This window comes from uncultured Aquimonas sp. (assembly GCF_937888285.1).
In the GTDB taxonomy this organism is placed as follows: domain Bacteria; phylum Pseudomonadota; class Gammaproteobacteria; order Xanthomonadales; family Xanthomonadaceae; genus Aquimonas.
In genome coordinates, this window is sequence record NZ_CALART010000021.1 from 1 (window position 1) to 52,595 (window position 52,595).

The following is a 52,595-nucleotide window of genomic DNA, read 5'->3' on the forward strand; positions in this document are numbered from 1 at the left end:
ACCGCCTCCCGCCGCTCCCCAGGGGCCCCGTGGAAGAGCGCGGGCTCCTGCCCGCAAGAGCGCAGAGCTGAAGCGGAAAGCCGGAGCCTGAGCGCTCATAGGGTGGGCCCTGGCCCACCATGAGCTCGACTCTCCCCCGGTCTCCATCGAAACCTGAAAGTCAGCGGCAAGGACAGCAGCATCGCCTCTGCCGAAGAAAAGATCCGCCCCGGGCGTCCCTGCCCGGGTGCGGGGTGCTGCGCGAGTCGCCCGTCCGCGGCGGCTCGTTCCGGTGCATTGCTTTCAAAGCAATCGACGTCCGCTGTCGCGCCGCAGTTCCGGCGGCGGCCCTTCCGTGGACGGCGAGGTGCCGAACCTCGCCGCGGGTCGCATCCTGCGACCGCTGTGGAAACGGGGTTCGATGCAGGCGCCACTGGGCCTGCGTCGAAGCGAGGTGTCAGGCGTGACCGTCGAAGGCGACCCGCTGCAGCTGTGCGCCGCGCAGGCCGCAGGTGCTTTCGGCGTAGCGCGGGCGCGCGTCGAGCAGCAGGGCGCCGTGCTGCGCCGCAGGCTCGGGCGGGGTGTGCGCAGGCTCGTTCGCCGGCAGGCCGCCGCTCAGCAGGGTCAGGACCAGGCCCAGCGCATTGAGGGCCAACTGGTGCAGGACTTGGATCAGGGATTCGAACATGGCGGTGCTCCGCACTCGGGTGTCGAGCTCAGCACAGCAGCAACCGTGCCAACCTCGGCATCCCAGCTAAATCAATTGCTTGCGCCGCTGTTCGGCTGTCCGTCCGCGTTCGCCTGTCCGCATCTGCGGACACCGCGCTGCGGTGGGCGTCCGGATCCGGGCAAGCGCCCTGCACGCGGCAGGCGGGTGCCGTCGCGCGCCGCACCACTTGCAGTCCGCTCCGTACAGGCGCGAACAGGCTGGATCATGGGGGGATGCACCGACACAATACGGGTCCGTTTGAAGAGCCGAAGGAGTGTCCATGGCCACCGTTGAAGCGCGCGTTCCCGATATCGGCAGCCACACCGATGTGCCCGTGATCGAGCTGCTGGTCGCGGTGGGGGATCGCGTCAGCAAGGACCAGGGCCTGGTCACGCTGGAATCGGACAAGGCGACCATGGAAGTACCGTCCTCGGTGGCGGGCGTGGTCAAGGAGCTCAAGGTCAAGCTGGGCGACACCCTGTCGGAAGGTTCGGTTGTGGCACTGATCGAAGCTGATGAGGCCGGCGCCGCGCCCACCAAGGCCGCAGCACCAGCGCCCGCCAAGGCCGAGGCGCCCAAGGTCGAAGCGCCGAAGCCCGAGCCGGCCAAGCCCGAAGCGAGCAAGCCCGAAGCCCCCAAGCCCGCCGCGCCTGCTGCCGCCGAAGCACCGCGCAGCCCGCCGGTCAGCTTCAGCGCGGAAAGCGTGCTGCCGCAGAACGTGCCGCACGCCAGCCCGGCGGTGCGCCTACATGCGCGCGAACTCGGCGTCGATCTGTCGAAAGTCTCCGGCAGCGGCCGCAAGGGCCGCATCACCCGCGAGGACGTCAATGCCTACGTCAAGCAGGCGCTGGCGCGTCCGGCCGCGGCTGCACCGGCGGGCGGCGGCGGCGGCCTGAACCTGCTGCCCTGGCCCAAGGTCGATTTCGCCAAGTTCGGCGCGGTCGAAACCCAGCCGCTGTCGCGCATCAAGAAGATTTCCGGCGCCAACCTCGCTCGCAACTGGGCGATGATCCCGCACGTCACCCAGTTCGAGCAGGCCGACATCAGCGAGATGGAGGCCTTCCGCAAGAGGATGGGCGAGGAGAACCCGAACCAGAAGATCACCCCGCTGGTGTTCCTGATCAAGGCGGCGGTGGCGGCGCTCAAGGCCTTCCCCAGCTTCAACGCTTCGCTGGACGAGAGCGGCGAGAACCTGGTGTTCAAGAAGTACTTCCACATCGGCATCGCGGTCGATACGCCCGATGGGCTGGTGGTGCCGGTGATCCGCGACGCTGACTCCAAGGGCCTGCTGCAGCTTGCCGCCGAACTCGGCGAGATCTCCAAGAAGGCGCGCGACAAGAAGCTCGGCCCGGCCGACATGTCCGGCGGCTGCTTCTCGATCTCCAGCCTGGGCGGCATTGGCGGCACCAGCTTCACGCCGATCATCAATGCGCCCGAGGTCGCGATCATGGGCGTGTCGAAGAGCGAGATGCGGCCGATCTGGAACGGCAAGGAGTTCGAGCCGCGGCTGATGCTGCCGCTGTCGCTGTCCTACGACCACCGCGTCATCGACGGCGCCGAAGCCGCGCGCTTCGCCAGCTTCTTCGCCAAGCAGCTTGGAGACATCCGCCGGCTGCTGCTGTAACTCGTTGGCACGGCGGCAAGCGAGGGCCCGCCTCCTCCCGACGAGGACGCGGGCCCTTTGCCTTGATTGGTTTGTGCGCAGCAGCAAGCTGTTGCGTGGCATAAGGTTCCGCAAAGCGGTTCCCGAAGGGCATGACTAAAGGCATACTCCGCGCCAGCGTCCTGCCGCGCTGCAACGTGGTTTGACGCTGGCTTGCGGCGGCGTGGAGCCACCGCCGCGGTCGAAACCGAGCGTGGTCGCACAGCGCAGGCTGCAAGGCCCGGAACAGGGCAGGGTGGGGCGGATGCCGGGGGGCGTCGACCATCGCAGGGGCCAGCGCTGGCAGCCACGCACGGGGGCGGCTTCATCCACTGACTGCGGGGAACCTGAGCATGAACACGATTCACCGACATGGGCCGCGCGCCCATCGTCTGACGGGCGCGCTGCGCCTTGCCCTGATGGGCGGCTGCATCGCCGGGGCGGCAGCGCTGCTGCCGTCTGCTGCCAGCGCACAGGAAGAAACACCTTCCGCCGAGAACGCCAAGGCGCTGGATGTGATCTCGGTGCTGGGCTCGCGCAAGCAGCCGCGCAGCGAGGCCAATTCGCCGGTGCCGGTGGACATCATCAGCGGCGAGGAATTCCACAACCAGGGCCTGACCGACGTGCTGGACCAGATCCGCACGGTGGTGCCCTCGCTCAATGTCAACCTGCAGCCGATCAGCGACGCGGCCACGCTGGTGCGCCCGGCCAATCTTCGCGGCCTGCCGCCCGACAGCACCCTGGTGCTGGTCAACGGCAAGCGCCGCCACCGCTCGGCGGTGATCACCTTCCTCGGCAGCGGCCTGTCCGACGGCTCGCAGGGCCCGGACATCTCGGTGTTCCCGTCGATCGCGCTGTCCCAGGTCGAGGTGCTGCGCGATGGCGCGGCCGCGCAGTACGGCTCGGACGCGATCGCCGGCGTCATCAACTTCAACCTGAAATCCGACCGTGAAGGCGGCTCGCTGGAAGTGCTGGGTGGCCAGCACTATGCCGGCGATGGCACCACCGCCCAGGTCGCCGGCAACATCGGCCTGCCGTTCTCGCCGCAGGGTTTCGCCAACCTGAGCTTCGAGTACCGCGAGGCCGACCCCACCGACCGCAGCGTGCAGCGCGGCGATGCGGCCGAGGTCGCGGCCAGCGGCAACCCCTTCGTGCCCGACCCGGCCCAGGTCTGGGGCAGCCCCGAGGTCAAGCGCGACTTCAAGCTGGTCGCCAATCTCGGTCTGGAGCTGAACGACGACCTCGACTGGTACCTGTTCGGCAATGCCGCCTCGCGCGACATCGACGGCGGCTTCTACTACCGCAATCCGGTGTCGCGCGCCGGTGTGTTCTCCGGCGATGGCGGTGAGACGCTGTTGATCGGCAACCTTGGCGGCGCCGCCTGTCCCACCATCGCCCTGCGCGATGCCGCCGGCAACCTGCGGCCGTTCAGCGCGGTCAACGCCCAGGTCACCGCGCTGCCGGCCAACTGCTACACCTTCTTCCGCGACTTCCCCGGCGGCTTCACCCCGCGCTTCGGCGGCGTGGTCCGCGACGGCTCGCTGGTCACCGGCGTGCGCGGCACCACCGCCGGCGGACTGCGCTGGGATCTCAGCGCCTCGCAGGGCCGCAGCGAAGTCGACTTCTACATCTACAACACCGTCAACGCCTCCATGGGCCCGAACCAGCCCGAGGGCTACCGCTTCAATCCGGGCGCCTACGAGCAGACCGAAACCAACTTCAACCTCGACCTGGTGAAGGTGGTCGACGCCGCCTGGACCCAGTACGGCCTGAGCGTGGCCGGCGGCCTGGAATGGCGCGAGGAGCAGTTCGAGGCCTTCAACGGCGACCAGGCCAGCTTCGAGATCGGGCCGCTGGCCTCGCAGGGCTTCCTGATCGGCTCGAACGGCTTCCCGGGCTTCAGCCCGCGCGATGCCGGCAGCTGGAGCCGCAGCAACTACGCGGCCTATGTCGATCTCGAGGCCGACCTCAGCGAACGCCTGCTGCTGGCGACCGCCCTGCGCTTCGAGGACTTCGAGGACTTCGGCACCACCACCAACTGGAAGCTCACCGGCCGCTTCCAGGCCACCGATGCGCTGGCTCTGCGCGGTGCGGTGAGCACGGGTTTCCGCGCGCCGACGCCGGGCCAGAGCAATGTGCGTGCAGTCACCACCCAGTTCATCGGCGGCGAGCTGCGCGACACCGCGACCCTGCCGCCGACCAACCCGATCGCCCAGCGTTTCGGCGGCCAGCCGCTGCAGCCCGAGGAGTCGTTCAACCTGTCGTTCGGCGCGGTCTACAGCCTCGATGCCTGGCTGTTCACTGCCGACTACTACCGCATCGACGTCGAGGATCGCATCGCCCAGAGCGCCAACTTCGCACTCACCCCGGCCGACCGCGCGGCCCTGGTCGCGCAGGGCGTGCAGGAAGCGATCAGCCTCGACAGCGTGCGCTTCTTCATCAACGACTTCGACACCAAGACCGACGGCGTCGACCTGGTCACCAGCTACGAGAGCGACCACTTCGGCGGCGACACCACCTACGCGCTGGCGATGAACTGGAACCGCACCGAGGTCACCGACTTCTCGCCCGCGATCATCGGCGAGGCGCGCGTGCAGATCCTGGAAGACGCACTGCCGCGCACCAAGGGCAGCTTCAGCATCAACCACCAGCGCGAGCGCTGGCACGCGATGACCCGCCTCAACTACTACGGCAGCTTCTACGAGGACCATGTCGACAGCGGCTGCGTGGTCGGGCCGGACTGCCTGCCGATCTACGGCGATGCGGCGCTGATCGTCGATGCCGAGGTCGGCTACAAGTTCGACAACGGCCTGTTCGTCAATGTCGGCGCGCAGAATCTGTTCGACAAGGAGCCCGAGCTGAACCCCTACGGTGAAGCGGTGGTTGGCGCGAAGTTCCCGCCGCTGGCGCCCTATGGCTTCAACGGCGGCTTCTATTACGTCCGCATGGGCTGGAGGTTCTGATCCATCCGCCACCGCGGCGACGGCTTTGCGCCGTCGCCGCGGGCTGGCAGGATGCGGCCTCATGAACACCGCCGCCAACGCTGCCGAGCCCCTGCTCACCCTCGCCCGCGAGCCCGCCCACTTCGAGGGCATCCTCGACCTGCAGCGGCGCAATCTGCGGCAGAGCCTGAGCGAGCACCAGCAGGCGCAGGACGGTTTCGTCTACGTCGAGCACGACCTGCCCCTGCTCACCCGCATGGCCGCGCAGTCGCCGCAGGCGATCGCGCTTGCGGATGCGCGCGTGGTCGGCTACAGCCTGTCGATGCGGCCCTCAATGGCCGAGTGGCTGCCGGCGCTGCAACCCATGTTCGAGCAGTTCGAACGCATGCAGTGGCGCGGTCGGCGCCTTGGCGACTTCCGCTACGTGGTTGGCGGCCAGGTCTGCGTGGACCCGGCCTGGCGTGGCCGTGGTCTGATCGGCGCGCTCTATACCTGCATTCGTGATGCGGCGGGCTCCGACGTCGAGCTGTGCATGACCGAGATCGCCCTGCGCAACACGGTGTCGCGACGTGCGCACGAGCGCATCGGCTTCGTCGAGGTGGGCCGCTATTCCGATGCCCACGAAGACTGGTCAGTGGTGGCCTGGCCTTGGTGGGACGCGCGCTGAGTGCGGCTCGTGGCGGAAGCGGGACACGACGTGGCGCCGGGATGCTCCAAAGAAACAGAAGGCTTGCGACCCCGTGTGCCGTCGCCCCCGCGCAGGCGGGGGCCCAGACCCGTGGTCTCAGTCGCAAGAATCCTGGATCCCCGCCTTCGCGGGGATGACGAACCCTGGCTTCGTCGAGAACCGCTGCACCACGAAGCGGGGCTGAGAAGCGCCCACACAGACTCCCCGCCGCTCTCCCGGTCCGTCGCCCCCGCGAAGGCGGGGGCCCAGCTGCGCGCGCCGCGCTTGCCGATCCGCTCGGCGATTGCGTTTCTTCTTGTGCTGCTGCTGGCGGCCTGCGCCGCGGATGACCCGCCAGCGCCTCAGACCCTCGCGCACGAAGCCTACGTCTGGCAGCGCCAGTGGACCCCGTCGGTGGGCGCCGCGGTGCGCGAACACAGCGCCGACTTCCGCGGCCTGCGCGTGCTCGCGCTGCAGCAGATCGGCGATGAACGTATCGAGGTGAGGCCTGACCTCGACGCGCTGCGCGACCGCGGGCTGCCGCTGCGCCTTGTGCTGCGGATCGAAGGCAGTCGCTCGCGCGCCGATGCCGACACGCTGGCCGGTGCGCTGGGCGAGATCGCGCAGCAGTGGCGCGGGCGCGGGCTGCAGGTCGAGGGTGTGGAAGTCGACCACGACTGCGCCAACGCAGCGCTGACCGACTACGCCGACTGGCTGGGTCGCTTTCGCGCGGCTCTGCCATCCGACCTCGCGCTGTCGATCACCGCACTGCCGAGCTGGCTGGAAGCGCCCGAGGGCCTGCGCGAACTGCGCGAGGTCGCCGATGAGACGGTGCTGCAGGTGCACGCCGTCGAAGCCTGGCGCAGTGCGCTGGTCGACGTCGACTCCAGCCTGCGCTGGGCGCGCGCCTGGCAGGCGCATGCGTCGCGACCCTTCCGTGTCGCGCTGCCGGCCTACCGCCTGCGCGTGCAGCTGGGGCGTGACGGCAAACCCGCGGCCGTCGATGCCGAGGGCGCGCTCGATCGCAGCGGGCAGGGCGCGCAGGAGCGCCGCGCCGATCCCGCCGAGGTTGCGCGGCTCGTGCGTGCGCTCGAGGCCGAGCCGCTGCCGCAGCTGCAGGGCCTGCTGTGGTTCCGCCTGCCGGTGGCCGGCGACCGTCGCAGCTGGGCGCCTTCGACCCTGGCCGCGGTGATGCGCGGCGCGCTGCCGCTGGCCTCGATCGAGCTGCAGGCGATCGCGCGTGGCCCGGGTCTGCAGGACCTGCTGCTGCGTAATTCCGGCGCGATCGACGCGGCCGCGCCAGAGCGGATCGCCCTGCCTGCGCACTGCACGCTCGTGGAAGGCGTAGGGGCGTATGCGGCTGAACCCGGCAGTGCCGCGCTGCGGGCCGCAGCGCCGCCCTGGCTGGCGCCGGGGACCACGCAGGCGCTTGGCTTCGCGCGCTGCGAGCCGGCGTTACCCATGCTGCAGCGTCTGCCGGTCGATGTCGAAGAGGCACGCGCGCGCAGCCGTTGAGCCTCGCGGCGCCGGGATGCGACTACGCGTGCGCATGCATGGGTGTGGCGTCGCCTCGCGAATCCGGATCGCGCCGCCCCTGAATTGCCCGAAATCTGGCGTAGTGTGCTGCCGCTGCCAGAGGCCGCAGCGTCCCCTTCCACATGCCACCGCCGAGTTCCGCCAGACCATGTCGAAACCCTTGCCCGCGCCACGCCTGCTCAGCCTGAGCCTGTTCCTGCTTTGCAGCCCGGCGCTGGCCTGCGGCCCGGACTTTCCGCTGACCCTGCTGGACCAGCGTCAGCAGACCCTGAGCGAGCTGCCCGAGGGCAGCTTCGAGTACGAGGCCAGTCGGCTGGTCGACATGTCCGCCTACCGGTTCAGGCCGGTTGAGGATCGCTGGCAGTCGGAGCCGGAGGGGTTGCGCCCGGCCGATGCCGAGAGTCTGGATGCCGGCCAGCAGCGCAGGGTTCTGCGATTGCGTGAACTGGGCAGCGCAGACGAAGTGCTGGCGCGCGCGGGGACGCTGCCGCCCGCCGTCGTCCACTACACCGCCGGCGCGGTGGCCTGGCGCGCGCGCGATGTCGACGACGCGATCACCCAGTTCGAAACCGTGCGCGCGCTGCCGATCGAGCAGCGCGGCAACCACGGCCCGATGGCGGCCTACATGCTGGGCAAGCTCCATCGCGACGAGGAGTCACGCGCGATGTACGCCGAGCTGCGCGCCGAAGTGCAGGCCGGTGCGCCCGATCCGCTGGGCCTTGCGGTAGCGAGCTTTGGCGAGGAGGCCCGCGATCTGCTGGAGGCGGGCGAGTATGCGCGCGCCGTCGAGCTGTACGCACAGCAGGCGGCGCTGGGTTCCAACTCGGGGCGCATGTCTCTGCTGTTTGTCGCCCGCAGGCTGGCGCCGAATGCCGACGCCCGCGCCCAGCTGCTGAGCACCGCCAGTGGACGCGGCCTGCTGCTGGCCTATCTGTTCGCGCGCAGCTTCGAGCTGCCGCCGGCGCTGCCTGCTCCCGGCGAGCCGGTGCAGATCTACGATCCCTGGAACGGCCCCTACGGCAGCCCGGACAGCGCCAGCGTGCTGGCCGTGTTCGCCGAGCTGGACGCAGCGCTGTCCGCCGAGGATCCCGCCCGCGAACGGCTTGCCTCGATCGCCTATCGCGCGGGGCGCTACGACGAAGCCGAGCGCGCGCTGCGCGATGCACAGGGCGGCATGGCGCACTGGCTGCGCGCCAAGCTGGCCCTGCGTCGCGGCGATAGCGAGACGGCCTCTGCGGCCTACGCCCTGGCCATCCGCGCCGCTGGCGAAGGTGAGGTCTGGACCGCGCGGCCGGATGAGATCGACGTCTACCGGCCTTCCGAAGCGCCCGTCGACACGCGCTGCCGGATCCAGGCCGAAGCCGGCATCGTCGCGCTGTCGCGCCTCGATTATCTGCAGGCGATGGACCTGTTCTACGCGGCGTCCGCGCGCTACTGGACCGACGCCGCGTATCTCGCTGAGCGCGTGCTGACGGTCGACGAGCTGCAGGGTTTCGTGCAGCGCGTCGCGCCCGAACCGCAGCGGGTGCAGAACGACGAATGGGTGTTCGGCACCCGCCACCACGCCGCGGCGCTGCGCGGGCTGCTGGCGCGCCGCCTGCTGCGCGAGGGCCGCGGCCGCGAGGCGCTGGCGTACTTCGACGACGAGAGCCTGCATGCCCACGCCACGCGCTATGTCGAAGCGCGCGAGGCCATGCAGCGCGGTGATCGCGTGGCGCGCGCACGCGCAGGTTTCGAGGCCGCCGAGCTGGCGCGCTGGCAGGGCATGGAGCTGCTCGGCACGCAGCTGGGGCCGGACTATGCCGAGTACGGCGGCATGTTCTCGCCGGGCGAACGCTGGATCGAAGTGGAGGTGCCCGGCAGCGATGAGACCGAGTGGCGGCAGGTGCCGGCGCAGCCGGACCCGCTGGCGCTCGCGGACGAGCGCGCGCGCATCGAGCGCAGCTCACCCGTGCCCACCCATCGCTTCCACTACCGCGGCCTGGCCGCCAACCTGGCGGAAACCGCCGCCACGCAGCTGCCACCGCGCTCGCAGGCGTATGCCGCGCTGATGTGCCAGGCCACGCGCTACGTGCTCAACACCGAGTTCGAGCGCGGCCAGCAGCTGTATCGGCGCTACCTGCGCGAAGGGCCCTATGTGCCCTGGGGCGCGCGTTTCGGACAGGAGTGTCCGGCGCCGGACTTCGACAAGGTTGAGCGCGAGCTGCACGCGGCGAAGATCGCCGAGTTGAAGCGCATTGCCACATGGACGCTGCCGCCGCTGCTGTTGCTTGGGCTTGTCGGGGTCTGGTGGCGCCGGCGCGGGCGGGCTGCTTGAGGACTTGTGTCGCGGCGCGTGCCGTGGCCCTCGGGCGTGATGAGGGGCGTTGGATGTGGAAGCGGCGAGCGTTCGCCTCGGCTTTGCTCCGGGCAATGCGTCATTCGCACGTGTAGGTGCGCGACACGCGCACCCTACGACCACGAATGACGCCACGCCCCAGAACAGAGCCCGTGCCGCCGTTCGCATGCGGTGCGCCTGCGGCGCGCCAGATCGACCGCACGCACCCGCTTGTGCGCGACACGCGCGCCCTACGATCCGGTGGCGCCGGCGAACTGCTTGAGGGCTTTGGTCGCGGGGCGCGCCGTGGCCCTCGGGCGTGATGAGGGGCGTTGGATGTGGAAGCGGCGAGCGTTCGCCTCGGCTTTGCTCTGGGCAATGCGTCATTCGCACGTGTAGGTGCGCGACACGCGCACCCTACGACCCCGAGAGACGCGAAACGCCCGGCCAAGCCCAGGCCTGTGTTCGCGTAGGGTGCGCCTGCGGCGCACCAGAGCGACAGAAGTCCAGTGCGCCTGCGGCGCACCAGATCGACCGCACGCCCCCGATTGTGCGCGACACGCGCACCCTACGACTCCGAGAGACGCGAAGTACCCGACCAAGCGCAGGCCTGTGTTCGCGTAGGGTGCGCCTGCGGCGCACCACGCCACCTCAGCGCGATGGCACGCCTGAAAATCTGCGTGGCAAAGGGCTAGAAACGCAGATGCGGCAGCAGGCCCAGCACGCCGATCACGATCAGATAGATCGCGACGATGAAGGCCAGCAGCTTGGGCCGGATCAGGATCAGGATGCCGGCGAGCAGGGTCAGCAGCGGCTGCAGGATGGCCATGTTCATCGAAGGCGCCTCGTCGTGGTGGGAAGGATCAGCTGCGCAGGCCGACGCCGCGCTTCAGCAGGGTCAGGCCCAGCCAGGTCAGGGCGACGGTGAAGCCCAGCATCACCGCGAAGCTCAAGGCCAGGTCGACGCCGCTGGAGCCCAGCAGCCCGTGACGGAAGGCGCTGACCATGTAGACGATGGGATTCGCGAGCGTCAGCGTCTGCGCCCAGCCCGGCAGGGCCTCGACTGCATAGAACACGCCGCCGAGGTAGGTCAGCGGGGTCAGCACGAAGGTCGGGATGATGGCGATGTCGTCGAACTTCTTCGCATAGACCGCGTTGACGAAGCCGGCCAGCGAGAACACCACCGCCGCCAGCAGCACGCTGGCGAAGGTCACCAGCGGATGCGGGATCGAGACCCGGGTGAAGAACATCGCGATCACCAGGACGATGGCGCCGACCATCAGCCCGCGCAGCACGCCGCCCAGCACATAGCCGAGCAGGATCACCCAGTTCGGCATCGGGCTGACCAGCAGCTCCTCGACGTGGCGGCCGAACTTCGCACCGAAGAAGCTCGACGAGATGTTGCCGTAGGCGTTCTGGATCACGCTCATCATCACCAGGCCGGGGACGATGAAATCCATGTAGCTGTGCCCGCCCATCTGGCCGATGCGGCTGCCGATCAGGCTGCCGAAGATCAGGAAGTAGAGCGTCATCGTGATCGCCGGTGGCACCAGAGTCTGGCCCCAGATGCGCAGGATGCGATTCACCTCGCGGCGGACGATGGTGTAGAGCGCGGTCAGGTTGGCCTGGGCGGTGGTCGGCGCGGACATCACGCGGCCTCCTGGCCGGTCAGGCGCACGAAGAGCTCTTCCAGGCGGTTCGCGCGGTTGCGCATGCTGCGCACCTGGATGCCGGCCTCGCTGAGCGCGGCGAAGATCGCATTGAGATTGGCCGCGCGCGGCGTCTCCAGCTCCAGCGTGTGGTCATCGCTGCGCTCGATCCTGATGCCGGCCAGCGCGGGCAGCGCACCGTTGAAGGGCTCGGCCAGGTCCAGCACAAAGCCCTCGACGTCGAGCTTGGCCAGCAGCGCCTTCATGCTGCTGTGCTCGACGATGCGGCCGCGGTCGATGATCGCGATGTTGCGGCAGAGGTTCTCGGCCTCTTCCAGATAGTGCGTGGTCAGGATGACCGTGGTACCGCGGGCGTTGACCTCCTTCAGCGTCTTCCACATGCCGCGGCGGATCTCGATGTCGACGCCGGCGGTGGGCTCGTCGAGGATCAAGAGGCGCGGCCGGGTGATCATCGCGCGGGCGATCATCAGCCGGCGCTTCATGCCGCCCGACAGCGTCCGCGACATCACATGCGCCTTCTCCCACAGCTGGGCGGCGCGCAGTTCGGCCTCGGCGCGCTCGGCGGCCTCGGCGCGCGGTACGCCGTAGAAGCCCGCGTAGTTCACGCAGATGTCGAAGGGCTTCTCGAACATGTTGAAGTTGATTTCCTGCGGTACCAGGCCGACCTGGCGCATCGCCTCGCTGCGCTGCTTCATCAGGTCGATGCCGCAGATCCGCACCTCGCCGGCGCTGGCGTTGACCAGCGAGCTGACGATGCCGATCAGGGTGGACTTGCCGGCGCCGTTCGGCCCCAGCAGGGCGAAGAAATCGCCTTCGCTAACGGCGAGCGAAATGCCCTTCAGGGCTTCGACGCCATTCGAGTAGGTCTTGCGCAGATCGCGCACTTCCAGCGCTGCGGGCGCGCTCATTCGACAACGGCCTTTGGGAGCCGGGCGGCTCTCGGGACGAAAGGGGGGAAATCCGTGCAGGCCCCTCGGCAAGCTGCGAACTGGGCGCTCACGGGCGGCGGCTACTATACACCCCCGCCTGAACCGCCCCGAGAGGCCGAAACCGCCATGATCGCGCCCCCGCCCACCGTGCCGCTGCGGCTTGTCGACAGCCGCTGGCTGACCCCGAGCGTGCGGCATTTCGTGTTCGAACGCAGCGACGGCGCGGCCATCGCCTTCCTCCCCGGGCAGTTCGTCCGTGTGCGCGTCAGCGCAGGCGAGGCGCCCGAGTTCCGCAGCTATTCGATCGCCAACCCCAATGACCCGGGGCGCAGCGATGCGCAGCGGATCGAGCTGGTGGTGAGCCTGGTTGAGGGCGGCGTCGGCAGCGCCTGCATGCGCGCCCTGCAGCACGGCGACGAGATCCACGCCACCGCGCCCAACGGCCGCTTCTGCCTGCTGCCGGAGGACGATGCCAAGCGCTACGTGCTGCTCGGCACCGGCACCGGCGTGGCCCCGTATCGCGGCATGCTGCCGCAGCTTGCCGTGCTGGCCGAGCGCGGCGTGCAGACCCTGCTGCTGCTGGGCAACCGCACGCCCGCCGAACAGCTCTACGCCGACGAGTTCCGCGCGGCGGCCGCGCGCATCCCCGGCTTCACCCTGCGCTTCTGCCATTCGCGCGGCCTGCCAGACGCGCCCACCGGGATCGATGTGCACGCGTATGTGCAGGATGCACTGGCCGCCTTCGAGATCGACCCCGAGGGCGATATCGCCTACCTCTGCGGCAATCCGCATATGGTCGACGCCGGCTTCGAGCGCCTGAAGGCCGCCGGCCTGCCCCTGCGCCGCATCCGTCGCGAGAAGTACCAGACGCCGCGCCTGCCGGGCGCTGTCACACCGGCGGCCAAGGCCGGTCAGTAGCCGCACGCCGCGGGCCCTGGCGCCGCGGAAAGGGAGAATCCATGCATCGTGTCCTGATCACATTCGCCGCGGCGGGCGGCCTTGCGCTGAGCGCACCGGCCGACGCCCAGCGTCGACTCGGCAGCCTCGTGTTCGAGCCCTGCACCCTGACCGCACCGCTGTCGGTACTGAACGTCGCCGCCCAGTGCACGCGCTTCGAAGTGCCGGAGAATCCGGCCGAGCCCGACGGCCGCAAGATCGAACTCGCGGTGGCCTGGGTGCCCACCGAGAACAGCGCCGGCGCCGACGACCCGCTGTTCATGATCGCCGGTGGGCCGGGCCAGTCCGCGCTGGAGAGCTATCCCGGCCTGCACGGCGCCTTCCGCGAGATCCGCAAGAACCGCCACGTGATCCTGGTCGACCAGCGCGGTACCGGTGGCTCCAACAAGCTGACCTGCACCACCGAGGGGGGCGAAGCGGGCGTCCTCGACGACATGGCCGAGGACGATCCCGCCGCCTGGCGCGCCTTCGCCGAGCGCTGTCGCGATGAGCTCACGCCGAAGGCTGATCTCACCCAGTACACCACCAGCGTCGCCATCACCGATCTCGACGCCGTGCGCCAGGCGATCGGCGTGCAGCAGATCAATCTGCTCGGCGTCAGCTACGGCACTCGCGTCGCCCAGCAGTACATGCGCCGCTATCCGCAGCACACCCGCAGCGTGGTGCTGGACTCGGTGGTGCCGAACACCCTGGTGCTGGGCGCCGAGCACGCGCGCAACCTGGAAGACGCGCTCGACCTGCACTTCGCCCAGTGCCAGCAGGTGCCTGCCTGTGCCGAGCGCTTCGGCAGCCCGCGCGAGGATCTGAACGCGCTGCTCTCGGAGCTGCGCGAGGCGCCGCGCGCGGTCAGCTGGCGTGATCCGCTGTCCGGCGAGGAGAAGCAGGGCGAGCTGACCGCCGGCCACGTCAGCGCGGTCGCGCGCATGTATGCGTATGCGCCAGCGCTGGCGGCGATGCTGCCGCTGTCCCTGCACGAGGCGGCGCAGGGTCGCGCCAGTGCACTGATGGCGCAGGCCGAGATGATCACCGGTTCGCTGTCGGAACAGATCACCCACGGCATGCAGCTGTCGGTGCTGTGCAGCGAGGACGCACCCCTGCTCAAGCCGGATCCGCTGGATGCGACCCGCACGCTCGGCGACCTGATTACGCGGGTCACCGTCGAGCAGTGCGCGGTGTGGCCGCGCGGCGAGGTGCCGGCGGAGTTCAGCGACCCGGTGAAATCGGACATCCCGACGCTGCTGCTGTCCGGGGAGTTCGATCCGGTGACACCCCCCCGCTATGGCGATGAGGTGGCCGAGCACCTCGGCAATGCGCGGCATCTGATCCTGCGCGGCCAGGGCCACAGCGTCTCCGGCGTCGGCTGCATGCCGCGCGTGCTGGGCGAGTTCATCGACAAGACCGCGCCCCGGGACATCGACGCCGACTGTCTCGACAGCCTGAAACCCAATCCGCCGTTCGCCGGCTACCACGGCTGGGAGCCCTGAGATGCTGATCTGCGACAACCTGAGCAAGCAGTTCAAGACCAAGACCGGCGTGGTCAAGGCGGTCGACGGCGTCAGCTTCCGCGCCGAGGACGGCCAGATCACCGGCCTGCTGGGCCCCAATGGCGCCGGCAAGACCACCACCCTGCGCATGCTCTACACCCTGATGCGCCCGGACACCGGCACGGTCAGCGTCGATGGCGTCGACATCTTCAAGGACGCTGAAGCCGCGCGCCGTCGCCTGGGCGTGCTGCCGGATGCGCGCGGCGTCTACAAGCGCCTGACCGCGCGCGAGAACATCGAGTACTTCGGCCGCCTGCACGGCATGGACGAGGCCCTGATCCGCGAGCGCACGGCGCGTCTGGTCTCGGCACTGGGCATGGAGGAGATCCTCGACCGCCAGGCCGAGGGCTTCTCGCAGGGCCAGCGCACCAAGACCGCGATCGCACGCGCGCTGGTGCACGACCCGAAGAACGTGATCCTCGACGAGCCCACCAACGGTCTCGACGTGATGACCACCCGCGGCCTGCGTCATTTCCTGCAGCAGCTGAAGGCGGAAGGCCGCTGCGTGGTGTTCTCCAGCCACATCATGCAGGAGGTCGCCGCCCTGTGTGACCGCATCGTCATCATCGCCAAGGGCCGCGTGGTGGCCCAGGGCACGCCCGATGAGCTGCGCGCGCTGACCGGCGAGACCAACCTCGAAGAGGCCTTCGTCAAGGCCATCGGCTCGGAAGAAGGACTGTTCGCATGAAGGCCGCCTGGACCGTTCTGAAGAAGGAACTTCTGGATCTGTTCCGCGACCGCCGCACGGTGATGATCAGCCTGCTGATGGGGCCGCTGTTCGGCCCGGCGCTGATGGTCGGCCTGATCACCTTGATCGCCAGCAAGGAGATGGACCGCGCCGAGAAACCGCTGAAGCTGCCGGTGATCGGCGCCGAGCACGCGCCCAACCTGGTCGACTGGCTGTCCACGATGAACGTGGAAATCGAGCCGGCCCCGGCCGATCCCGATGCGGCGATCCGCAACCAGGATGAGGACGTGATCCTGCGCATCCCGGCCGAGTACGCCGAGGAATGGCGCAAGAGCCGGCCGGCGCCGATCGAGATCCTCTACGACTCGACCCGCCAGGACACCCGCACTCCGCTGCGCCGCGTCGAGGGCCTGCTGGAAATCTACGACCGCCAGATGGGCGCCCTGCGCCTGGTTGCGCGCGGCATCAACCCGGCCGTCGGCACGCCGGTGCTGGTGCAGCACCGCGACCTGTCCACGCCCGAGAGCCGCGCCGGCATGCTGCTGGCCTTCCTGCCCTACATCCTCATCCTGAGCGGCTTCCTCGGCGGCGCCCAGCTGGCGATGGATGCCACCGCCGGCGAGCGCGAGCGGCAGTCGCTGGAGCCGCTGCTGGCCACGCCGTCCGCGCGCGGCGCGATCATGAGCGGCAAGCTGGGTGCGGCCGCGGCCTTCGCCCTGCTGACGGCCCTGCTGACCCTGCTGTCCTTCAAGGCCTTCTTCAGCTTCATCCCGGCCTCGATGCTCGGCTTCAAGATCGACATCAGCTGGCTGGCGATCGGCAAGCTCTTCCTGCTGATCATGCCGATCGCGGTGTTCGGCTCCTGCCTCGTCACCCTGCTGGCGGCCACCACCAAGAGCATGAAGGAAGCGCAGAGCTACATGGCCCTGCTGATGCTGCTGCCGATGCTGCCGACGCTCGTGCTGATGGTCTCGCCGGTGAAGAACCAGCTGTGGATGTCGGCGGTGCCGCTGCTCGCGCAGAACCAGCTGATCCTGAAGGTCGTGCGCGGTGAGGTCGTCAGCGGCGCCGAATGGGCGATCGCGCTGGGCGCCGGCCTGCTGTTGGCAGGTGTGGTCTGGCTGATCGCCGCCAAGCTGTATCACCGGGAGCAGCTGGCGATATCGGCTTGAGGGGCCGGGAATCGGGAATTGGGAATTGGGAACTGGGAATCGTAGAAGCAGGGCGCGGCGAGGTTTCTCGCCGCGCCCATAGGGTGGGCCCTGGCCCACCGTGGCCTTCGCCCTTGCCCCGCTCGCGCCGTTCCAATGCACGCTGCGCTCAGCAGCGGCGGGCATCGAAGTCACCGCGGTGCGGAGCCCATGGTGGGCCAGGGCCCACCCTATGAAGCTGCCGGGCCTGTGATCCGTGGTCCGCGAATCGGGGATGGGATCCAAAGGCCGAATCCCTCGATGCGTGGCGCGACGAGGGTGTGTGCCGCACGCATAGGGTGGGCCCTGGCCCACCATGGCCTTCGCACTCGCCCCGCGCATGCGTTCCTGATGTCGCTGCGCGACCCGCCTGTCTGCGCTACGCGCCCGGCGATGTCTGCCACCCTCGCCACCTCCACGTTCCGCATGGCACAGTGCGGCGGTTTCGTCAGACTTGCCGAGCGATGCGCCTCTTGCCCTGCTTCTTCAACTCCCGCCACGGGCTGCACCCATGCGCCTGATCCGCAGCCCTCTGCGCGTGCTCACCATCCTGCGCGTGGCCCTGCGCTATCGTCTGGATGGCCTGTTGGAAGGCAGCCGCCTGGCCGGGCTGCTGCGGGTGTTGAAGCCCTTCGTGCCGGCGGCGCGCGGTGCGGCGAAGGAGCTCTCGCGCGGGGCGCGGCTGCGGTTGGCGCTGCAGGATCTGGGGCCGATCTTCGTCAAGTTCGGCCAGGTGCTGGCGACCCGGCGCGATCTGCTGCCGCCGGACATCGCCGACGAACTCTGCCTTCTGCAGGACCAGGTCGCGCCGTTTCCGGGCGCACTCGCGCGTGCGGCCATCGAGCGCGAGCTGGGCGGGCGCGTCGAGGACCACTACGCGCGCTTCGACGAAACGCCGCTGGCCTCGGCTTCGATCGCCCAGGTCCACGCCGCCGAGCTGCCCGATGGTCGCGCGGTGGTGATCAAGGTGCTGCGGCCGGGCATCGCCCAGACCATCGAAGCCGACATCAGCCTGCTGCGCACGATTGCCTCACTGGCCGAGCGCTTCGGCCCCGACCCGGAACGCACGCGCCCGGCCGAAGTCGTGGACGAGATCGCGCGCTCGCTGCGCGACGAACTCGACCTGCAGCGCGAGGGCGCCAATGCCTCGGTGCTGCGCCGGCACTTCGAGGGCTCGAAGGACCTCTACGTGCCGCAGGTGTTCTGGGACCTCACCACCGAAGGCGTGCTGACCCTGGAGCGCGTGCACGGCGTGCGCAGCGACGATCTCGCCGCCATCGAGGCCGCCGGCATCGACCGCCGCGCGCTGGCGGCCAAGGGCGTGCAGCTGTTCTACACCCAGGTGTTCCGCGACAACTTCTTCCACGCCGACGCGCATGCGGGAAACATCTGGGTCGACACTACCCGCGTCGACGTGCCGCGCTTCATCGCGCTCGACTTCGGGATCATGGGCGCGCTGCCCGAGATCGACCAGTACTACCTGGCCGAGAACTTCACCGCGATCTTCGAGCGCGACTACCGACGCATCGCCCAGCTGCATCTGGATGCCGGCTGGATGCCGGGCACGGTGCGCATCGATGAACTCGAAGGCGCGGTGCGCACGGTCTGCGAGCCGTACTTCACGCGGCCGCTGTCGGAGATCGCACTCGGCGAAGTGCTGCTCAAGCTGTTCAAGGTCGCGCACCAGTACAAGCTGACCATCCAGCCGCAGCTGATCCTGCTGCAGAAGACCCTGCTCAACATCGAGGGCCTGGGCCGTCTGCTGGATCCGAAGCTCGACATCTGGGCGGTGGCCAAGCCGGTGCTGGCCGAGATCCTGCGCGAGAAGCGCAACCCGCAGGCGCTGCTGAAGCGCGCGCGCATGCGCATTCCGCAGATCCTCGCGGCCGCGCCCGAAGTCGCCGAACTCGCGCATGAGTATCTGAAGCAGGCGGCCAGCGGCCGCGCCGCCCTGCGCCTGCATTCGGACGACCTGAAGCGGCTGGCTGACGCCGCCCAGGCCGGGCACCGGCAGACCGTGTTTGCCGTACTTGGCGTCGGCCTGATGCTGCTCAGCGTGGGCGTGCACCTGCTGCCTCCCGTAGGCAAGGACTGGATCGGCACGCCCATCACCGTCTGGCTGGCGGGCATCGGTGCCGTCGCTGCCTTTATCGCGGCGTGGCCCCGAAGATCCTGAGCGTCCACGCTCCGTCAGCGCGACCCGTCTGCCTTCCGTCGGAACGTTCGCGCAGTGCCGGCCGCCGCTGGCACACTCGCGATCCCGCAGGCCCCTGTTCGAGAAAACGTCCATGAACCTGTTGCGCTGCCTTGCCATCACCCTGCTGCTGGCGACGACATCCGCTTCCGCCCAGGACAGACCCGTGGACCCGCCCGCCGCGCCGGTGAGCAATCAGCAGCAGGCCGCGCGTGCGGCGTTCATCCGCGAGCGGATCGAGGCCCAACGCCGCAACATGCGGCTCAACGCCAGCGGCGAAGTGCGGGTGCTGCGCGAGCCGCTGTTCGACGGCTATGTGCTGGAGTTCGAGCACAACCTGGTGTTCGAGGACGTGCGCGAACAGGCCGGCTTCCAGGTGCGCGAGTACGAGCTCGCCCTGCGCCTGGTCGAGCCGCGCGTGGCGATTGCCCAGCTGATGCAGCGCCTGCTCGACGCCGGCTTCAAGGTGGAGTCGCCGATCGGCCCACCGGAGGCGCGCGTGCTGCGCTTCTGGCGCCAGGGGCGCTCGGTGCAGGACGCCCGCTTCAGCGTGCATGTGGGCGAGCGTGCGCTGTCGGCCACGCCGGATCCGGTCGAGCGCGGCGCCACCGGCGTGCTGATCCTGCGCCTGTACGAACGCACGTCGGAGTGATCCACAGCGACATACGTTTCCGACATCCGGGTCACAGGCGCGCTCGCCGCGCGTCCTGCGCCCGCTGCTTGAGGCGGCCCTCCGCCGCCGTGACACCCCGCGATCCGTGCGGCCTGTACGCGATCGACTTCGACAAGGAATCGAGCCATGAATGACGCACGCAAGACCGTCGAGAACCTGTTCGGCGGCGGCCGTTCGCCGCGCGCCGGCGGCGGTGGGGGCGCCCCGCAGATGCCGAAGATCCCCGGCGGCCTGATCGCCTTCGGCGTCGTCGCCATCCTCGCGCTCTGGGGCGTGGGCAGCGTGTTCTACACGGTGCAGCCCGAGGAGCGTGGCGTGGTCAAGCGCTTCGGCGAGGTGGTCAAGATTGCCGACCCCGGCCTGCACTTCAAGCTGCCCTTCGGCGTCGACACCGTACAGCTGGTCGCCACCGAGCGGGTGCTCAAGCAGGAGTTCGGCTTCCGCACCACCGGCATTGGCGAAGACGGCGCCAGCCAGTACGACCCCAACGACTTCGCCGAGGAGTCACTGATGCTGTCTGGCGACCTCAATATCATCGACGTCGAGTGGGTGGTGCAGTACCGCATCGCCGACCCGATGAAGTACATCTACTCGATGCGCGAGCCGACCCGCACCCTGCGCGACCTCAGCGAGTCGGTGATGCGCCGCGCGGTCGGCAATCGCCTGGGCAGCGAGGTGCTGACCACCGCCCGCGTGGAGATCAGCAACCTCGTGCGCGACGAAGTGCAGCAGGCGATGGAGCGCTACGAGACCGGCATCCACATCGTCACCGTCGAGCTGCAGGACGTGGTGCCGCCGCGCGCCGTGCAGCCGGCCTTCAACGAGGTGAACGAAGCGCGCCAGGAGCGCGAGCGGATGATCAACGAGGCGCAGAAGCAGGCCAACCAGCAGCTGCCGCTGGCCCGCGGCCAGGCCAACCGTGCGATCGCCGAAGCCGAAGGCTATGCCACCGAACGGGTCAACCAGGCGCTGGGCGAGACCGCGCGCTTCTCGGCGATCCTCGCCGAGTATCGCAGCGCGCCCGAGGTCACGCGCACGCGCATGTACCTCGAAACCCTCAACGAAGTGCTGCCCAGGATCGGCAGCGTGGTGGTGCAGCAGAAGGGGCAGATCTCGCCCGTGCCGCTGATCAACCTGCGTGATGCCCAACCCCAGCCCGCCGCTTCCGGAGACCGTCGATGAAAAGCCCCATCATCCTTGGCGCCATCGCCCTGCTGGGCCTGATCGTGCTGCGCGACGCGACCTTCGTCATCGACCAGGCCGAGCAGGCCATCCTGGTGCAGTTCGGCGAGCCGATCGGCGAGCCGATCAACGAGCCCGGCCTGCACTTCAAGACGCCCTTCATCCAGGAAGTGCGGCGCTTCGACAAGCGCCTGCTGGCGTGGGACGGCGACGTCAGCCAGATCCCGACGCTGGGCCGCGAGTTCGTGATCGTCGACACCACCGCCCGCTGGCGCATCGCGGACCCGCTGCAGTTCATGCGCTCGGTGCGCGATGAGTCCGGCGCGCGCACGCGACTGGACGACATCATCGACTCGGTGGCGCGCGACATCGTCTCGGGCACCAACCTCGAGGAGATCGTGCGCTCGCGCGACTGGCAGGTCGACAGCGAGACGGCCGAGGCCGAAGAGGGCGTCGTGCGCGGCGATGTCGATCTCGACAAGCCCAAGAAGGGCCGCGAGCGGCTGGAGCAGGAGATGCTGGCGGCCGCCTCGCGCCTGATGCCGGAACTCGGCATCGAGCTGGTCGACGTGCGCATCAAGCGCATCAACTACATCGACAGCGTGCGCCGCCAGGTCGAGACGCGGATGATCGCCGAGCGCCAGTCGATCGCCGAACGCTTCCGCTCCGAGGGCCAGGGCCGCAGCCAGGAGATCCTGGGCGATATGGAGCGCCAGCTGCGGACCATCCGTTCCGAGGCCGAACGTCAGGCCGCCGAGATCCGCGGCCGCGCCGATGCCGAAGCGACCCGCATCTACGGCGAGGCCTACGGCGCCGACCCCGAGTTCTATGCTTTCTTCCGCACCCTGGAGAGCTACCGCAACCTCGGTGACAACTCGACCCTGATGCTGGATTCGGAGTCCGATTTCTTCCGCTATCTGCAGTCGACCCGTCGCCGCTGAGGCGGCGCCGGGTCGACGTGATTCGGGATTCGGGATTCGCAAGAGCAGGGCGCGGCAAGAGTCATCGCCGCGCCCATAGGGTGGGCCCTGGCCCACCGTGGCCTCCGCGCTCGACCCGGTCCGACCGGCTGCAGTGCCAGCGCTGACCAGGATAGTGTCCAAACCGGGTAGCGAAGCTAAAGGTGGGCCAGGGCCCACCCTATACGCTTGGCGCAATCTCGACCGCAGCCGGGCCCCGGCGAATCCCTGCCCGGCCCTCGCGCGCAGCGCTCGGGCGTTCGCCGACGCACGCGGCATGCCGCGTAGGCGCGTCGCCTCGCCCGGCCCTCGCGCGCAGCGCTTGGGCGTTCGCCGACGCACGCGGCATGCCGCGTAAGCGCGTCGCCTCACCCCCCATCCCGGCCCTCCATGTACACGCCTGCTGCCTTCCGACTCGATGAACCCGCCGCACTCGCCCTGATCGACGCGCATCCGCTGGCGACGCTGGTGTGCAGCGATGCCGAGGGCAGCGAGGTGAACCTGCTGCCGCTGCTGCAGGAAGGGGAGGCGAGCCTGATCGGCCATATCGCCCGGGCGAATCCGCTGTGGCAGCGCTTCGCCGACGGCGCGCGCGTGGTGGCGGTGTTCCGGGGCGCGCAGGGCTATGTGCATCCGGGCTGGTATCCGGCCAAGCGCGAGCACGGCAAGGTGGTTCCGACCTGGAACTACGAGGCGGTGGTGGTGCACGGGCGGATCTGCTGGCAGCACGACGCGTCGACCCTGCTGTCGCGCGTGCAGGCGCTGACCCGGCATATGGAAGCGCCGCGCGAGGCGCCCTGGCAGGTGGCGGACGCGCCGGCCGACTACACCGAGGCCCTGCTGCGGGCCATCGTCGGCCTGCGCATCGACATCGAGCGCATCGAGGCCAAGGCCAAACTCAGCCAGAATCATCCGGCCGCCAATCGCGAGGGCGTGATCCTGGGGCTTGTCGATCCGGACGATCCGCATGCCGATCCGGCACTCGCGGCCGCGATGCGCGCGCGCGCTTCGGATCGCTGAGGATTCGCGAGGTTTGTGCACGGCCAAGTCCGCGACCGCGGCAGCGCTCTGAAAACAGGGTGGGCCCTTGCTCAACCGCTCCACATAGGGTGGGCCCTGGCCCACCATGGCCTGCAGGCTCGCCAAGCCTGCCGATGCTGATCGACGCGTCGTAACGCCTGCGGCGGAGAATTGCCGGGGCGAAACCCTCGCTCATGGTGGGCCAGGGCCCACCCTATGCGGATCTCGACACCGAGGCTTGCCTTGGAGGCGTGGCTTGGGAGCCCGCTGCGAAAGCCGGTGCGTCAGGTGACAACGACGGGTTCCGAACGATTGCCGGATCGGGAGCGCTCCGAGAACGCCCAAACCCCCAAACGCTCCAAACCCCCAAACGCTCCAAACGCTCCAAACGCTCCAAACGCTCCAAACGCTCCAAACGCTCAGCGCCCGAACAGCTTGCCGGCCATGCCCAGCAGGCCGTCCACGCCGCCGGCGGCGTCGAGCAGGCTGCCGCCGCTGCTGGCCTTGTCGATGATGGCCGGGATGGCGGCTTCGAGGCCCTGGGTCGCGCTGCCGGTGTCGATGCCGAGCTGTCTGGCGAAGTCGCCGATCGCGCCCGAGCCCAGCACCTGCATCAGCTGTGCGCCGCCGATCGGCGCGTTGGCGCCGTCGCCAAGCCAGCTCTGCGCCAGGCTGGCCAGGCCGCCGCTGCTGAATTTCTGCACCAGGCCGGCGAGATCGAGCCGGCCGCTGCCGTCGCCGAGCAGGCCGATGAGCGCCTTCACGACGGCCTCGATCGGCAGGCCCTGGGCCTGCGAGCCGGCCTGCTTCTGGAAGATCTCCGCGCCCATGCGCAGCACGCTGTTCAAGTCCATGGCGGTGCTCCCTCAGATCTCGCCGGATTGGCCCGGCGAGTGTGGACGCATGACCTTGAGATCGCCAGCCCGCCTCGCGCGTGGGGCGCTTCACCCTGAAGCCCGAGCTTGCTCGGCGATCGAACGAGAACGGACGGCGCCACCGCAACGGAGCGCGCCGTCAGTGGCCTACTCGTAGCCCGCCACCCACTCGCGCAGGCTGGCCTCGCTGAAGGCGCCGAACTTGCGCTTGGCGATGCGGCCTTCGGCGTCGATCAGCACCGAGTAGGGCAGGACCGAATTGGCATTGCCCAGCGTGGTGGACAGATCCACCCGCCCCGGCTGGGCCAGGAACATCGGGAACTCCACCGGCAGGTCGCCGAGGAAGCGCTCGACCTCGGCCGGGTCATCCAGGGCGATGCCGATCACCTGCAGGCCGTCGGCGCCGCTGCGCTGGTGCAGCGCATCGAGCAGGGGCAGCTCTTCGATGCAGGGCGGGCACCAGGTCGCCCAGAAGTTGATCAGCAGCGGGCGGCCGTCGAAGTCGCTGAGCTTGGCCGTGCTGCCGTCGAGCCTGCGCAGCTCGGCGTCCGGACGCTTGGCGCCTTCTTCGAGCACCACCGTGCCCTGCGGCAGCGGTGGCACGCTGGGCGTTGCGAAGTGCCGGCCCAGCAGCACGCCGCCGATGCCGCCGACCAGGGCGAAGCCCATGATCACCGCCATCTGTGCGCGCTTCATGGGGCGTCTCCGGCCAGTGCCGCCTGCACGCTGGCCTCGGTGAGGATCGTCGGCAGTACGCGGCCCTCGGGCTCACCCGCACGGAACACCACGTAGAGCGGCACGCCGACGGCGCCGTGCTGCTCAAGGAACTCGGTGATGGCCGGGTCGACATTGGTCCAGTCGCCGACCATGTAGACCGCATTCGCCGCAGCCAGCGCGTCCTTGAACACCGGCTGCGAGAGCACGCGGGCCTCGATGGCCTTGCAGGTCACGCACCAGTCGGCGGTCATGTTGACGAAGACGGTGCGGCCTTCGCTGCGCAGCGCGGCCAGCCGCTGCGCCGAGTAGGGCTCGACGCCTTCGGCTTGGACCGCAGCACTCGGCGTCGGCAGGCGTTCAACCATCAGCAGCGGCACGGCAGACGCGGCGATCAGCAGCCAGGCCAGTGCGCGCGCCGCGCCCTTCTCGGCGTAGCGGCTGCGCTCGAAGGCCCACAGGCCAGCGGCCAGCACGACGAGACCGATCAGGGCCAGGGCCACCGCATCCATGCCGCGCTGGTTGCCCAGCACCCACAGCAGCCAGACCGCCGTGAGGTACATCGGGAAGGCGAGGATGTTCTTGAAGGTCTCCATCCACGCGCCGGGTTTGGGCAGGCGTTGCGCCAGCGCCGGCACGAAGCCGATCAGCAGGAAGGGCAGGGCGAGCCCAAGGCCCAGCGCGAGGAACAGGGCGATGCCCAGCCAGGCCGGCGCGGTGAAGGCAAAGGCCAGGGCCGGGCCCATGAAGGGCGCGGTGCAGGGGCTGGCCACCACCACCGCCAGCACGCCGGTGAAGAAGTCGCCCGCCGGGCCGCTGCGCTGGGTCAGGCCCTGGCCGACGCCGGCGATGCCGCCGCCCAGCGTGAACACGCCCGACAGCGAGAGGCCGACCGCGAACATCACGTAGACGACGAAACCGACGAACAGCGGCTGCTGCAGCTGGAAGCCCCAGCCGAGCGCCTCGCCGGCGGCGCGCAGGCCGAGCGCCAGCGCGCCGAGTGCCGCAAAGCTGACCAATACGCCGGCGGTGTACCAGAGCGCATGCGCGCGCGCCTTGTGCGCGCTTTCGCCGCTTTGCGCCAGGCCGATCGCCTTCAGCGACAGCACCGGCAGCACGCAGGGCATCAGATTCAGGATCAGGCCGCCGGCCACCGCACCCAGCAGGGCCAGCAGCACCGCGCCGAGGCCGAGGTCCGCGCCCGGCGGCCGGGTGCGCGCCACGTCCTCCGGCGGCAGTTCGCGGGCGGCGCCCGCCGGCAGGTCCAGCGCTACGCGGCGGGTCATCGGCGGGTAGCAGATGCCTTCCGTCTGGCAGCCCTGGAACTCGGCGACCACGCTGACGTTCGCGGCTGCGCCGGTGGCGCGGGCGATCGGCAGCTCGATCTCGACCGGGTCGAAGTAGACCAGCACCTCGCCGAAGTGCTCGTCGCGGTGGTTCACGCCGGGCGGCCAGCGCGGCTCGCCTGCGGTGGCTTCCTCACCCTCGATGCGGAAGCCCGAACGGTCGCGGTAGACGTAGTAGCCGCGCGCCGGGGTGATCCGCAGCAGCAGAGTGTCGGCGCCGTCGGCGATGGCCTCGAACTGGAAGGCCTCGGCCTCGGGCAGGGGCGCGGCCTCGACGCCGCTCGATTCGACGCTGAAGGGCGCCGGCGTGGCCAGAGACCCGCTGCGCTCACCGATGATTGGGGTGAAGCTCGGCGCCGGCAGGCCGGGCAGGCCGCCCGCGGCGGGCGCTGTTGGCAAGCCGCTGGAGGCGGCTGCCGAGACCGGCAGCCGTACCTCGATGCGCTTGGTATGCGGCGGATAGCAGATGCCGACATCGGCGCAGCCCTGGTAGCGCACCTTGAGCGGCAGACGACCGTCCGGCCCGGCGCGCACGCCGTCGAGCCTCGCGATCAGCTCACCGCGGTAGGTTTCGACATCGCCGAAGAAATCGTCGGTGTAGGCCGTGCCCGGCGGCATCGCCAGCTCGCCGGCCGAGAGGCCTTCGCCGTCCGCTTCGGCACCGGTGCGATGGCGGTAGAGGTAGTAGCCCTCGGCGATCTGCCAGCGCAGCTCGACGGACTCGGCATCGAGCGCGCGCGCTTCCAGGCGGAAGGCCTCGTCGATGGGCAGCAGCTCGGAATCGTCGATGGCGGGGGCGAGGCGGCTGGCAACAAGCAGCAGCAGGCCGGCGAGGCGGAGGATCAGGGGCATGGGATTCGCGTCGAAGCAGGGCGCGCGGCGGTCGGGACCAGACCGCGGCCAGCACGGATAGTTCGCCGGGGCCGGCGAAACGGAGCGAGAAGCTTAGCGAATCGGGCCGCGGTGGGCCCGTGAGCGTCACCGGCCCCGCCCGTTCAAGCGGGCGGGGCCGGCCGCGTGCTGCGATCAGTTCGGCGCTTCGAAGCCGTTGCCGAAGATCCGAGTCGGCGTCGGCGGCGGGGCCAGCTGGCATGTCGCCGGGCGGCTGCTGGTGAACAGGGCCTGGGTGCCCCACTCCGGATGGTCGATGAAGGGATTGCGGTTGCCCTGGTAGGAGAACACCACGTCATTGCGGCGGCGTTCGGCCTCACTCGGCGGGTCGGCCTGGTGCCAGGCCAGCACCGTGCTCATCAGGCCCATATAGGCCGGCGAGTTGCTGGTGCCGACGATCAGGCTGCGGTTGTCGGTGAGCTCCAGGTCCGGCTCGACCTGGCCGGTCACCGGGTGGGTGCCGCCTTCATAGCGGATCGCCATGTACAGGATGGTGCGGGCGAAGTCGCCCTTGCGCGCGCTCCAGACCTCGTAGCTGCTGCCGTTGAACCAGTTCGAGTTGCCCGGGTACTGGCCGGTGCCGCCGCCTACGCCCAGGTTCACCTCGGTCGGACGCTCGCTGCAGCCGCTGCTCTGCGCGCAGTCGGCATAGGGCTTGTTGCCGCGGTCGGCGTTGTAGCCGGTATCGGTGAGATACAGCATGTGGGTGTCGGTGTAGGGCGCATACGGCCGGCCCTGCGCGTCGGTCTGGCTGGGGAAGCCCAGCGAGTTCGGCCAGCTGTGCTCGCGGTTGTAGGTGATGCCGCTGCCGGTGCCGGCGCGATCGCTGCCCTTGACGTACTTGCGGTTGCGGTAGGCGTCGATGATCCGGGTGGGGTCGTTGGGGTCTTCCTCGGCCAGCTCCAGGATCGTCCAGGTGCTGGTGCCTGCGCCCGAGTACGGGAAGGCGGTGTGGCCGCGGATGGTGGCGTGCAGCGAGCAGCGCAGCTGCTCGGGGCTGCTGGTGTTGACCTGCGCGTAGTAGCCGCTGGCGCCGGCGCTGACGCTGAACTCGACCACCACGTTCGCCGCCAGGTTCTGGCCGCTGGCGTCGGTGATGCGGTCGGCCAGGATGCGCAGGGTGCAGCTGTCGCCCTCTTCCAGCAGGGCCTGCGGCGACAGCGTGATGGTCTGGCCGCTGGCCGGATGGCTGAGGGCGATCGCGCCGGCGGCATCGCACTCGAGGCTGAAGGCCGGCGCCGCCAGGTTCACGCTCTCGCTGAACTGCACGCTCGGCGTCACTGCCGGTGCGACGTTGGCGGCACCGTTGGCCGGCGTGGTCGACAGCACCTGCGGCGGCAGGTCGGCTTCGGTGCTGAAGACGAGGCTGATGTCGGCGGCGAGGGGCTCGGGCGTGCCGTCGCGATCGGTGACCGCGGATGCCGGGATGCTGAGCGCACAGTTCGCCGAGTAGGGCAGGGCGCTGTTCGGCGTCAGCACGATCTCGCTGGCCGGGCTGTTGCTGCTGAAAGCGACCGCATTGCCGCCGCAGCTGAAGTTCACCGCGGCCGCATTCAGATCGACGCTTTCGGAGAAGCGCAGCCGCGGCGCCTGGCTGACGGACACATTGGTGGCGTTGTTGACTGGCGTGGTCGACAGCAGCACTGGGGGCACGTCGGCCAGGGTGCCGATGACGAGGTCGTCGATGGCGAGGCCGTCGTCGTTGCTGGAGGCGTTGAAGTCGACCCAGCGGATCCACAGCACCTGGTCGGCGCCCCAGTTCAGGCCGGTGATCTCGCCGCTGATGGCCGCGCGATTGGCGGCGGCGTTGCCGTCCAGCGGACCCGGGGCTGCGCTGGTGTTTGGCGCGACGAAGCGCAGCGCGCTTACCGCGGTCCAGGTGCCGGTGGTCAGGCTGGTGGCATCCAGGCTGTACTCGAAATCGAGGCGGTCTTCGCGGCCTGCCGTGCCCAGCCGCCATTGCTCACCGGTGTAGGACAGGCCGAGCGAAGACAGCGCGCCGCCGCTGCGGTTGACCAGCTGCAGGCCGAAGCGGCTGTTGAGCGAACCCGACAGCAGTGCACCGAGTGCGCGCTCGCTGGAGCCGGTGCTGCCATAGCTCCAGGTGTCGCCGCTGTTGCTGCTGCCGTCGCCGGCCTGGTACTGGCCGTTGTTGTTGCTGCTGGTGCCCGCCTCGGCGATCGCCCAGCCGGCCGGCAGCGCAGCGCTGCTGCCGCTGTTGGCCAGCGTGTCGAAGTCCTGGCTGTAGCCGCCAGTGAAATCCACCTGTGCGGTGGCGAGCTGCGGCAGGGCCGCACACGAAAACAGGAACGCGACCGACGCGAGCGCGCGGCCGAAGACGATGCGCATCTGGAACCCCCGAAGCATGCAGTGGATTGGCCCGGCAACGGGGGCAGCGCGATCGTCCTTCCCTGACGGTGCGCGGCCTCGCGGTGGCGCCGCCCGCGCGTGCGGGTCGGCCCGAACGGGCGAAGGTTCCGCCAGGCGCCGTGCCCGAACGGAAGAACCGCCAAGGATAGCGGCCGAATGCTGCGCTGTCTTTTCAACGAAAGGCCGTTGTGCGCCGCCCCAGAGGATCACCGGTGGCGGGTGGCGTCACGCGAGGTGTGTGTCGTTGGGCGTTGTCTTCGCCACAAGCTCAGGGCTGGTTGGCGCAGCCTGCGATCAGGGACCGGGGCGAGCGCTTGGGCCGTGGTGGGCCAGGGCCCACCCCATGACGGCGGGCGTGCGCGCCAGTTCGACGCGAGTTGAAGGACTCCGCTTCAGGCCGTCCGTACCGGCGGCGTCGAACCGAAGCGTACCCAGTCGAGATAGGCGGGCAGCCCGCCGTCGATCGGGATCGCGACCAGCTCGGGCAGCGCGTAGGGATGCAGCCGCGTGATCTCGTTCATCAGTGCGGGCAGGCTGCTGGCGCGGGTCTTGATCAGCAGCTGCACTTCGCGGGCGGTTTCCACTTCGCCCTGCCAGCGATACACCGAGGTCACCCCCGGCAGCAGGCTGACACAGGCGGCGAGCTGGGCATCCACCAGCGCGCGGGCGATGGCCTCGGCGACCAGCGGATCAGGGGCGGTGGTGAGGACGAGCTGGAGGTCGGACATCTTGGAGCCGGGATTTGGGATTGGGGGTGAGGCGACGCGCTTACGCGGCATGCCGCGTGCGTCGGCGAACGCCCGAGCGCTGTGCGCGAGGGCCGGGTAGGGATTCGCAGGAGCGGGCTCGGCGGGGAAGACCGCTGAGGGCTCTCGATCGGCTGCGTGTCACAGCAGGGGGGCGCAGAGGCGATCCGGATCGCTCGCGCACTTCTTCGGAGTGCCTCCCCCTTGAAAGCGCAGATCGCCCGCCCCATCTGTCACCCGCCCCGACGCTGACGTCGGTCGAGCAGCCTACCCCGGCTGGCATCGACGACGTCACATTCCGTGGCTAAACTTGGCACTCACCAACGGCGAGTGCTAACAAAGCGCGTTGGACCATCGACAAATCAGTCACTTACCGAGGATCCACATGAACCTGAAACCCCTGCACGATCGCGTCGTCATCAAGCGCATGGAAGAAGAGAAGGTCTCTGCCGGCGGCATCGTGATCCCCGACAGCGCCACCGAGAAGCCCATCCGCGGCGAAATCGTCGCCGTCGGCGAGGGCAAGCCGCTCGACAACGGCAGCGTGCGCGCGCTGAAGGTCAAGGCCGGCGACAAGGTGCTGTTCGGCAAGTACGCCGGCACCGAGGTGAAGGTCGACGGCACCGATTACCTGGTGGTGCGCGAGGACGACATCTTGGCCGTCATCGGCTGAAGCCGCTGACGGCGGGATTCGGGAGTAGGGATTCGGGATTCGTAGAAGCCAAGCGCTTCCGCCCCTCGGGGGCGTATCGATCCCGACGCCCTGCCCGAAACCCGCCACCGCTGATGTCGCGAATCCCGAATCACGAATCCCCAATCACGCTTTAGAGGAACATCTCATGGCAGCCAAAGAAATCAAGTTCGGCGAAGACGCCCGCGTCAAGATCCTGCGCGGCGTGAACATCCTGGCCAACGCCGTCAAGGCCACGCTGGGCCCGAAGGGCCGCAACGTCGTGCTCGACAAGAGCTTCGGCGCCCCCACCATCACCAAGGACGGCGTCTCCGTCGCCAAGGAAATCGAGCTTGCCGACAAGTTCGAGAACATGGGCGCGCAGATGGTCAAGGAAGTCGCTTCCAAGACCTCCGACAACGCCGGTGACGGCACCACCACCGCCACCGTGCTGGCGCAGGCGTTCATCCGCGAGGGCATGAAGGCGGTCGCCGCCGGCATGAACCCGATGGACCTGAAGCGCGGCATCGACAAGGCCGTGATCGCCGCCGTCGCCGAGCTGAAGAAGCTCTCCAAGCCCACCGCTGACGACAAGGCCATCGCCCAGGTCGGCACCATCTCGGCCAACTCGGATGAGTCGATCGGCAACATCATTGCCGACGCCATGAAGAAGGTCGGCAAGGAAGGCGTGATCACCGTTGAAGAAGGCTCGGGCCTGGAGAACGAGCTGGACGTGGTCGAGGGCATGCAGTTCGACCGCGGCTACCTGAGCCCGTACTTCATCAACAACCAGCAGAGCCAGCAGGTCGAGCTGGATGACCCGTTCATCCTGCTGCACGACAAGAAGATCTCGAACGTCCGCGAGCTGCTGCCCGTGCTGGAAGGCGTGGCCAAGGCCGGCAAGCCGCTGCTGATCGTCGCCGAAGAAGTCGAGGGCGAAGCCCTGGCGACCCTGGTGGTCAACACCATCCGCGGCATCGTCAAGGTCTGCGCAGTGAAGGCCCCGGGCTTCGGCGACCGCCGCAAGGCGATGCTGGAAGACATGGCCATCCTGACCGGCGGCACGGTCATCTCCGAAGAAGTCGGCCTGCAGCTTGAGAAGGCCACCATCAAGGATCTGGGCCGCGCCAAGAAGATCGTCGTCTCCAAGGAGAACAGCACGATCATCGACGGCGCCGGTGAGGCCGAAGGCATCCAGGCCCGCATCAAGCAGATCAAGGCGCAGATCGAGGAGACCTCCTCCGACTACGACCGCGAGAAGCTGCAGGAGCGCGTGGCCAAGCTGGCCGGCGGCGTGGCCGTCATCAAGGTCGGTGCCGCCACCGAAGTCGAGATGAAGGAGAAGAAGGCCCGCGTCGAAGACGCCCTGCACGCCACCCGTGCGGCCGTCGAGGAAGGCGTGGTCCCGGGCGGCGGCGTCGCCCTGATCCGCGCGCTGACCGCGATCGCTGACCTGAAGGGCATCAACGAAGAGCAGAACCACGGCATCGTGATCGCCAAGCGCGCCATGGAAGCCCCGCTGCGCGAGATCGTCACCAACGCCGGCGAAGAGCCCTCCGTCATCCTCAACAAGGTGGCAGAAGGCCAGGGCAACTTCGGCTACAACGCCGCCACCGGCGAGTTCGGCGACATGGTGGCCATGGGCATCCTGGACCCGACCAAGGTCACCCGCACCGCGCTGCAGAACGCAGCCTCGATCGCCGGCCTGCTGATCACCACCGAAGCCATGGTCGCCGAGCTGCCGAAGAAGGACGCCCCGGCGGCCGACCACGGCCACGGCGGCGGCATGGGTGGTATGGACTTCTAAGTCCGGCTTCTCCAAGCGTCACGCGTTGAACAGAAGCCCCGCCTTGTGCGGGGCTTCTGCTTTCTTGACCGCCAGCGGTGTCGACTGCCGCAGCGATTGCCGAACACCACCGCGCCGGCATAACCTGCGCTGGCTTAGCCGCGAGAGCCTCCACATGCTGAAGAACCATTGCCGGGAAAAGCTCATCAACGCCGCGATCTACTTCGCGAAGAACACGCGTTTCTGCGGCAAGATCAAGCTCATCAAGCTTCTCTACCTGCTCGACTTCGAACACTTCCGGCAGACGGGCGCTTCGGTGACCGGCCAGGAGTATCGCGCCATGAAGATGGGCCCGGTGCCGATGGAGCTGTATCAGGAGTGGGACGCACTCGAAGCGGACTTTGCCGATGCGATCGAGATCGTTCCAGAAAAAGTCGTGGACTTCATGCGCGAGTCTGTCCGCCCCAAGCGCGTCTTTGACGACGCCCACTTCACGAGGCGCGAACTGCGCCTGATGGAAGACCTTGCGGAGCGCTTCCGCGACGATTTGTCCAAGCCGATGATCGGCGTCACCCACGAAGAGCGAGGTCCTTGGGCTGCGATCTGGGACAACGGCCGCGGCTACCTCGAACGCATCCCCTACACCTTGGCGATCCGCGACGAAGATCCGCACGCCGAGGTGATCCGCGAAGCCGCAGCCGAGCGCGAAGGCATTCGTCAGGCGAATCTGCACTGATCTATGCCTGCCCGCATTGGCCACGTCTACCAGGACGCGTGCTTCTACGCCGACGCCGACAGCGGCGAGCTCAAGCGCAAGTTTCTGTTGGTGCTCGCCGCTGAACCCGGGCGCGACATCGTGGCGCGGCTCCTCACCAGCCGCTACGCCAGCCTGAGGCCTCGGGAGCCCGCCTGCTTCCACGGAGACCCTTATCCCGGCTTCTTTCTCGGGGTGCCTGGCGGCCCGCTCAACCGGGAGACCTGGCTTGATCTGCGGGCGATGGGTGATCTCGATGCTTGGGATTTCGCGCGACACCTCAGCGAAGGCCGCATCACCGATGTGGGCCCGATAGCGGTTGCATTGTTTAGGGGCGCACTCGCCTGCGCTGCGAGTGCAGACGACACCACCCGTTCGCAAGAAAGCCGCATCCGCAATGCACTGGCGCAGCTCGGCTGACACCCACTGCAATTCCCGCTAACGTGCGGCCATCGATCTTTCCCGCTGCGGGCCTTCGATGTCCCAGAAATCTCTCAATTTCAGCGTGCTCGACAAGCACGATGCCGAGCTCGCTCGTTTGGGCGCCTTGGCCGAGCGGTACTTCATCGAAGACCCGAGCACCTGTCTGATCAAGCTTCGTCAGCTGGCCGAGGCGCTCGCCCAGCTCGTCGCCTCGCGCGCCGGCACACTCGGATCCAACGACGAAGGCTTTGCGGACTTGCTGGTGCGGCTGCAATCCGAAGGGCTTGTGCCTCGCGACATCGCCACCTTGTTTCATCAAGTCCGCAAAGCCGGCAATTCGGCGGCGCATGAGCGTTCTGGCGACCATCGCGATGCACTCCGCATGCTGCGCTTCAGTCGCGAGCTGTCGATCTGGTATCACCGCACCTTCTTCGACCCCGACTTCGCTGCGGGTGCCTTCGTGCCACCACGCGCACCCAAGGACTCCAGCGCTGAGCTTCGCGAGGACCTCGAAGCATTGCGGCTGGAGCTCGAAGTTCATCGAGCCAGCGGAGAGATCACCGCGGAGCAGCTGCGAGCCGCCCAGGCGCTCGCAGCGCAGCTGAGCGAGGAGCGCGACATTTGGGAGCAGCTCGCGTCGGAAGCCGAGAGCGATCGCCACGCACTGAAGCAGCGCATTGCTGAACTTCAGGCAATGCACGCCGGGGATGCTCCTCAGAGGATGCAACGTTTTGCGCGCGCCGCGCAGGCCGCGGCCAATCAACTCAAACTCAGCGAAGCCGACACCCGTCGCCTCATCGACCAGCAGCTTCAGCAAGCCGGTTGGGAGGCCGACAGCCAGCGTCTTCGATATGCCAAAGGCACGCGCCCGCAGAAGGGCAAGAACCTCGCCATCGCCGAGTGGCCGACCGAACACGGTCCTGCCGACTATGTGCTGTTCGTTGGCCTGCGTCCGTTGGCCGTGGTGGAAGCAAAATCGCGCAGCGTCGATGTGCCCTCGGCCCTGCAGCAAAGCCGGCGCTACAGCCGGGGCTTCAAGGCTGAGGGCGGCGTGGAGCTGGCCGAAGTCAACTTTGGCGCTGACGCGGAATATCGCGTGCCGCTGGTGTACGCGACCAACGGCCGTCCCTACCTTCGCCAGCTGTCGACCAAGAGCGGCGTTTGGTTTTGTGACCTGAGAAGCGCCGAGAACCTCGCTCGCCCCCTGGATGGATGGCATAGCCCGGAAGGTCTGGTTGCACTTCTGAAGCAAGACGCGGCCGAAGCACACGCCAAGCTTGCCAACGAACCCTTCGTGTACGGCTTTCCGCTGCGCGACTATCAGCAGCTGGCCATCCAGAAGACGGAGGAGGCAATCGCCTCCGGCCAGCGCGCGCTATTGGTCGCCATGGCGACCGGCACCGGCAAAACCAAAACCTGTATCGCCCTCGTCTACCGGCTGCTGAAGACCGGCCGCTTCCGGCGCGTGTTGTTTCTGGTCGATCGCACCGCACTGGGTGAGCAGGCCCTTGGGGCGTTCAACGAAACGCGGATGGAGAACCTGCAGACCTTCGCTGACACCTTTGGCATTCGCGGGCTGGAGGACGCCAAGCCCGAAGCCTCTACCTCGGTGCATATCGCCACGGTGCAGGGCATGGTCGCGCGCGTCTTGGGTGGCGATGAGGACAGCCCGCCGCCCACCGTCGATCAGTACGACTGCATCGTCGTGGATGAATGCCATCGCGGTTACCTGTTGGACCGCGAGCTGTCAGACACCGAGTTGGGCTTCCGCGGGCAAGAGGACTACATCTCCAAGTACCGCCGTGTGCTCGACTACTTCGACGCCGTCAAGATCGGCCTGACTGCCACGCCGGCGCTGCACACCTCGGAGATTTTCGGCGCTCCGGTGTACTCCTACGGCTACCGCGAAGCCGTCATCGACGGCTACCTGGTCGACTACGAGCCGCCGCTGCAGATCAAGACCGAACTCTCCAGCCAGGGAATTCGCTGGCGTGTCGGAGAGGAGGTCATGCGCTACATGCTGATCAGCGGCGAGGTCGAGCTGTTTCAGGCGCCCGATGACATCAAGCTCGAAGTCGACGACTTCAACCGCAAGGTCGTCACCGAGAGCTTCAACCGCGTGGTCTGCGATTACCTGGCCGGCGAGCTCGATCCCGCCGGCCAACGCAAGACCCTCATCTTCTGCGCCAACGATGCGCATGCCGAGTTGGTGGTGCACCTGCTCAAGCAAGCCTTTGCTCACCGCTACGGCAGCGTTGAAGACGACGCCGTGGTCAAGATCACCGGCCGCGCGGACAAGCCGAGCGAGCTGATCCGCCGCTATCGCAACGAGCGCCTGCCGAATGTGGCCGTGACGGTCGACCTGCTCACCACCGGCATCGACGTGCCGCGCATCTGCAATCTGGTGTTCCTGCGGCGAATCAGCAGCCGCATTCTGTTCGATCAGATGTTGGGCCGAGCCACACGCCTCTGCCCCGACATCGAGCCCGGCGTGGACAAAGAAAGCTTCCGTGTCTTCGATGCCGTGCGCATCTTCGAAGCCCTCGACAAGCTCACCGCCATGCGGCCGGTGGTGGTCAACCCCAACATCGCCTTTGAGCAGTTGGAGAGCGAGCTGGGCAGCCTGCAGGACGAAGCCGCGCTCAGCCTCACGCGCGATCAGTTCGTGGCCAAGCTGCAGCGCAAGCGTCGCCATTTGGGCGACGAGACTCGTGCGCAGGTCGAAACCTTGCTGGGTGCTCCGCTGCAAGCCAGCCTCAAGCACCTGCGCACCTTGCCGCCGGGCGAGCTGCGCGCCTGGTTTGCCCAGCGCGCAGGCATCGGCCGTTTGCTGGATCGCAAAGGCGAAGGCGAGGAGCCCAGCGTGCTGGTGTCCGCCCATCCCGACCGCCTGCTGGAAGTCACGCCCGGCTTCGGTGAGGCCACGCGGCCGGAAGACTACCTGCAAGCATTTGTCGAATTCATCCGCAGCCATGGCAACGAGATCCCTGCCTTGCTCACCGTGCTGCAGCGCCCGCGCGAACTCACCCGCAAGCAGCTGCGCGAGCTCGCCATCGCGCTGGATCAGGCCGGCTATAGCGAGACCAAGCTCAACACCGCGTGGCGGGCCATGACCAATCAGGACATCGCCGCCCGCATCATCGGCCATATCCGTCGTGCAGCGATCGGCGACCCACTGCTGCCCTACGCGGAGCGCGTGGAGCACGCGCTGCAGAAAGTCCTTTCGCGGCCGCCCCACGGCCGCCCTTGGACAGACCCGCAGCGGCGCTGGCTGCGCAGCATTGCCGAGCAGACCAAAGCCAACGGCATCGTTGATCGTGAAGCGCTGGACGACCCCGACCTGTTGTTCCGTCGCGACGGCGGCGGCTTCAGCCGGCTCGATCGCACCTTCGATGGGCAGCTGCTGCAAACCTTGCAGGCCTTCAACGACGCGATCTGGTCGCCCTCGGACCAACCCGCTGCCTGAGCGCCAATAGCCGGCCCCGCAGCGGGTACGATCCACCCCCTTGGCGCACATCGCATCGATGGCGTCGGTCCAATGAGTTGATCCCCATGTCCAACCCCAACGCCACGCTCGATGTCGGCGCCAAGCTGTGGTCTCTGTGCCATGTGCTGCGCGACGACGGTGTTACCTACCACCAGTACCTGAGCGAGCTGACCTACCTGCTGTTCCTCAAGATGATGAAGGAGACAGGGCAGGAGGATCGGCTTACCGTCTGGAAGCTTGAAGACCCCAAGAAGAAGAACGGACCGAAAGTTCAACAGCCCGGCACCCGCTGGGACGACCTGCTCAACGCCTCGGCCCCCGATCGGCTGGATACCTACAAAGAGATGCTGCTCGACTACGGCCTGCACGGCCGCGGCGCGGTGCAGCAGATCTACGCCAACGCCAACACCTTCATCACCAAGCCGGCCACGCTCAGCAAGCTGGTCACCGACATCGACAGCCTGGACTGGTACAGCGTTGACCGCGACGACCTGGGCGACCTGTACGAAGACCTGTTGGAGCGTAACGCCGGCGAGAAGAAGAGCGGCGCCGGCCAGTACTTCACGCCCCGGCATCTGATCGACAGCATCGTGGCCGTCATGCAGCCGCAGCTGGGCGACGTCATCCAGGATCCAGCGGCCGGCACCTGTGGTTTCTTGATCGCGGCCAACAACTACCTGCGCCGGCACAACGACTTCGACAGCCTCAGCGAAGAGGCGCAGCGCAAGTACCGGCTCCACACCTTCCACGGCATGGAGCTGGTGCAGGACACCCACCGTCTGGCACTGATGAACATGCTGCTGCACGGCATCGAAGGCGGCGTGCTCTACGGCGACACCCTGAGCAATGACCACTATCAGCTACCGGACGCCACGCTGATCCTCAGCAACCCGCCGTTCGGCACCAAGAAGGGCGGCGGCCTGCCCACGCGAAATGACCTCACCTTCGAAACCAGCAACAAGCAGTTCGCCTTCCTGCAGCACATCTACCGCGCGCTGAAGCCCGGCGGCCGCGCAGCCGTGGTGCTGCCCGACAACGTGCTGTTCGAGAGCAACATCGGCACCGACATCCGGCGCGACCTGATGGACAAGTGCAATCTGCACACCCTCCTGCGCCTGCCCACCGGCATCTTCTACGCCCAGGGCGTGAAGACGAATGTGTTGTTTTTCACCCGCGGCGAAACCGACAAGGGCAATACCAAGGAAGTGTGGGTTTACGACATGCGGGCCAATATGCCCGCCTTCGGCAAGCGCACGCCCTTCACGCGCGACTACTTCCGCACGCCGCCCGATGCGCCGCCCAGCCAGCCGCGCGACAAATTCGAGGACGTGTTCGGCAGCGACCCGCAAGGCGGGCCGGCTGCGCTGGCGGCACGGCAGGACAGCGGCGAGGCGGGCCGCTGGCGCCGATTCACGCGCGAGCAGATCGCGCAGCGCGGCGACAGCCTGGACATCAGTTGGCTCAAGGACACCGGCGCTGCGTCCGCCGATCAGTCGCGTGACGATCCTTCAATCGTGGCCGGGCTAGCGCTCAAGGAGTTGAACGCCGCAGTCTCTGAGCTGCGCTCGCTACTGGAGGAATTGGGCGAGGACCCGGATTCGATGTTGGAGGCAGCGATTGCCGAGGAGTCGTCGGGCGATGGCGAAGGGCTAGTCGCATGACTGGCTCTGCGACGAACGCCAGCGATCTTCCAGATGGCTGGGAGGTGGCGTCATTCGGCGAACTGAACTCATTCAGCAGTGGGACCATCAATCCGGCCTCGCGGCCGGACGAGGTCTTTGAACTCTACAGCGTACCGAGCTTTCCAACTGGGCGTCCCGAGCAGCTTCCAGGTCACGCAATCGGCTCGACGAAGCAGACGGTGAGTCCTGGTGATGTTCTCGTTTGCAAGATCAACCCTCGCATCAACCGTGTCTGGGAGGTAGGCCCCCTTGGCGATCTCGAGCAGATCGCTTCATCAGAGTGGATCGGCTTTCGATCTGACGCCTTGGTACCCCGGTTTGCGAAGCACTACTTCAGCGAACCCTCGTTCCGCTCGCTCTTGTGCAGTGAGGTATCGGGCGTCGGTGGCTCCCTGACTCGTGCCCAGCCCAGTCGCGTGGCCGCGTATCCCGTCCCCGTTGCGCCACGGGCTGAACAGACCCGTATCGCCGACCAACTCGACACCCTCCTGGCGCGCATCCAAGCCTGCCAGGACCGCCTAGAGGCGATCCCGGCGTTGCTCAAGCGGTTTCGGAGCGCTGTTCTGGATGCAGCGGCCTCGGGCGCGCTGATCGACGAAAACGGACCGCCAGCAGATGTCGTCAAGCTTGGCTCGGTCCTCGCCGAGCCAATGCGCAATGGCAAGTCGGTAAGGGACGGTAGCGGGCTGAAGGTCCTGCGCCTTACCGCATTGAAGCAATCAGGAATTGATCTGACAGCAACGAAAACCGGCGACTGGACTGGCGTAAGGGACGTGCAGCGTTTTGTGATTCGAGACGGTGACTACTTGGTCTCGCGAGGCAACGGCTCCAAGGAATTGGTGGGGCGCGGGGGCAAAGTTGCCAACTGCTCTGACGATGTCGCTTTCCCTGACACCATGATCCGGATTCGACCTGACACGTCACGCCTCCTGCCCGACTACTTGGATGTTGTTTGGGCTGCACCTGTCGTTCGGAAGCAGATCGAGGCAGCCGCAAAGACAACCGCCGGCATCTGGAAGGTTTCGCAACCAGACCTTGAAGGCGTTGCATTCCCTCTACCGTCGATAGAACACCAGGCTTCGATCGTTCAGCGCGTTCAGGCACTCATGAACCTCGCTAGCGAGATCGAACGTCGTCATGACGCGAGCGCAAAGCAAGTCCTCCGGCTCACGCCGCTCACCCTTGCCAAGGCCTTCCGCGGCGAACTCGTTCCGCAAGACCCCAACGACGAGCCGGCCAGCGCCATTCTGACGGAACTAAGAGCCACCGATGCACAAGCTGCGTTGGAGACAACGCGCAGACCTGCGAAGACACTGGGGAAGCGACCGACCGTGAGAAAATTAGGAAAGGAAACCGTCAGGGCTGCGATTCTGAATTTCAAGATGGATCGCTTCTCGTTTAACGACCTAAGGGCGCAGGTATCAGGCGATTACGAGCATCTGAAGACAGCGCTCTTCGAGTTGCTGGAAGAACCAAGCCCGGTTGTCCGGCAGGTCTTTGACGAGGAGAGCAAAGCGATGCAGCTCGTGCGAGCGAAGCCGTGAAGCTCACCCGCGTCCGCATCATTAAGGCGTCGACCTGTGGCGGGCTACTTGACGGGCTCGATATCAGCTTGCGAGGAACGCAGAACGGGCCCGAGCCATTCAATCCGCTCTGTCTTGTCGGACCTAACGGAGCGGGGAAGTCGCAGTTTCTTCAGGTGGTTGCCGAGGCGTTCCAGACTGTGTTCCACGCCTGTGTTCCGAATGAGGAGCGCGCGAAAGGAAATGAGGATCTTCAGTTCGAGATCGAGTACGTGCTTCGCCCCAAGGGGACCAGCGCGCCGTTGTTCGTTCGGCTTTCTCGCCGCAGTGAAGGCAAACGGCGCCCAGTGCTCAAGGTGGAAAGGAAAGATGGTCTTGAGTGGGTTGAATGCTCGTTGGAGGAGCCTGCGACCCACGAACTTCTCCCCTCGCGTGTCGTTGGCTACACGTCTGGCGACAACGAGACCCTGAGCCTGCCGTTCCTCGTGAGCCGTAGCGGCTATGCCGACGCAGTCGGCAAGCGGGCGCTGAGCAATGATTCTATCGAAAATTCTCAGCCAATTGCCGATACGCGGCTGATGCTCGTGGACTACGGCACGCACCTCGAGGTGCTCGCCGCCAACCTGCTCCTTGGGTCTGCGCAGGAGAGGTCTGCATTGCTCCAAGACGCAAAGCTCAGCGACCTCCATTCGTTCCGTTGCGTAATTCAACTGGCACACCGCGCCGTCCCGAAGCTTTCAGCCCGTGAGTCGGCAACGCGGAAGCGCAAAGGTGTGCAGCTGACCGATGAGCTTGAGCGCTACATCGACCAGCTGAGACGGTGCTCGACCTGCCACGCCTACGACGAGAAGACTGAGACCTACGTCTTTGACTTCCTGCTGACGGACGAAACGCGCATGGCTTTTCTGTCGTTCTGGGCGTCCACACTCGAGCTGTACTCGGCGCTTCACAAGCTAGCGATGCTGAATGACCTGGCGATTCCGAAGGTCACTCGTGAACGATTGCTGCGCGACATCAAGACGCGGCGCTTCGCATCGCGTTTGCCGGAACCGCAAGATGAAGACCGGGTCTTCCGCTTTGAGCAAGTTCGGTTCACACCTAAGTTCGGTCAAGGTGTTGTTGACTATGTGTCGCTCTCCGACGGCGAGCACCAGCTCGCGCAGATTCTTGGAACAATGTGCATGGCATCGTTTCCCAACGTGCTGTTTCTGTTTGACGAACCGGAGTCGCATTTCAACCCACAGTGGCGCGTCAAGTTCATTTCGCGGCTGATGGATCTGCCCACGGCGAGCGGTAAGCGCGGCGAAGCGGGAAGTGGGGCCGCACAGCAGGACTGCCTGCTGACAACGCACTCGCCGTTTGTCCCGTCGGACATGCCGCGAACCAATGTGCTGATCTTCAAGAAGGGCGACTCCAAGGTGGAGGTTCGCCGACCTGACATCGAGACCTTCGGCACAACTTTCGATGCAATTCTGGGAGAGTGCTTCGACGTTCGACCGCCGATGTCGGAACTGCCGCGACGTGAGATCAAAGAATTGATGGCCAGCGAGGACGCGGAAGCAATAAAGGACGGCATCGAGAAGTTAGGAGACTCAGTCGAAAAGGTGTTCTTGATGGACCACCTTCGCCAGATTTCTTAGCAAGAGTCCGCATAGCGATGTTTTTCGGCTACCCACTTGCTGCGACGCAAAACAATTGGCTTCACGAGTGCGTGCTGGCAGCGGTCAAGAACGTGCACGCTTTGGTAGACGCTGGGAAACGCTACCCGGCCTGGCCCAACATCCTGCCTGACAAGTACCGAGAAATGCTGAAGTCGCGCACTGGGCTGCGAGACCGGTTCAAGGCGTACAACCTGGCGCTGCGGACGCTATCGTCGAAGGGTGAGAGGGACGGCGTTCTCGCCGCCGTCACCGATCAGAACCGTATTGAGGAACTGCTGTCCAACGCCTGCAACTGCGTGGCGCTCGAAGCGCTGCCTGCGGCTATTCGTGAGGCTGTGACCGCGCTTTTTGACTTTGCTTTCGCACTGCTCACGGATCTCGGGGTTCGTGATGAGCACTATAAGGCTATCTACGACTCGGCGATCGCACATGTCTGCCCGTTCTGCGGCACAGAGTACTTCGATGCACCTGGGGCACCGCGCGAGGCCTTGGACCACTACCTTGCCAAGAGTCGCTACCCTTTTGCAGCCGCCAACTTGCGCAACCTCGTACCTATGGGGCACAAGTGCAACTCGAACTACAAACTCGCGATTGACCTGCTTTTCGACGGGGATGGCGTGCGTCGCGTGGCCTTCGACCCCTACAACCATACCGAGATCAAATTGGTGCTCGACGACAGTGATCCGTTCGACGGCTCAACACCCGCCATGCCTTGCTGGACGATCAAGTTTGAGCCTGACGTACCAGCTGTGCTGACCTGGGACGCTGTGTTCTCCATTCGCGAGCGCTTCCGACGAGACCATCTCGACGAAGGCTACCCGGCGTGGCTGTGGGACTTTCGTAACTGGGCGCAAAGCGCGCAACAACCTAGCGATACCGACGCTGACTTGATTGAAGCGCTTAAGCGGTACGAGCGATTTTGCGCGGGCGGCGGCATGCGAGAGAGAGCATTCCTAAAGGCCGCAGTCTTCAGAATGCTACGACTCCGGTGCGAAGAGGGAAATGATCGGTTAAAGCAGCTTCTGCGAGATCTACTCGCCGAGTCGTCTCCTCCAGTAGGTTGCGCATGAGCGACATCCGCCTCTTCCGCCTCACCGCCGGCAAAGCCGCCGAACTGCAGGGCGATGCCTCGGATCTTGAGAAGCCGCTGCAGACCTTGATCGAGGCCAACCTCGATGCGCTGCTGGGCATCCGCTTTCTGGCCACCGAGTACTCCACCAGCAAGACCCACGGCGGGCGCATCGATTCGCTGGGTATCGACGAGAACGACTGTCCGGTGATCCTGGAGTACAAGCGTTCGGTCGGAGAGAACGTGATCAACCAGGGGTTGTTCTATCTGGACTGGCTGCTCGACCACAAGGCCGAGTTCAAGCTTCTGGTGATGGACGTGCTGGGGGCCGAGGCCGCGCAGCGCATCGACTGGAGCGCGCCACGGCTGGTCTGCATCGCGGCCGACTTCACCAAGTTCGACGGCCACGCGGTGCAGCAAATCGACCGTAACATCGAACTGATCCGCTATCGCCGCTTCGGCGCCGATCTGTTGCTGCTGGAGCTGGCCAATGCGGTCAGCGCCTCGGGCAGGAACGGCCGATCAGCGAACAATCGTGGCAATCGAAGCCTCAGGCCGAGCGAGTCCACGGTTGAGGTTGCGCCGATGGTCGATACCTCTATCGACAGCGAAGACGCCGCGCCGCGCGGCAGGGATCGACCCTACAGCGAATCCCTGCAGCTGCTGACACCCGCGCAGCGCGAGCTGCTGGACGCGCTGCATGACTACCTGCTCTCTCTGGGTGACGACGTGCAGCACAAGGAGCTGAAGCTCTACGCCGCCTACAAGCGCCTGAAGAACTTCGCCACCGTGGTGCTGCAGAAGAGCCGGCTGCTGGTCTATCTGCATCTCGACCCCGGCGCGCTGGCGACGCTGCCGCCCAATGCGCGCGACGTGCGCGAAATTGGTCACTGGGGTACGGGCGATCTTGAGATCACGCTGGGCTCCATTGACGAGCTCGATGCCCTGAAGCCGCTGCTGATGCAGGCCTACGAGGGGCGCTCCCTGCGCTGAGCGCGCAGGCGCGACACCGCGTGCAGGCTCGGCGCATGCCGCATGCCGCGGGCTCGCGACAGCGGAAGCGCGAAGATGGACCGTCTTCCACACGCTAAGCTTTGGCGTGTCCAGACACAGCTCCTACCCCCGCATGGCGAACGATGCTTTTCCCGACCGTCTCGATCACTGGATCCGTGCCTGCGTGGACGTGCTCAACCGCGCGCCGGACTTCACCGCCTACCGTGATCGCGTGGCGTCCCTCGTCGACCTGTACCGCAAGGACTGGGAGGCCTCCGGCACGCCGCCCGAGACCGTCTATCCGATGCTGATGCTGATGGCGCGCGCGGTGTGGGCGCACTGCCCGAATCCGCATCTGCAGTACGCGGCCGGCCGCCTGCCGCCGATCGAGCGCAACTCGCCCTGTCACTGCGGATCGGGCCGCAAGTACAAGCACTGCTGCCAGGACGCCGAGCAGCGGCTGCCGCTCAAACAGGTCAACTTCCTGTCCTTCCTGCTGGAGGTGCTGCAGCGCAAGCGCTGGGCCGAGCTGGCAGGCAGCAAGCTGTCGCGTCCGATGCTGGTGCATGTGGCGCATGAATGGCAGGGCGCGGGTCGTTACCAGGAGCTGTTGGCGCTGCTTGAGCCCTGGTTCAAGGACGAACGCCATTTCACCGAGCCGCACGAGCCGCTGCTCGACTGCCTGCTGGACTGCTACGACGCCCTGCACAAGCCGCGCAAGAAGCAGCAGCTGCTGGAGCGCGGCCTGCAGCATGGCGATCGCGGCACGGTCGCCGCGCTGCTGCAGCGCCAGGCGGCCATCGCGCATGATCGCGGCGAAACCGCCGAGGCCTGGGCCTTCTTCAAGGCCGCCCAACAGGTCCTGCCGGATTCGCCGAGCCTGTGCCATCTGGAGCTGCTGCTGCTCATCGCGCAGGGCGATGAGGCGCAGGCCCGCGAACGCGCGCGCTTCTGGGTGCAGTCGCTGCAGCGTCGGCGTGATCCCGAACTGCAGGGGTTGATCGAGCTGGCGCAGTCGGTGGCCCGCGAGGGCGCAGCCGCCTTCGGCGAGATCGCCGCGCAGCACGAGCCGGCGCTGGCCGAGTTGGAGGCGCTGCTCAGGGCGGCGCCTCCACCGCAGGCCCACTATCACTTCCCACACCGCAGTTCGGAGTCGGCCGGTCCGCTGGAGCCTTCGCCGGCGCTGGCCAAGGCGCTGCGCACGATCAAAGCGCGCATGGCGCGGGCGCAACAGGGCGGCGGCGATCCCGAGCTGGGGCCGGTGCTGGCGCAGGCGCCCCTGCTCTGGCACAGCTTCGAGCTGATCGCCGCGCTGGAAGGCATTGCGCACAGCCGCCCACTGCCCGGCGTGGGCGAGCGCTTCGCCCTGCCGCTGCTGAAGCGCGCGGAGGCCCTGCTGCGCGAAAACCTGCGCGCCCACAAGGCCGAGGGGCTTGCGCTGGAATGGGGCTGGCTGCAGAACCGCACGGCGCTCAGCCTGCTTGCCGATCTGGCCCTGCTGCGGATCGAGCTGGGCTGCGAGACGGATGCCGCGCTCAGCACCCTGCGCTGGCTGGTGGACGAGCTGAACCCGCAGGACAACCAGGGCCTGCGCATGCCCTTGATGGCGCTGCTGCTGCAGCGCGGCGACTACGCCGAAGCGGCCGCGCTCGCCGAGCGCTATCCGGACGATCTGCCGGAGATGCAGTACCAGTCCGCGCTGGCCCTGCATCTGCTGGGAAACGAAGCCTCGGCGCGCGCAATGCTGGCGCGCGCGGTGGCGGACTACCCGAAGATCGCGCGGATGCTGCTGGCGCCGAAGCCGCCGAAGCGTCCGCGCGGTGATGCCTACGGCGTCGTTCTTGGCGGTGACGAGGAGGCCTGGCTGTTCCGCGACGAACATCTGCCGCTGTGGACGCGCACGGGCGGGCTGGACTGGCTGCGCGCGAACGCGCGGGTCGGCGCGCGCTAGCGCCATCGCGCCGCTGGCAGTCGGACCGCGCCGCTGCAGCCTCGGCAGAATTCCGTCGCTGTCGCAGCGCCTTGTCGGCATGTGTTATGCAGGCGAGCCGCGTTCCCTGGCCCGCAGGGTCGGGCAGGACAGGCCGCCGGGAGGCACATGAGCCGCGACGTCGCGCTGGACTACCGCTGGGCCCTGCACTGCCTTGAGCACATCGAGGAGCTGGTGGTCGTCACCGATGCGGCGCTCGGCAGCGCCGGCGAGGGCGGGCCCTATGTGCGCTACGTCAATGCCGCCTTCGAGCGCAGCACCGGCTGGCCGCGTGCCGAGGTGCTGGGGCAGCCGCTGCGCAGGCTGGGTGGGGTGGCCACGGCAGAGTCCACGCGCGCGCAGATCCGCGCCGCCTATCGACGCGGCCAGGCCACCGAGGTCGAGCTGGACACCGAGCGTCGCGACGGCAGCGCGATGCGCCTGCGCAGCCGCCTGCTGCCGCTGCGCGATGCACAGGGCGCGCTGCAGGGCTTCCTGTTCCTGCAGAGCGATCGCACCGATGCAAGGGCGATGCAGCTGGAGCAGTCGCGCCTCAACGACTGGTTCGCCGGTGCGGCGGCCAGCGCGCTGTCGGCGCTCTACATCACCTCGGCGCAGCGTGATGCCGCGGGCAGCGTGGTCGATTTCCGCATCGAGTACGCCAATGTCAAGGGCGGCGAGCTGCTGCAGCAGGACCCGCGCGCCCTGGTCGGGCAGGTGCTGCGCGAGTGTCTGCCGGGCAGCCGCACCGAGGTGCTGATCGGCCACTGCCGACGCGTGCTGGAAACCGGCCAGGCCTTCGTGGAGGAGTTCGAGGTGCCGGAGTATCCGGCCGGGCTGCGCTGGATGCGTCACCAGGTGGTGCCGCTGCGCGACGGCGTGGCGGTGACGGCCGAGAACATCAGCGACCGCAAGCAGACCGAGGCCATGCTGCAGGCCTTCCTGCACCACTGGCCGGGTCGCGCCTGGATCAGCGATACCGAGGGCAACATCCTCGCCGCCAATGCGGCCTACGCCGAGGTCCTGGCCTCGCGCGGGGCCCGGCAGCTGCCGACGACGCTGCGCGACTGCTACAGCCCGGAGCTGGCCGCGCTCTATCTGCAGAACAACCGCCGCATCGACGCGGGCGGCGTGCCCGAGCATCTGCTCGAGCCCGGCTTGCGCGCCGACGGCAGCCGCGGCCTGTTCGAAACCTGCAAGTTCCCCCTGGGCGAGCAGGGTGGGCGCCGTCTGCTGGGCGGCTTCGCCATGGACATCACCGAGCGCGAGGGCGAACGGCAGACCGCCGAGCGGCTGGCCGCGATCGTCCGCAGCTCGGGCGACGCCATTCTTTCGCTTGACCTGCAGGGACACATCGTCAGCTGGAACCTCGGCGCTGAGCGCCTGTTCGGCTTCAGCGAGGCCGAGGCGATCGGGCGGCCGGTTTCGATGCTGGCGGCCCCGGAGGATCGCGAATCCGCGGCAGCCTTGCTCAAGCGCGTGCTGTCCGGCGAGCCGCAGGTGCGCGCGGAAGCGGTGCGCGTCTGTCGCGACGGCAGCGCCGTGCAGGTGCAGCTGTCGCTGTCGCCGATCATCGACCGCGACGGCCGCTGCGTGGGCGTGTCGAAGATCGCCACCGACATCGGCGAACGCCATCGCCGCGAGCTGCAGACGCGCTACTTCGCCGAGCACGATCCAGTCACCGGCGCGCTCAACGAGCGTGGCCTGCTGCTGACCGCGCAGGCCTGGATCGACAGCGCGCCAGCGCGGCCACTGGCCCTGCTGCGGCTGCGCGTCGAGCGCTTCGGCGAGTTCCGCGATGTGTTCGGCATGACCCACGCACACGCGCTGCTCGGCCAAGTGGTTGAGCGCCTGGCCACCTGCTTCGACGGCACCGCCAGCTGCATCGCCCATTTCGGCCAGGACGATTTCGCCCTGCTGCTCGAACTGCCGGCGGACGATGCGCTGCTGCCGCCGTCCCTGGTCGAGCAGCTGCAGCAGGTGCAGCTGCTGCCGCTGGACGTGCTCGGCATCGAGTTCGACCTGGAGCTGCGCGCGGGCCTGGCCTGCTATCCGCAGGATGCAGCCGGCGGCGAGGCGCTGCTGCGCTGTGCGGACCTCGCGATCTCCGCCGGTCGGCGCGGCCTGTCGCGCTACGACGCGGCGATGGGCGAGCGCGTGGCCTACCAGGTGCGGCTGCAGCGCGAGCTGGCGCGCGCACTGGGGCGTGGCCAGCTGCGCCTGGTCATGCAGCCGATCGTCGAGTCGCGGCCTCCGCACCGTGCGCTGGGCCTGGAGGTGCTGCTGCGCTGGCGGCATCCCGAGCTGGGCGACATCCCGCCTGCGCGCTTCATACCCGTGGCCGAGGAGTCCGGCCTGATCGCCGCCATCGGCGGCTTCGTGATCGAGGAGGCCTGCCGGCTCAAGGCCTGGCTCACGGCCGAAGGCTTCGGCCAGCTGTTCGTCAGCCTCAATGTCTCGCCGGACCAGTTCCGCCATGGCGACCTGCCGGCGCGGGTCAGTGCGGCGCTCGGACGTCATGGCCTGCCCGGGGCCGGCATGGAGCTGGAAATCACCGAGTCCACGCTGATGGAGCAGACCGAACACAGCGCGCAGCAGCTGCAGGCGCTGGCGGCGCTGGGCCTGGGCCTGAGCATCGATGACTTCGGCACCGGCTGGTCCAGCCTCGCCTACCTGCACCGCTTTCCGCTGACCAAGCTGAAGGTGGACCGCAGCTTCGTCGCCGGCCTGCCGCAGGACCACGGCGCCGCCGCGATCGTGCGCAGCATCCTCACCCTGGCGCGCTCGCTGGAGCTTTCCACGCTTGCCGAAGGCGTGGAGACCGAGGCCCAGCAAGCCCTGCTCAGCGGCCTTGGCTGCGCCCAGCTGCAGGGCTTCCTGCACAGCCCGCCGCTTGAAGCGACGGATTTTCTGGACTGGCTGCGCGCACGTGGCTGACGTCGACGGTGTGTGCCGGAAATCCGACGCGTTCAGATGGCCGACCCCGGCGCGCTTGAGCGCTCGACGCAAATCCGCTGGCAGCGTTCAGTTCGCGGGCCAAGGCCACTCTCCGGATCGGCATGCACCGCGGGCGACAGTTCGTTTGGAGGCGCGTTTTGAACATCGCGCAATGCTCCCGCTGCAGCCGCGTGCCCGTTTCAGAAGTCTCTATGTGACCTGCAGCGTCATGCGTGGTCCGAGGTGTAGGCCCCACGCAAGCCTTGGCCCTGATCCGTGAAGTCATTCATGCCAGTCGCCCGCCTGCAGCAGGGTGGCGGCGGGCTCCTGACGGCGCTGGGTAAGGGAAGACCCGACCGTGAACGCGGATGTTCTGCTGCCCGGCATTCGTTTCACAATCGTTTTCCATTTATGGCGGCTGTGGCAAAGTTCTTGGCGCGTTTCGTGCTGATTCGGGCGCGCTAGTCGTAGCACAGCGGCCAGGACGCCCAAGAGCCTCCGGTCGGTTCCTCCCATCCATCGGAGTTTGCATTGGACACACACACCTCCAGACGCGGGATCGCCCTCGGGCGCGCCGCTCTCCTTGATCGCTGCCTGCTCGTCCTGCTTGCCGCGCTGGCGCTGCTGTCCGTGCCGGCTCTGGTGCTGGCCGAAGGCAGCCGCTCGCTGTTCCCGGCCAGCTACCCGGCGGCTGGCGCGCGCGCGCCGATGGACCTGACCAACAATGCGGCCTATGCCGGCGTTGCCCAGAACCGTCAGTTTCTCTACGTGTACGCGCAGGCGGGTGAGTTCATCCTGCTGGGCTCACGCAACCGCAGCAACGGCGGTGACATCTTCGTTTACAACCCGCAGTCCTTCGGCGTGCGCGGCCTTGAAACGGTTCCGGCAAGCGCGGACTTCACCTGTTCCTCCAACAGTCCCCCTGCCGGCAGCTTCGGCGGCACCGGCCGCGGATCCATCGCCACGCGTGCTGCCGAGCTGGCCGGGCCCAACAGCGCCGACGGCACCGTCACCGCAACCGACGGTTGGTTGCCCTGCGCCTATCGCGCGCCGGTCAGCGGCGTCTATGGCGTGCGCTTCACGGGGGCGACGTCGGGGACTCAGACCCTGGCAGCCACCCCCGCGCAGAATGCGCCGCAGATCCTGGCGAACCAGGTCTCAGCCTGGGAAGTCCAGGTGCGAGCCGCTGCCAACACCCGCACCGACATCAACGGTCGCCTGTTCACCTATGCCTGGATCGGCCGCACCGGTGGCAATGGCGCTGCCGGACGCGTGTTCCATGCCCTCTACTACATCACCGAGGACGGCTACCGCTACGAGCAGCGCATGAACGCGCTCGACCCGTTCGCCTATGCGCTCTACGCCAACCGCGCGGGTTTCCTCGATGGCGGTGCGCCCCTGTACAAGAGCGTGCGTGGCGACAACCAGCTTGCGACCAACATCCTGCCGGCCGGTAGCGGTGTGTCCGCCCAGCCCCCGCAGTACCCGATGTTCTTTTCCGATGTTCGCGACACCGGGCCCAACGATGCTGAAGTCGAGCGCGTATTGGGTGCGCTCGGTCTGCCCACGGTGCCGCCGGTGCCCCAGCTCATCAGTGTGGCCTTTACTGGCACCGTCAGTAGCGACACCACGACGCTCGGCGCCGGTGGCGTGTTCACCTTCACGACGATCAACACCTTGACCTACGAGATCGTGGTCAGCCGTGACGGCGTCAACTTCGACCCTGCCAACCCGCTGAACAAGGTGCTGACCGGCAACGCGCTGTCGGGTACCCATACGGTCTGGTGGAATGGCCGCGACAACTCGGGCGCGCTGTTCCCCGTGGGCTCGGGCTATCGCTACCGCATCGCCGGCCGCAACGGCGAGGTGCATTTCCCGATCATCGACACCGAAGGTATGGCGCTTGGCGGGCCTACCGTGCGCAAGCTCAACGGCTCGCAGGATGCCATCGTCTACTTCGACGACCGTGGCTACGTCACCCGCAACGGTACGGCGGTGGGCCAGCTCAATGGACACCTCTGCGGTGCCGGCAATCTGCAGGTGCAGCCGACGCCCAACCACTCCCTGCTGGGCGTCGATTCCAGTGATTCCAACTTCAACGGCGCTGGCATCTACTACCGCTTTTATCCGCAGGTCACCAACGATCCGAATACGGATTGCGTCAACAACGCAGCGACGCATTTCGGTACCGCCAAGGGCCTGGACCTGTGGGCACTGGAGCGCACGCCCTCGTTCTCCGAGCCGGTGACGGTGGTGGCGCCGGTGATCGGCGCCGATGTCGGCACGGTGGTCACTGTCGATAGCAGCGCCTTCCCCGGACAGACCGTGTTCGGCACCCTGGTGTTCTACAACGCCGGCGATACCGAGGCGACTGGCGTGAACTACACCGCGCGCATTGGTACGCCGGGGAACTGCCCGGCCAGCGTGAACTTCACCCTGCTTCCGCCCGGCGTGACGGTGGCCAGCTACAACCCCGCGACGTGCGTGGTCACCTTCGCAGGTATGCCGGCGACCTTGCCCGCGGCCATCCAGCCCACCTCGCAGCTGGTGTTCGAGTTCAATTACCCGGCACCCAACAGCGGGCCGCAGATTGTGCAGACCACGGTCAGCGCGACCAACGAAGCGCCGGGTCAGATCGCCCCGAACAGCGCCAGTGGAAGCACCAGCATCATCGTTGCCGATGTCGCGACCACCGTGACTGTGCCGGCTTCAGCGGTCACCGGCTCGACCGTGTCGGGTACGGTGAGCTTCAGCAATCTGGGCGCCGCCACCTCGACGGCCGACGGCCTGGTCTACAGCGTGACCATCGGCAGCCCCGGCAACTGCCCGGCAGGCATCGACTTCCCCGGCATTGCGCCTGCCACCTTCAGCGTGGACCCGGGCACCTGCGTGGTGAGCTTCACCGGGCTTCCGGCCAGCCTGAACCCCGGTGACGGCTTCAGTCTCGCTTTCCAGTACACCGCCCCGGCGCCGGGGACGGTGCCAGTGTCGTCCAGCATCAGCACCACGACGCCCGAGTCCAGCACCGCCAACAACACGGCAAATGGCAGCACGCTGATCCAGGCGCAGCCCGAGGTGACCGTCAGCAAGGTGTCGGTGCCGGTCACGGGTACGGCGGTTTCGATCGGTGGTGGCATCACCTACAACGTGCAGGTCGTCATCACCGGCGGCAGCCTGGTCAGCAGTCTGCAGCTCACCGACACGCTGGGCGCAGGCCTCAGCCTCGGCACCGTCACGGCCGGACCCTTCACTTGCAACGGCGCGAATCCCCTGGTCTGCAGCCTGCCCGCTGGAACCCCGGTCGGCAGCTATGCGCTGTCGTATACGGCGACGGTGAACACCTCTGCCGTGGGATCTGTGGCCAACGCGGTGGCCATCACCGGCAATGGCGGCGATCCGGACCCGGTGTGCTCGCCCTGCAGCACCACGCACCCCGTCATCGCGCCCCAGCTGTCGATCGCGAAGACAGCAAGCGCAGCGAGCTTCACGGTTGGCGTCCCCGCCAGCTACACCCTTGCGGTGACCAACACCAGCACATCGCCGACGACGGCGGCCAGCACGATCACCGACACGATCCCGAGCGGTCTGACCCTCGGCACGCTGCCGGCGGGGTGCACGGCGTCGGGCCAGACGGTGACCTGCACAATCGCCAGCCTGGCGGCGGGTGCGAGCACCAGCTTCGTCATCCCGGTGACGCCGACGCTGGCCGCCGTGCCCAGCGTGAGCAACACCGCGACGGTCAGCGGTGGCGGCGATCCGACCTGTCCTGCGGCAGCGCGCTGCGGCAGCACGGTGGTCACGCCGGTCAATGTGCCGCAGCTGACGATCACCAAGACGGCCAGTGCTGCGAGCTTCGTGGTCGGCACCCCGGCGAGCTACACGCTGAGCGTGCAGAACACCG

Annotated in this window: 36 protein-coding genes; 27 read left to right on the forward strand and 9 right to left on the reverse strand. The window is 67.6% G+C overall.

Annotated elements, in window-relative coordinates:
• Nucleotides 1-436: 436 nt before the first annotated feature.
• Nucleotides 437-667, reverse strand: coding sequence for a hypothetical protein (locus tag Q0654_RS06205; RefSeq protein ID WP_298851624.1), 231 nt, complete (start codon nucleotides 665-667; stop codon nucleotides 437-439).
• 301 nt (nucleotides 668-968) lie between these two features.
• Between Q0654_RS06205 and aceF the strand changes: the two genes are divergently transcribed.
• The 5 genes from aceF (at nucleotide 969) to Q0654_RS06230 (ending at nucleotide 9,792) form a co-directional block, all read left to right on the forward strand.
• The gene (aceF, locus tag Q0654_RS06210) at nucleotides 969-2,312 is read left to right on the forward strand and encodes a dihydrolipoyllysine-residue acetyltransferase (RefSeq protein ID WP_298851626.1); all 1,344 of its coding nucleotides are present in this window, start codon (nucleotides 969-971) and stop codon (nucleotides 2,310-2,312) included.
• 371 nt (nucleotides 2,313-2,683) lie between these two features.
• Nucleotides 2,684-5,293, forward strand: a complete 2,610-nt coding sequence (locus Q0654_RS06215) for a TonB-dependent receptor (protein WP_298851628.1) — start codon at nucleotides 2,684-2,686, stop codon at nucleotides 5,291-5,293.
• Nucleotides 5,294-5,354: 61 nt separating this feature from the next.
• Nucleotides 5,355-5,939 (forward strand): GNAT family N-acetyltransferase, encoded by a 585-nt coding sequence (locus Q0654_RS06220; RefSeq protein ID WP_298851629.1) that lies wholly within the window; start codon nucleotides 5,355-5,357, stop codon nucleotides 5,937-5,939.
• A 285-nt stretch (nucleotides 5,940-6,224) separates the two neighbouring features.
• A complete protein-coding gene (locus tag Q0654_RS06225) occupies nucleotides 6,225-7,454 on the forward strand; it encodes a DUF3142 domain-containing protein (protein ID WP_298851631.1) in 1,230 nt (409 codons plus the stop codon).
• Between the two features lie 169 nt (nucleotides 7,455-7,623).
• Nucleotides 7,624-9,792 (forward strand): hypothetical protein, encoded by a 2,169-nt coding sequence (locus tag Q0654_RS06230; RefSeq protein WP_298851633.1) that lies wholly within the window; start codon nucleotides 7,624-7,626, stop codon nucleotides 9,790-9,792.
• 691 nt (nucleotides 9,793-10,483) lie between these two features.
• Here the strand turns inward: Q0654_RS06230 and Q0654_RS06235 are convergent.
• The 3 genes from Q0654_RS06235 to Q0654_RS06245 are packed head-to-tail and all read right to left on the reverse strand — an operon-like array spanning nucleotide 10,484 to nucleotide 12,370.
• The gene (locus Q0654_RS06235) at nucleotides 10,484-10,627 is read right to left on the reverse strand and encodes a DUF3096 domain-containing protein (protein ID WP_298851635.1); all 144 of its coding nucleotides are present in this window, start codon (nucleotides 10,625-10,627) and stop codon (nucleotides 10,484-10,486) included.
• Nucleotides 10,628-10,655: 28 nt separating this feature from the next.
• On the reverse strand, nucleotides 10,656-11,441 hold the full coding sequence (locus Q0654_RS06240) for an ABC transporter permease (RefSeq protein ID WP_298851637.1): 786 nt from the start codon (nucleotides 11,439-11,441) through the stop codon (nucleotides 10,656-10,658).
• Nucleotides 11,441-12,370 (reverse strand): ABC transporter ATP-binding protein, encoded by a 930-nt coding sequence (locus Q0654_RS06245; protein WP_298851640.1) that lies wholly within the window; start codon nucleotides 12,368-12,370, stop codon nucleotides 11,441-11,443. Before Q0654_RS06245 ends, Q0654_RS06240 begins: the two co-directional genes overlap by 1 nt.
• A gap of 147 nt (nucleotides 12,371-12,517) precedes the next feature.
• Between Q0654_RS06245 and Q0654_RS06250 the strand changes: the two genes are divergently transcribed.
• The 9 genes from Q0654_RS06250 (at nucleotide 12,518) to Q0654_RS06290 (ending at nucleotide 22,798) form a co-directional block, all read left to right on the forward strand.
• Nucleotides 12,518-13,309: an FAD-binding oxidoreductase gene (locus Q0654_RS06250; RefSeq protein WP_298851642.1), complete on the forward strand. Its 792-nt coding sequence runs from the start codon at nucleotides 12,518-12,520 to the stop codon at nucleotides 13,307-13,309.
• 41 nt (nucleotides 13,310-13,350) lie between these two features.
• Entirely contained in the window at nucleotides 13,351-14,832 is a 1,482-nt protein-coding gene (locus Q0654_RS06255) for an alpha/beta hydrolase (RefSeq protein ID WP_298851644.1), read from the forward strand.
• A 1-nt stretch (nucleotide 14,833) separates the two neighbouring features.
• Nucleotides 14,834-15,580, forward strand: coding sequence for an ATP-binding cassette domain-containing protein (locus Q0654_RS06260; protein WP_298851646.1), 747 nt, complete (start codon nucleotides 14,834-14,836; stop codon nucleotides 15,578-15,580).
• On the forward strand, nucleotides 15,577-16,752 hold the full coding sequence (locus Q0654_RS06265) for an ABC transporter permease (protein WP_298851648.1): 1,176 nt from the start codon (nucleotides 15,577-15,579) through the stop codon (nucleotides 16,750-16,752). Before Q0654_RS06260 ends, Q0654_RS06265 begins: the two co-directional genes overlap by 4 nt.
• Nucleotides 16,753-17,290: 538 nt before the next feature.
• Nucleotides 17,291-18,946: a ubiquinone biosynthesis regulatory protein kinase UbiB gene (gene ubiB / locus Q0654_RS06270; protein WP_298851689.1), complete on the forward strand. Its 1,656-nt coding sequence runs from the start codon at nucleotides 17,291-17,293 to the stop codon at nucleotides 18,944-18,946.
• A gap of 112 nt (nucleotides 18,947-19,058) precedes the next feature.
• Nucleotides 19,059-19,616: a hypothetical protein gene (locus Q0654_RS06275; protein ID WP_298851649.1), complete on the forward strand. Its 558-nt coding sequence runs from the start codon at nucleotides 19,059-19,061 to the stop codon at nucleotides 19,614-19,616.
• 147 nt (nucleotides 19,617-19,763) lie between these two features.
• Nucleotides 19,764-20,819, forward strand: a complete 1,056-nt coding sequence (gene hflK, locus Q0654_RS06280) for an FtsH protease activity modulator HflK (protein ID WP_298851652.1) — start codon at nucleotides 19,764-19,766, stop codon at nucleotides 20,817-20,819.
• Nucleotides 20,816-21,760, forward strand: a complete 945-nt coding sequence (gene hflC, locus Q0654_RS06285; protein WP_298851653.1) for a protease modulator HflC — start codon at nucleotides 20,816-20,818, stop codon at nucleotides 21,758-21,760. The genes hflK and hflC overlap by 4 nt, the downstream gene beginning before the upstream one ends.
• Before the next feature lie 408 nt (nucleotides 21,761-22,168).
• A complete protein-coding gene (locus Q0654_RS06290) occupies nucleotides 22,169-22,798 on the forward strand; it encodes an FMN-binding negative transcriptional regulator (RefSeq protein WP_298851654.1) in 630 nt (209 codons plus the stop codon).
• A gap of 419 nt (nucleotides 22,799-23,217) precedes the next feature.
• Here the strand turns inward: Q0654_RS06290 and Q0654_RS06295 are convergent, their stop codons facing one another.
• From Q0654_RS06295 to cutA, 5 genes are all read right to left on the reverse strand, one after another.
• Complete coding sequence (locus tag Q0654_RS06295) at nucleotides 23,218-23,652, reverse strand: YidB family protein (protein WP_298851655.1); 435 nt, start codon at nucleotides 23,650-23,652, stop codon at nucleotides 23,218-23,220.
• 168 nt (nucleotides 23,653-23,820) lie between these two features.
• On the reverse strand, nucleotides 23,821-24,369 hold the full coding sequence (locus Q0654_RS06300) for a TlpA disulfide reductase family protein (protein WP_298851656.1): 549 nt from the start codon (nucleotides 24,367-24,369) through the stop codon (nucleotides 23,821-23,823).
• On the reverse strand, nucleotides 24,366-26,585 hold the full coding sequence (locus Q0654_RS06305; RefSeq protein ID WP_298851658.1) for a protein-disulfide reductase DsbD: 2,220 nt from the start codon (nucleotides 26,583-26,585) through the stop codon (nucleotides 24,366-24,368). Before Q0654_RS06305 ends, Q0654_RS06300 begins: the two co-directional genes overlap by 4 nt.
• A 174-nt stretch (nucleotides 26,586-26,759) precedes the next feature.
• On the reverse strand, nucleotides 26,760-28,973 hold the full coding sequence (locus Q0654_RS06310) for an endonuclease (protein WP_298851659.1): 2,214 nt from the start codon (nucleotides 28,971-28,973) through the stop codon (nucleotides 26,760-26,762).
• 413 nt (nucleotides 28,974-29,386) lie between these two features.
• A complete protein-coding gene (gene cutA / locus Q0654_RS06315) occupies nucleotides 29,387-29,722 on the reverse strand; it encodes a divalent-cation tolerance protein CutA (RefSeq protein ID WP_298851660.1) in 336 nt (111 codons plus the stop codon).
• 403 nt (nucleotides 29,723-30,125) lie between these two features.
• Here cutA and groES point away from each other — a divergent pair, with 403 nt between their 5' ends.
• From groES to Q0654_RS06380, 13 genes are all read left to right on the forward strand, one after another.
• Nucleotides 30,126-30,413, forward strand: coding sequence for a co-chaperone GroES (gene groES / locus Q0654_RS06320; protein WP_298851661.1), 288 nt, complete (start codon nucleotides 30,126-30,128; stop codon nucleotides 30,411-30,413).
• Between the two features lie 166 nt (nucleotides 30,414-30,579).
• Nucleotides 30,580-32,217 (forward strand): chaperonin GroEL, encoded by a 1,638-nt coding sequence (gene groL / locus Q0654_RS06325; protein ID WP_298851663.1) that lies wholly within the window; start codon nucleotides 30,580-30,582, stop codon nucleotides 32,215-32,217.
• A 154-nt stretch (nucleotides 32,218-32,371) separates the two neighbouring features.
• Nucleotides 32,372-32,932, forward strand: a complete 561-nt coding sequence (locus Q0654_RS06330) for a type II toxin-antitoxin system antitoxin SocA domain-containing protein (protein ID WP_298851665.1) — start codon at nucleotides 32,372-32,374, stop codon at nucleotides 32,930-32,932.
• Nucleotides 32,933-32,935: 3 nt separating this feature from the next.
• Nucleotides 32,936-33,370, forward strand: coding sequence for a hypothetical protein (locus Q0654_RS06335; protein ID WP_298851667.1), 435 nt, complete (start codon nucleotides 32,936-32,938; stop codon nucleotides 33,368-33,370).
• A gap of 58 nt (nucleotides 33,371-33,428) precedes the next feature.
• Nucleotides 33,429-36,839, forward strand: a complete 3,411-nt coding sequence (hsdR, locus tag Q0654_RS06340; protein ID WP_298851669.1) for a type I restriction-modification system endonuclease — start codon at nucleotides 33,429-33,431, stop codon at nucleotides 36,837-36,839.
• Between the two features lie 86 nt (nucleotides 36,840-36,925).
• Entirely contained in the window at nucleotides 36,926-38,521 is a 1,596-nt protein-coding gene (locus Q0654_RS06345) for an N-6 DNA methylase (RefSeq protein ID WP_298851671.1), read from the forward strand.
• Nucleotides 38,518-40,086, forward strand: a complete 1,569-nt coding sequence (locus Q0654_RS06350; RefSeq protein WP_298851673.1) for a hypothetical protein — start codon at nucleotides 38,518-38,520, stop codon at nucleotides 40,084-40,086. Before Q0654_RS06345 ends, Q0654_RS06350 begins: the two co-directional genes overlap by 4 nt.
• Nucleotides 40,083-41,705 carry a restriction system-associated AAA family ATPase gene (locus tag Q0654_RS06355; RefSeq protein ID WP_298851676.1) on the forward strand — a complete coding sequence of 541 codons (1,623 nt, stop codon included), beginning with the start codon at nucleotides 40,083-40,085 and terminating at the stop codon, nucleotides 41,703-41,705. The genes Q0654_RS06350 and Q0654_RS06355 overlap by 4 nt, the downstream gene beginning before the upstream one ends.
• 17 nt (nucleotides 41,706-41,722) lie before the next feature.
• Nucleotides 41,723-42,796: a hypothetical protein gene (locus tag Q0654_RS06360; protein WP_298851678.1), complete on the forward strand. Its 1,074-nt coding sequence runs from the start codon at nucleotides 41,723-41,725 to the stop codon at nucleotides 42,794-42,796.
• Entirely contained in the window at nucleotides 42,793-43,788 is a 996-nt protein-coding gene (locus tag Q0654_RS06365) for a DUF5655 domain-containing protein (RefSeq protein WP_298851680.1), read from the forward strand. Before Q0654_RS06360 ends, Q0654_RS06365 begins: the two co-directional genes overlap by 4 nt.
• Before the next feature lie 133 nt (nucleotides 43,789-43,921).
• Nucleotides 43,922-45,739, forward strand: coding sequence for an SEC-C domain-containing protein (locus Q0654_RS06370; protein ID WP_298851682.1), 1,818 nt, complete (start codon nucleotides 43,922-43,924; stop codon nucleotides 45,737-45,739).
• A 147-nt stretch (nucleotides 45,740-45,886) separates the two neighbouring features.
• Nucleotides 45,887-48,694, forward strand: a complete 2,808-nt coding sequence (locus tag Q0654_RS06375) for an EAL domain-containing protein (protein WP_298851684.1) — start codon at nucleotides 45,887-45,889, stop codon at nucleotides 48,692-48,694.
• Nucleotides 48,695-49,225: 531 nt separating this feature from the next.
• The coding region (locus tag Q0654_RS06380; RefSeq protein ID WP_298851686.1) for a DUF11 domain-containing protein at nucleotides 49,226-52,595 on the forward strand (3,370 nt) is incomplete at its 3' end.

Coding starts and splice junctions, on each gene's coding strand:
- Q0654_RS06205 (WP_298851624.1), bottom strand. CDS start 667: ATGTTCGAATCCCTGATCCAAGTCCTGCACCAGTTGGCCCTCAATGCG.
- aceF (WP_298851626.1), top strand. CDS start 969: ATGGCCACCGTTGAAGCGCGCGTTCCCGATATCGGCAGCCACACCGAT.
- Q0654_RS06215 (WP_298851628.1), top strand. CDS start 2,684: ATGAACACGATTCACCGACATGGGCCGCGCGCCCATCGTCTGACGGGC.
- Q0654_RS06220 (WP_298851629.1), top strand. CDS start 5,355: ATGAACACCGCCGCCAACGCTGCCGAGCCCCTGCTCACCCTCGCCCGC.
- Q0654_RS06230 (WP_298851633.1), top strand. CDS start 7,624: ATGTCGAAACCCTTGCCCGCGCCACGCCTGCTCAGCCTGAGCCTGTTC.
- Q0654_RS06235 (WP_298851635.1), bottom strand. CDS start 10,627: ATGAACATGGCCATCCTGCAGCCGCTGCTGACCCTGCTCGCCGGCATC.
- Q0654_RS06240 (WP_298851637.1), bottom strand. CDS start 11,441: ATGTCCGCGCCGACCACCGCCCAGGCCAACCTGACCGCGCTCTACACC.
- Q0654_RS06245 (WP_298851640.1), bottom strand. CDS start 12,370: ATGAGCGCGCCCGCAGCGCTGGAAGTGCGCGATCTGCGCAAGACCTAC.
- Q0654_RS06250 (WP_298851642.1), top strand. CDS start 12,518: ATGATCGCGCCCCCGCCCACCGTGCCGCTGCGGCTTGTCGACAGCCGC.
- Q0654_RS06255 (WP_298851644.1), top strand. CDS start 13,351: ATGCATCGTGTCCTGATCACATTCGCCGCGGCGGGCGGCCTTGCGCTG.
- Q0654_RS06260 (WP_298851646.1), top strand. CDS start 14,834: ATGCTGATCTGCGACAACCTGAGCAAGCAGTTCAAGACCAAGACCGGC.
- Q0654_RS06265 (WP_298851648.1), top strand. CDS start 15,577: ATGAAGGCCGCCTGGACCGTTCTGAAGAAGGAACTTCTGGATCTGTTC.
- Q0654_RS06275 (WP_298851649.1), top strand. CDS start 19,059: ATGAACCTGTTGCGCTGCCTTGCCATCACCCTGCTGCTGGCGACGACA.
- hflK (WP_298851652.1), top strand. CDS start 19,764: ATGAATGACGCACGCAAGACCGTCGAGAACCTGTTCGGCGGCGGCCGT.
- hflC (WP_298851653.1), top strand. CDS start 20,816: ATGAAAAGCCCCATCATCCTTGGCGCCATCGCCCTGCTGGGCCTGATC.
- Q0654_RS06290 (WP_298851654.1), top strand. CDS start 22,169: ATGTACACGCCTGCTGCCTTCCGACTCGATGAACCCGCCGCACTCGCC.
- Q0654_RS06295 (WP_298851655.1), bottom strand. CDS start 23,652: ATGGACTTGAACAGCGTGCTGCGCATGGGCGCGGAGATCTTCCAGAAG.
- Q0654_RS06300 (WP_298851656.1), bottom strand. CDS start 24,369: ATGAAGCGCGCACAGATGGCGGTGATCATGGGCTTCGCCCTGGTCGGC.
- Q0654_RS06305 (WP_298851658.1), bottom strand. CDS start 26,585: ATGCCCCTGATCCTCCGCCTCGCCGGCCTGCTGCTGCTTGTTGCCAGC.
- Q0654_RS06310 (WP_298851659.1), bottom strand. CDS start 28,973: ATGCGCATCGTCTTCGGCCGCGCGCTCGCGTCGGTCGCGTTCCTGTTT.
- cutA (WP_298851660.1), bottom strand. CDS start 29,722: ATGTCCGACCTCCAGCTCGTCCTCACCACCGCCCCTGATCCGCTGGTC.
- groES (WP_298851661.1), top strand. CDS start 30,126: ATGAACCTGAAACCCCTGCACGATCGCGTCGTCATCAAGCGCATGGAA.
- groL (WP_298851663.1), top strand. CDS start 30,580: ATGGCAGCCAAAGAAATCAAGTTCGGCGAAGACGCCCGCGTCAAGATC.
- Q0654_RS06330 (WP_298851665.1), top strand. CDS start 32,372: ATGCTGAAGAACCATTGCCGGGAAAAGCTCATCAACGCCGCGATCTAC.
- Q0654_RS06335 (WP_298851667.1), top strand. CDS start 32,936: ATGCCTGCCCGCATTGGCCACGTCTACCAGGACGCGTGCTTCTACGCC.
- hsdR (WP_298851669.1), top strand. CDS start 33,429: ATGTCCCAGAAATCTCTCAATTTCAGCGTGCTCGACAAGCACGATGCC.
- Q0654_RS06345 (WP_298851671.1), top strand. CDS start 36,926: ATGTCCAACCCCAACGCCACGCTCGATGTCGGCGCCAAGCTGTGGTCT.
- Q0654_RS06350 (WP_298851673.1), top strand. CDS start 38,518: ATGACTGGCTCTGCGACGAACGCCAGCGATCTTCCAGATGGCTGGGAG.
- Q0654_RS06360 (WP_298851678.1), top strand. CDS start 41,723: ATGTTTTTCGGCTACCCACTTGCTGCGACGCAAAACAATTGGCTTCAC.
- Q0654_RS06365 (WP_298851680.1), top strand. CDS start 42,793: ATGAGCGACATCCGCCTCTTCCGCCTCACCGCCGGCAAAGCCGCCGAA.
- Q0654_RS06370 (WP_298851682.1), top strand. CDS start 43,922: ATGGCGAACGATGCTTTTCCCGACCGTCTCGATCACTGGATCCGTGCC.
- Q0654_RS06375 (WP_298851684.1), top strand. CDS start 45,887: ATGAGCCGCGACGTCGCGCTGGACTACCGCTGGGCCCTGCACTGCCTT.